54 protein-coding genes (2 of these 54 cut by a window edge) are annotated in these 57,671 nt (G+C 54.2%); 24 read left to right on the top strand and 30 right to left on the bottom strand.

What is annotated here, in order from left to right:
* The 3 genes from thrA to atpA form a co-directional block, all read right to left on the bottom strand.
* Nucleotides 1–212, bottom strand: partial view of a bifunctional aspartate kinase/homoserine dehydrogenase I gene (gene thrA, locus EKD02_RS02180; RefSeq protein WP_126383594.1) — the start only. The gene continues 2,248 nt to the left of window position 1, outside the view; only the first 212 of its 2,460 coding nucleotides appear in the window; its start codon is at nt 210–212; the stop codon falls past the left edge of the window.
* Nucleotides 213–412: 200 nt separating this feature from the next.
* Nucleotides 413–1,288 (bottom strand): F0F1 ATP synthase subunit gamma, encoded by an 876-nt coding sequence (locus tag EKD02_RS02175; RefSeq protein ID WP_126341581.1) that lies wholly within the window; start codon nt 1,286–1,288, stop codon nt 413–415.
* 51 nt (nt 1,289–1,339) lie between these two features.
* Entirely contained in the window at nt 1,340–2,920 is a 1,581-nt protein-coding gene (gene atpA, locus EKD02_RS02170; protein WP_011890861.1) for a F0F1 ATP synthase subunit alpha, read from the bottom strand.
* A gap of 214 nt (nt 2,921–3,134) precedes the next feature.
* Between atpA and EKD02_RS02165 the strand changes: the two genes are divergently transcribed.
* The 3 genes from EKD02_RS02165 to EKD02_RS02155 are packed head-to-tail and all read left to right on the top strand — an operon-like array spanning nt 3,135 to nt 6,143.
* On the top strand, nt 3,135–4,097 hold the full coding sequence (locus EKD02_RS02165; RefSeq protein WP_011890862.1) for a homoserine kinase: 963 nt from the start codon (nt 3,135–3,137) through the stop codon (nt 4,095–4,097).
* Nucleotides 4,098–4,133: 36 nt separating this feature from the next.
* Nucleotides 4,134–5,447: a threonine synthase gene (gene thrC / locus EKD02_RS02160; protein ID WP_126341583.1), complete on the top strand. Its 1,314-nt coding sequence runs from the start codon at nt 4,134–4,136 to the stop codon at nt 5,445–5,447.
* Nucleotides 5,448–5,450: 3 nt separating this feature from the next.
* A complete protein-coding gene (locus EKD02_RS02155; RefSeq protein WP_126383592.1) occupies nt 5,451–6,143 on the top strand; it encodes a lysophospholipid acyltransferase family protein in 693 nt (230 codons plus the stop codon).
* A gap of 8 nt (nt 6,144–6,151) precedes the next feature.
* Here EKD02_RS02155 and ribH read toward each other — a convergent pair whose 3' ends face one another.
* The 15 genes from ribH to EKD02_RS02080 all read right to left on the bottom strand — a co-directional run bounded on the left by ribH (nt 6,152) and on the right by EKD02_RS02080 (nt 20,692).
* On the bottom strand, nt 6,152–6,619 hold the full coding sequence (gene ribH, locus EKD02_RS02150; protein WP_126341585.1) for a 6,7-dimethyl-8-ribityllumazine synthase: 468 nt from the start codon (nt 6,617–6,619) through the stop codon (nt 6,152–6,154).
* Nucleotides 6,620–6,638: 19 nt separating this feature from the next.
* Nucleotides 6,639–7,280 (bottom strand): D-sedoheptulose-7-phosphate isomerase, encoded by a 642-nt coding sequence (locus EKD02_RS02145; protein WP_126383590.1) that lies wholly within the window; start codon nt 7,278–7,280, stop codon nt 6,639–6,641.
* 102 nt (nt 7,281–7,382) lie between these two features.
* Entirely contained in the window at nt 7,383–8,210 is an 828-nt protein-coding gene (locus tag EKD02_RS02140) for an ion transporter (RefSeq protein WP_126341587.1), read from the bottom strand.
* 75 nt (nt 8,211–8,285) lie between these two features.
* A complete protein-coding gene (hemE, locus tag EKD02_RS02135; RefSeq protein ID WP_011890868.1) occupies nt 8,286–9,341 on the bottom strand; it encodes a uroporphyrinogen decarboxylase in 1,056 nt (351 codons plus the stop codon).
* A 106-nt stretch (nt 9,342–9,447) separates the two neighbouring features.
* A complete protein-coding gene (locus EKD02_RS02130; protein WP_126341588.1) occupies nt 9,448–10,296 on the bottom strand; it encodes a CoB--CoM heterodisulfide reductase iron-sulfur subunit B family protein in 849 nt (282 codons plus the stop codon).
* 15 nt (nt 10,297–10,311) lie between these two features.
* The gene (locus EKD02_RS02125; RefSeq protein ID WP_011890870.1) at nt 10,312–11,346 is read right to left on the bottom strand and encodes a succinate dehydrogenase/fumarate reductase iron-sulfur subunit; all 1,035 of its coding nucleotides are present in this window, start codon (nt 11,344–11,346) and stop codon (nt 10,312–10,314) included.
* 13 nt (nt 11,347–11,359) lie between these two features.
* The gene (locus tag EKD02_RS02120; RefSeq protein WP_041470228.1) at nt 11,360–13,063 is read right to left on the bottom strand and encodes an FAD-binding protein; all 1,704 of its coding nucleotides are present in this window, start codon (nt 13,061–13,063) and stop codon (nt 11,360–11,362) included.
* A 142-nt stretch (nt 13,064–13,205) separates the two neighbouring features.
* Nucleotides 13,206–13,652, bottom strand: coding sequence for a CBS domain-containing protein (locus EKD02_RS02115; RefSeq protein ID WP_126341590.1), 447 nt, complete (start codon nt 13,650–13,652; stop codon nt 13,206–13,208).
* A gap of 228 nt (nt 13,653–13,880) precedes the next feature.
* Nucleotides 13,881–14,528 carry a hydroxyacylglutathione hydrolase family protein gene (locus tag EKD02_RS02110; RefSeq protein WP_126341591.1) on the bottom strand — a complete coding sequence of 216 codons (648 nt, stop codon included), beginning with the start codon at nt 14,526–14,528 and terminating at the stop codon, nt 13,881–13,883.
* Nucleotides 14,529–14,536: 8 nt separating this feature from the next.
* Entirely contained in the window at nt 14,537–14,845 is a 309-nt protein-coding gene (locus tag EKD02_RS02105) for a hypothetical protein (RefSeq protein WP_126341592.1), read from the bottom strand.
* A 26-nt stretch (nt 14,846–14,871) separates the two neighbouring features.
* Nucleotides 14,872–18,078 (bottom strand): efflux RND transporter permease subunit, encoded by a 3,207-nt coding sequence (locus tag EKD02_RS02100; RefSeq protein WP_126341593.1) that lies wholly within the window; start codon nt 18,076–18,078, stop codon nt 14,872–14,874.
* Nucleotides 18,075–18,491: an efflux RND transporter periplasmic adaptor subunit gene (locus tag EKD02_RS02095; RefSeq protein WP_126383588.1), complete on the bottom strand. Its 417-nt coding sequence runs from the start codon at nt 18,489–18,491 to the stop codon at nt 18,075–18,077. Before EKD02_RS02095 ends, EKD02_RS02100 begins: the two co-directional genes overlap by 4 nt.
* Nucleotides 18,492–18,531: 40 nt before the next feature.
* Nucleotides 18,532–19,857, bottom strand: a complete 1,326-nt coding sequence (locus tag EKD02_RS02090) for a TolC family protein (RefSeq protein ID WP_126383586.1) — start codon at nt 19,855–19,857, stop codon at nt 18,532–18,534.
* A gap of 6 nt (nt 19,858–19,863) precedes the next feature.
* Nucleotides 19,864–20,097, bottom strand: a complete 234-nt coding sequence (locus EKD02_RS02085; RefSeq protein WP_011890878.1) for a metal-sensitive transcriptional regulator — start codon at nt 20,095–20,097, stop codon at nt 19,864–19,866.
* A gap of 136 nt (nt 20,098–20,233) precedes the next feature.
* On the bottom strand, nt 20,234–20,692 hold the full coding sequence (locus EKD02_RS02080; RefSeq protein WP_342352896.1) for a DUF1997 domain-containing protein: 459 nt from the start codon (nt 20,690–20,692) through the stop codon (nt 20,234–20,236).
* Nucleotides 20,693–21,134: 442 nt separating this feature from the next.
* On the opposite strand from EKD02_RS02080, the gene EKD02_RS02075 reads away from it, so the two are divergent.
* The 7 genes from EKD02_RS02075 (at nt 21,135) to EKD02_RS02045 (ending at nt 29,781) form a co-directional block, all read left to right on the top strand.
* Nucleotides 21,135–21,362: a hypothetical protein gene (locus EKD02_RS02075; protein ID WP_011890880.1), complete on the top strand. Its 228-nt coding sequence runs from the start codon at nt 21,135–21,137 to the stop codon at nt 21,360–21,362.
* Nucleotides 21,363–21,452: 90 nt separating this feature from the next.
* Complete coding sequence (locus tag EKD02_RS02070) at nt 21,453–22,457, top strand: aminoglycoside phosphotransferase family protein (RefSeq protein WP_126383582.1); 1,005 nt, start codon at nt 21,453–21,455, stop codon at nt 22,455–22,457.
* Nucleotides 22,457–23,416 carry a nucleotidyltransferase family protein gene (locus tag EKD02_RS02065; RefSeq protein ID WP_126341598.1) on the top strand — a complete coding sequence of 320 codons (960 nt, stop codon included), beginning with the start codon at nt 22,457–22,459 and terminating at the stop codon, nt 23,414–23,416. Before EKD02_RS02070 ends, EKD02_RS02065 begins: the two co-directional genes overlap by 1 nt.
* Nucleotides 23,413–24,573: an exo-beta-N-acetylmuramidase NamZ family protein gene (locus EKD02_RS02060; protein WP_126383580.1), complete on the top strand. Its 1,161-nt coding sequence runs from the start codon at nt 23,413–23,415 to the stop codon at nt 24,571–24,573. Before EKD02_RS02065 ends, EKD02_RS02060 begins: the two co-directional genes overlap by 4 nt.
* Nucleotides 24,574–24,594: 21 nt before the next feature.
* A complete protein-coding gene (locus EKD02_RS02055) occupies nt 24,595–25,995 on the top strand; it encodes a sodium:solute symporter (protein ID WP_011890884.1) in 1,401 nt (466 codons plus the stop codon).
* 40 nt (nt 25,996–26,035) lie between these two features.
* Complete coding sequence (locus EKD02_RS02050) at nt 26,036–29,422, top strand: PAS domain S-box protein (protein WP_126341600.1); 3,387 nt, start codon at nt 26,036–26,038, stop codon at nt 29,420–29,422.
* Entirely contained in the window at nt 29,419–29,781 is a 363-nt protein-coding gene (locus EKD02_RS02045; protein WP_011890887.1) for a response regulator, read from the top strand. Before EKD02_RS02050 ends, EKD02_RS02045 begins: the two co-directional genes overlap by 4 nt.
* Before the next feature lie 31 nt (nt 29,782–29,812).
* Here the strand turns inward: EKD02_RS02045 and EKD02_RS02040 are convergent, their stop codons facing one another.
* Nucleotides 29,813–30,496, bottom strand: coding sequence for an SDR family oxidoreductase (locus tag EKD02_RS02040; RefSeq protein ID WP_126341601.1), 684 nt, complete (start codon nt 30,494–30,496; stop codon nt 29,813–29,815).
* A gap of 172 nt (nt 30,497–30,668) precedes the next feature.
* On the opposite strand from EKD02_RS02040, the gene EKD02_RS02035 reads away from it, so the two are divergent.
* Both EKD02_RS02035 and EKD02_RS02030 read left to right on the top strand, forming a co-directional pair.
* Entirely contained in the window at nt 30,669–31,997 is a 1,329-nt protein-coding gene (locus EKD02_RS02035) for a pentapeptide repeat-containing protein (RefSeq protein ID WP_126341602.1), read from the top strand.
* A 21-nt stretch (nt 31,998–32,018) separates the two neighbouring features.
* The gene (locus tag EKD02_RS02030; RefSeq protein WP_011890890.1) at nt 32,019–32,252 is read left to right on the top strand and encodes a hypothetical protein; all 234 of its coding nucleotides are present in this window, start codon (nt 32,019–32,021) and stop codon (nt 32,250–32,252) included.
* Nucleotides 32,253–32,277: 25 nt separating this feature from the next.
* Here the strand turns inward: EKD02_RS02030 and EKD02_RS02025 are convergent, their stop codons facing one another.
* The 3 genes from EKD02_RS02025 to EKD02_RS02015 all read right to left on the bottom strand — a co-directional run bounded on the left by EKD02_RS02025 (nt 32,278) and on the right by EKD02_RS02015 (nt 35,433).
* On the bottom strand, nt 32,278–32,568 hold the full coding sequence (locus EKD02_RS02025) for a hypothetical protein (protein ID WP_011890891.1): 291 nt from the start codon (nt 32,566–32,568) through the stop codon (nt 32,278–32,280).
* A 133-nt stretch (nt 32,569–32,701) separates the two neighbouring features.
* Nucleotides 32,702–33,289, bottom strand: coding sequence for a PAS domain-containing protein (locus EKD02_RS02020; protein WP_244924383.1), 588 nt, complete (start codon nt 33,287–33,289; stop codon nt 32,702–32,704).
* A 218-nt stretch (nt 33,290–33,507) separates the two neighbouring features.
* On the bottom strand, nt 33,508–35,433 hold the full coding sequence (locus tag EKD02_RS02015) for a potassium transporter Kup (protein WP_126383578.1): 1,926 nt from the start codon (nt 35,431–35,433) through the stop codon (nt 33,508–33,510).
* A 531-nt stretch (nt 35,434–35,964) separates the two neighbouring features.
* Here EKD02_RS02015 and EKD02_RS02010 point away from each other — a divergent pair.
* Nucleotides 35,965–36,462, top strand: coding sequence for a septal ring lytic transglycosylase RlpA family protein (locus tag EKD02_RS02010; protein ID WP_011890894.1), 498 nt, complete (start codon nt 35,965–35,967; stop codon nt 36,460–36,462).
* 23 nt (nt 36,463–36,485) lie between these two features.
* Here the strand turns inward: EKD02_RS02010 and EKD02_RS02005 are convergent, their stop codons facing one another.
* The gene (locus tag EKD02_RS02005) at nt 36,486–37,202 is read right to left on the bottom strand and encodes a DUF1847 domain-containing protein (RefSeq protein ID WP_126383576.1); all 717 of its coding nucleotides are present in this window, start codon (nt 37,200–37,202) and stop codon (nt 36,486–36,488) included.
* A 280-nt stretch (nt 37,203–37,482) separates the two neighbouring features.
* Here EKD02_RS02005 and EKD02_RS02000 point away from each other — a divergent pair, with 280 nt between their 5' ends.
* The 5 genes from EKD02_RS02000 (at nt 37,483) to EKD02_RS01980 (ending at nt 42,683) form a co-directional block, all read left to right on the top strand.
* A complete protein-coding gene (locus tag EKD02_RS02000; RefSeq protein WP_011890896.1) occupies nt 37,483–38,703 on the top strand; it encodes an ATP-binding protein in 1,221 nt (406 codons plus the stop codon).
* 233 nt (nt 38,704–38,936) lie between these two features.
* Nucleotides 38,937–39,914: a ferrochelatase gene (locus EKD02_RS01995; protein WP_126383574.1), complete on the top strand. Its 978-nt coding sequence runs from the start codon at nt 38,937–38,939 to the stop codon at nt 39,912–39,914.
* Nucleotides 39,915–40,166: 252 nt separating this feature from the next.
* On the top strand, nt 40,167–41,189 hold the full coding sequence (pfkA, locus tag EKD02_RS01990; RefSeq protein WP_126341723.1) for a 6-phosphofructokinase: 1,023 nt from the start codon (nt 40,167–40,169) through the stop codon (nt 41,187–41,189).
* Between the two features lie 19 nt (nt 41,190–41,208).
* The gene (locus EKD02_RS01985; protein ID WP_126383572.1) at nt 41,209–41,625 is read left to right on the top strand and encodes a hypothetical protein; all 417 of its coding nucleotides are present in this window, start codon (nt 41,209–41,211) and stop codon (nt 41,623–41,625) included.
* A gap of 143 nt (nt 41,626–41,768) precedes the next feature.
* Nucleotides 41,769–42,683 (top strand): prohibitin family protein, encoded by a 915-nt coding sequence (locus tag EKD02_RS01980; protein WP_126383570.1) that lies wholly within the window; start codon nt 41,769–41,771, stop codon nt 42,681–42,683.
* Between the two features lie 50 nt (nt 42,684–42,733).
* On the opposite strand, the gene mnmE is transcribed toward EKD02_RS01980, so the two are convergent.
* Both mnmE and EKD02_RS01970 read right to left on the bottom strand, forming a co-directional pair.
* Complete coding sequence (mnmE, locus tag EKD02_RS01975) at nt 42,734–44,155, bottom strand: tRNA uridine-5-carboxymethylaminomethyl(34) synthesis GTPase MnmE (RefSeq protein WP_126383568.1); 1,422 nt, start codon at nt 44,153–44,155, stop codon at nt 42,734–42,736.
* The gene (locus EKD02_RS01970; RefSeq protein ID WP_126341609.1) at nt 44,152–44,460 is read right to left on the bottom strand and encodes an NAD-dependent epimerase/dehydratase family protein; all 309 of its coding nucleotides are present in this window, start codon (nt 44,458–44,460) and stop codon (nt 44,152–44,154) included. The genes mnmE and EKD02_RS01970 overlap by 4 nt, the downstream gene beginning before the upstream one ends.
* 140 nt (nt 44,461–44,600) lie before the next feature.
* Between EKD02_RS01970 and mazG the strand changes: the two genes are divergently transcribed.
* Nucleotides 44,601–45,431: a nucleoside triphosphate pyrophosphohydrolase gene (mazG, locus tag EKD02_RS01965; RefSeq protein WP_011890903.1), complete on the top strand. Its 831-nt coding sequence runs from the start codon at nt 44,601–44,603 to the stop codon at nt 45,429–45,431.
* Here mazG and EKD02_RS01960 read toward each other — a convergent pair.
* From EKD02_RS01960 to EKD02_RS01950, 3 genes are read right to left on the bottom strand one after another with little or no spacing between them, the layout of a single operon-like run.
* Entirely contained in the window at nt 45,384–46,043 is a 660-nt protein-coding gene (locus EKD02_RS01960) for an alpha/beta hydrolase (protein ID WP_011890904.1), read from the bottom strand. The genes mazG and EKD02_RS01960 overlap by 48 nt on opposite strands.
* 55 nt (nt 46,044–46,098) lie before the next feature.
* Entirely contained in the window at nt 46,099–49,401 is a 3,303-nt protein-coding gene (gene treS, locus EKD02_RS01955) for a maltose alpha-D-glucosyltransferase (protein ID WP_126383565.1), read from the bottom strand.
* Nucleotides 49,402–49,459: 58 nt separating this feature from the next.
* Nucleotides 49,460–51,472, bottom strand: coding sequence for an alpha-1,4-glucan--maltose-1-phosphate maltosyltransferase (locus tag EKD02_RS01950; protein WP_126383563.1), 2,013 nt, complete (start codon nt 51,470–51,472; stop codon nt 49,460–49,462).
* Nucleotides 51,473–51,715: 243 nt separating this feature from the next.
* Here EKD02_RS01950 and prfB point away from each other — a divergent pair.
* From prfB to EKD02_RS01930, 3 genes are all read left to right on the top strand, one after another.
* A protein-coding gene (gene prfB / locus EKD02_RS01940) for a peptide chain release factor 2 (RefSeq protein ID WP_196792642.1) occupies nt 51,716–52,811 on the top strand; the annotation gives its coding sequence in 2 pieces (ribosomal slippage) (nt 51,716–51,784 and nt 51,786–52,811; 1,095 coding nt in all).
* A 9-nt stretch (nt 52,812–52,820) separates the two neighbouring features.
* Nucleotides 52,821–53,621, top strand: a complete 801-nt coding sequence (locus EKD02_RS01935; protein ID WP_126383559.1) for a metallophosphoesterase — start codon at nt 52,821–52,823, stop codon at nt 53,619–53,621.
* A 20-nt stretch (nt 53,622–53,641) separates the two neighbouring features.
* Complete coding sequence (locus tag EKD02_RS01930) at nt 53,642–54,508, top strand: M23 family metallopeptidase (protein WP_244924382.1); 867 nt, start codon at nt 53,642–53,644, stop codon at nt 54,506–54,508.
* On the opposite strand, the gene EKD02_RS01925 is transcribed toward EKD02_RS01930, so the two are convergent.
* Nucleotides 54,505–55,545: a UDP-N-acetylglucosamine 2-epimerase gene (locus EKD02_RS01925; protein WP_185805677.1), complete on the bottom strand. Its 1,041-nt coding sequence runs from the start codon at nt 55,543–55,545 to the stop codon at nt 54,505–54,507. The two genes, EKD02_RS01930 and EKD02_RS01925, sit on opposite strands and share 4 nt — an antisense overlap.
* Nucleotides 55,546–55,630: 85 nt before the next feature.
* On the opposite strand from EKD02_RS01925, the gene EKD02_RS01920 reads away from it, so the two are divergent.
* The gene (locus EKD02_RS01920; RefSeq protein WP_126383557.1) at nt 55,631–56,599 is read left to right on the top strand and encodes a hypothetical protein; all 969 of its coding nucleotides are present in this window, start codon (nt 55,631–55,633) and stop codon (nt 56,597–56,599) included.
* 56 nt (nt 56,600–56,655) lie between these two features.
* On the opposite strand, the gene EKD02_RS01915 is transcribed toward EKD02_RS01920, so the two are convergent.
* Nucleotides 56,656–56,913, bottom strand: a complete 258-nt coding sequence (locus EKD02_RS01915; RefSeq protein WP_011890912.1) for an FmdB family zinc ribbon protein — start codon at nt 56,911–56,913, stop codon at nt 56,656–56,658.
* 126 nt (nt 56,914–57,039) lie between these two features.
* On the opposite strand from EKD02_RS01915, the gene recO reads away from it, so the two are divergent.
* Nucleotides 57,040–57,671: the 5' portion of a DNA repair protein RecO gene (gene recO, locus EKD02_RS01910; RefSeq protein ID WP_041469915.1), read on the top strand. 157 nt of this gene lie beyond the right edge of the window; only the first 632 of its 789 coding nucleotides appear in the window; the start codon lies at nt 57,040–57,042; the stop codon falls past the right edge of the window.

The raw sequence follows: 57,671 nt of genomic DNA, 5'->3' as shown, positions 1-57,671 counted from the left end.
AACCCTTCAAGCTCACCAGAGAGCGTCCTGTAACCGGCATCACCCTTCGATGCCCTGCGGGCGGTATCAAGCAGACGGTCTGTCACCCCTTTCAGGGCCGACACAACAACCACCAGCCCGTCATTCTGCAGTGCATTGGCAATACTCTGTGAGACCTTCCTGATCCGGTCGGCCGAACAGAGCGAGGCCCCCCCGAACTTATATATTTTCATGCTCCCTTGAATACCTTGGTTTACCTTTGTCTGAAAGGGCCACGCCCCTTGAAAAAACAGAAAAAAGAAGTTCAGCCATTTCGGCCTAAAAAGCAAATCTCTTGAGCCCTACCGTTCCCTCAGTGGCAGGAAGTTGAACGGATAAAAAAAGCGCCCGGAAACGGGCGCTTTTTTATCAGGAACTCAGACGGTATACCCGGTCAGTTCTGCAATGCATCCGCGCCACCCACGATTTCACTCAGTTCTTTGGTGATGGCAGCCTGCCGTGCACGGTTGTAGCTGATGTTGAGCGTGCGGAGAAGCTCCTTTGCGTTTTCGGTAGCCGAATCCATGGCGGTCATCCTCGCTGCCTGCTCGGCTGCATTGGACTCCAGCATCATTCTCCACACCTGGGTATTGAGATGCTTCGGCACCAGCTCGCTGATGATGGCAGAGGGAGAAGGCTCATAGATATAATCGCCTCCCGTATCACCCTCATTCTCTTCAGAGCTTATGGGAAGGAGTGTCTCGGCTTTCAGCACCGGCGCAAGCACTGACTTGAACTCGTTGTAGACCACAACAACTTTGTCGACCTCACCCTTGAGGTACATGGAGGAAGCCGTCTCGGCAATCTCCTGAGCGGTCGAGAAATCAAGGTTCTGGAAAACTGAAGGATAGCCTTTCAGTATAGTGTATCCCCGTTTGCGGAAAAAGTCAAAACCACGGGTTCCAGCACAGATCATGCTGAGCCGACCGGCCGCATTCAGTTCACCGTACTCGTTATTGACCACTCTCTGGGCAACCTTGATGATATTGGTATTGAAGCCACCGCAGAGCCCCCTGTCGGAGGTAATCAGAATAACCAGCGCGCCACGGACTTCAGAGCGACCGGAAAGCAGCGGATTTTCCGATGTATCAACCTTGGCCGAAAGCGACCCCAGCATTTCGCTGAGCTTGGCGGCATAGGGGCGGGCCATGACAGCCCTCTCCTGTGCCCGCCTCAGCTTGGCAGCGGCAACCATTTTCATTGCCTTGGTCACCTGCTGCGTTGAAGTCACACCCTTGATTCGAACTCGTATATCCTTTAATGTAGGCATGTAGTACGGGTCGTTAATGAATTATCGTAAACACCTCTCCACCCGAATTTCTCAGGCCTTTGCCTTCTCATTGAAGGTGATGATGAATTTAGCCGCAGCCTCTTTCAGTCCGTTTGCCGTATCCGGCTCAAGCGAACCCTTCTCCTCAATGGATTTCAGGATTTCGGGATGTTTGAGCTCAAGCATGGCAAGGAAATCCTCTTCAAACTTCCTGATATGGTCAACAGCAACGGCGTCAAGAAGACCCTGGGTACCGAGGAAGATGATTGCGACCTGTTTTTCAACAGGCATCGGGATATACTGACCCTGTTTGAGGATTTCAACCAGACGGGCACCACGATCAAGCTGCGCCTTGGTGGTTTTGTCGAGATCGGAACCGAATTTGGAGAACGCTTCAAGCTCGCGGAACTGGGCAAGGTCAAGGCGCAGGGTACCGGCAACTTTTTTCATTGCCTTGATCTGAGCCGCACCGCCAACACGCGACACCGAGATGCCGACATTGATTGCAGGACGCTGACCACTGTTGAAAAGGTTCGACTCAAGGAAGATCTGCCCATCGGTGATGGAAATCACATTGGTCGGGATGTATGCCGACACATCACCCGCCTGGGTCTCAATGACCGGGAGTGCTGTCAGACTTCCGCCACCCTTCACCATCGGCTTGAGAGCCTCCGGAAGATCGTTCATTTTTTTGGCGACCTCAATATCGTCAGTGATCTTCGCCGCTCTTTCAAGGAGACGGGAGTGAAGGAAGAACACATCGCCAGGGTAGGCCTCGCGTCCCGGGGGACGACGGAGCAGAAGGGAAAGCTGACGGTAGGCAACCGCCTGCTTGGACAGATCATCATAAATGACCAGTGCATGACGGCCGGTATCACGGAAATATTCTCCAAGTGCCGCGCCGGCAAACGGAGCAATGAACTGCAGCGGCGCAGGATCTGACGCGGTTGCAGAAATGACAGTGGTATACTCCATTGCGCCGTGCTTCTCAAGGGTATTGACCACCTGGGCGACGGTTGAACCTTTCAGGCCGATGGCAACATAGATGCAGTAGACCCCTTTGCCCTTCTGGTTGATGATGGTATCAAGCGCAACGGCTGTTTTTCCTGTCTGGCGGTCACCAATGATAAGCTCACGCTGGCCACGGCCGATAGGGATCATGGCGTCGATTGCCTTGAGGCCGGTCTGAAGCGGCTCATGCACCGACTTACGGTAGATGACGCCGGGGGCCCTGCGCTCAAGAGGGAGACGAATTGATGTTTCAATGGCGCCCTTGCCATCTATCGGCTCACCGAGAGGATTGATGACTCTGCCGAGCATTGCCTCACCAACAGGAATAGATGCGAGAATGCCTGTCCGGCGGACCGTATCTCCTTCTTTCACGGCGTTGGATGCGCCGAACATGACAGCGCCGACATTGTCTTCTTCAAGGTTGAGAACCATGCCCATGATGTTGTGGGGGAACTCCAGCAGTTCGCCTGCGGCTGCTTTTAACAAACCGTAGACACGGGCAATACCGTCACCAACCTGCAGCACGGTTCCCACATCATAAACTTCCGCTTCGGACTCAAAGCCGGCAAGCTGCTTGCGAAGTATGGATGAAACTTCATCAGGCCTGACTGTTGTAGACATATGTTTTCCGCTTGGTATGTTAAGAAAAGAGAAAGATTCTGCTTACCTTCTTTTGAAATCAGGCGGGTGCTCTTACCTTTCCAAAAATAAAAGCCAAATTTAACGAAAAGCTTTTAGTTATTCAAGCACTCTCTCGTTAATTGAACAGCTAAGTTTTTCCGACAGTCCGCCCAAGGCAAGAAACAACAGGAATTCTGCATCTTTCGAAAACGGTATGAAATCAGTCAGGGGATTCGCTTCAGCAACCGTCGGAAATGTAGCCTGCGGTTTTGACATACTCGGGTTTGCCATTACCGAACCGGGGGATGAGGTAATACTCACCCGCTCCGAACGCAAGCACACCGGGTGCCCTGTCACCATATCCTCCATTTCGGGTGATGGCGGCAAACTACCTCTTGACCCCCGCAAAAACACATCAAGCTTCGTTGTCCTCAAATTCCTCGAGCACATTCGCACCCATAAGGGACAGGACTGCACCGGTCATATTTCCCTTGAACTGAAAAAACACCTGCCCCTCAGCAGCGGCATGGGAAGCAGCGCAGCCAGTGCCGCGGCCGCACTTGCAGCAGCCAATGAACTGCTCGGACGGCCATGCACCAAAATGGAACTGGTACACTTCGCAATTGAAGGAGAACGGGTTGCCTGCGGATCAGCCCATGCCGACAATGCCGCACCGGCAATTCTCGGCAACTTCGTCCTCATCAGAAGCTACACTCCACTGGACCTCATTGTCATTCCCCCGCCTGAAAAGCTCTTCTGCTCATTGGTTCACCCGCATACGGAACTGAGGACCTCGTTCGCCCGCTCTGTCCTGCCGACCGATATCACCCTTAAAGATGCAACCCGCCAGTGGGGCAATGTAGGGGCACTGGTTGCCGGGCTGCTCACTTCTGATTACGCTCTGGTCGGTCGCTCATTGGTCGATGTGGTTGCAGAGCCCAAACGGGCTCCGCTGATTCCCGGATTTGCCGAAGTCAAAGAGGCCGCCCTCAATGCCGGAGCTCTCGGCTGCAGCATTGCCGGTTCAGGTCCCTCTATTTTTGCTTTTTCCGATTCCGCCGAAACTGCTCATGCAGCAGGAGAAGCCATGCAGAAAGCCTTCCTCGCCTCCAAAAAAAGCCTCAAGTCGGACATGTGGGTGTCACCGATATGCAGAGAGGGAGCCAGGATTCTCTAAGACGCGCCCAATACCTGAACTTTGACAGCTCAATCAATGATCTACTTCAGCACAAGCAAAGCCTCGACACCGGTCTCTATAAAACGGGCAACCCTTGAGGGGCTGGCCCCCGACGGCGGGCTCTATGTCCCCTCTGAAATCCCGACATTTTCATCGGGGGAGCTTTCGCTGCTTGAAAGTGCCGGCTTCAGCGACATTGCGCTGGCCATAGCTAAAAAATTCATCGAAGGGGAGATTCCCCCCGACATCCTGCAGGATCTCGTTGCTTCATGCTACGATTTCCCCACCCCCATCATCTCTCTTGACGGGTCCACCTTTGTTGAGGAACTGTTCCATGGACCGACCCTCGCCTTCAAGGATTACGGTGCCCGCTTTCTCGGCCGCCTGACCGGCAGATTCGCCGCCGAGGACCACCGCCTGATTACCGTGCTTGTGGCAACCTCCGGTGACACCGGCAGCGCAGTGGCATCGGGTTTTCATGGTATCGCCAACACCCGCGTCGTCATTCTCTACCCTTCAGGCAAGGTAAGCCGTCTTCAGGAACAGCAGCTCACAACCGCTGGCGGCAATGTTCATGCGCTTGAGGTTCGGGGCGACTTTGACGACTGCCAGAGGCTTGTCAAAGAGGCTTTTGTCGACCCTGAACTCAGGATGCGCCACACACTGACCTCAGCCAACTCCATCAACATTGCACGACTGATTCCACAGTCATTTTACTACGCATGGGCAACACTGGAGCTGAAGCGGCAGTACGGCCTCGAAAAACCTCTCTTCTCCGTACCAAGCGGAAACTATGGCAACCTCACGGCAGGCGTCCTGGCAAGGAGGATGGGATTCCCCATTGGCCATTTCATAGCCGCCTCCAATACTAACGACAGCGTGACACGCTATCTTGAAGAGGGCCGGTACGAGCCACGCCCAACCAGAAGGACCCTGTCAACAGCCATGGATGTTGGCAACCCGAGCAATTTCGCACGACTCCGCCATTTCTACGGCGACAGCCGTGAAGCAATGGCCGCTGACATTACAGGCATCAGTATCACCGACAAGGAGACCATGGAAACAATCCGAAACTCAAGAGAACGGTTCGATTATCTCATGGACCCTCATACCGCAGTCGGCTTTGCCGCCCTTGAAAAGTACCGGATGAAGAGTGGAAGCAGCAGCCCCGGAGTTGTCCTCTCCACTGCGCACCCGGCAAAATTTCGTGAGGCGATGCAGGACGCCCTTCAAGAAGAAGTGGATGTTCCCGAGAGGCTTGCATCCTGTCTCAATCTCAAAAAAGAGTCAACCCTCATCAATCCCGATTTTCGCGATCTTTCGTCCTTCCTCAACGGGCTTGACACATAAATCATGAACATCCGCACCCTCATTTTTTTTCTGATTCTCATTCCAATCATGCTTCTGGGCATGATTCTTGGCCTCATCCTCAACGCAATTGATGGCAATGGCGACCGTTTCCACCGGATTGCCACTCTGTGGGGCAGGTTCAGCGCCTGGGTGTTTGGCATTGAGGTTACTGTAGAAGGCGAAGAGAATTACCGTCCCGAAGGAAACTATCTGGTGGTAAGCAACCATGCCGGCATGGCCGACATACCGCTTCTTCTGGGGTGGATGAAGCTCAACCTGCGGTTCGTAGCAAAAGAAGAACTGGGGAAAATACCGGTATTCGGATGGGCGCTCAAAAGCGGCGGATATGTCATGATCAAGAGGGGGCAGAACCGCGAAGCGCTCAAAAGCCTTCTGGAGGCAGCGGCAGTGATAAAAAGCGGACGGTCGGTGCACATTTTCCCCGAGGGGACCCGCTCGGAAACGGGAACACTCCTCCCTTTCAAACGCGGGGCGTTCCTTGTGGCACGGAAAGCCGATGCCGAAATTCTGCCTGTCACAATCATCGGCAGCCACCTCATCACTCCGAAAAAAAGCCTTACCATCAACAAGGGAAAAGTACGCATCATTATCGGCAAACCTCTTTGCACCTCCGACTTCCCTGATGTGGAATCGCTCATGGCTGCCACAAGGCGCATTATAGCAGCCAACCTTTAGGGCGACCTTTACATAGCACGATAGAGGTTGATCATCTCTATGGCCGTCAACGCAGCGTCAAACCCTTTGTTGCCCGCTTTGGTACCCGCGCGCTCAATGGCCTGCTCAATATTTTCCGTGGTCAGCACACCGAATGCGATGGGCACTCCGGTTTCAAGCGAAGCCTGGGCAATGCCCTTTGTGGCCTCAGCGGCAATGACATCAAAATGAGGAGTTGACCCGCGGATAATTGCACCAAGAGTGACAACGGCGTCGTACTTGCCGGTAAGAGCTGCCTTTTTGGCAACCATCGGCAGCTCGAATGCTCCGGGGCACCGGTAGATGGCAATATTTTCCTCAGAACCGCCATTGCGACGGATGCAGTCAATGGCGCCTTCAACAAGTTTCTGGCCAATAAAGTCGTTGAAACGCGAAACAACAAGGGCAATGCGGGCATCCTGTGCGCCGAAGCCACCTTCAATCTGCTGTATCTGCATTGGAATCAAATAGTTATGGTTATCGGGAGGAGGTACAGTATCCGAGCATCCTCTCCACAAGGTCTATGATGACATGGCCGATGGCAATATGGCACTCCTGCACACGGTCGGCCGAACCGGTATGCGGTACAACAATCTCAAGATCAGCTTTACCCTTCATGGCGCCGCCGTCTCCACCAAGCAGGGCGATACAATTCATTCCTCGCTCCTGTGCTGCCATGAAGGCATTCGCGACGCTCTGGCTGTTGCCGCTTGTCGAGATTCCGACTAGAAGGTCGCCCTCCCTGCCGTATGCTTCAACAAGACGGGCAAAAACAGCGTCGTAACCAAGGTCGTTGGCGCCGGCCGTCAGGGCCATGCTGTCGCTGCTCAGCGCTATGGCTGCAAGAGCCGGTCGCTGGACGCTGCTGCGGTAACGAATGGTCAGTTCGGTCGCAAGATGCTGGGCATCTGCGGCACTGCCGCCGTTGCCGCAGAAGAGCACCCGGCCACCCCCCTCAAAGGTCTCGGCCATGAGCCTCGACATGGCAACAATCACCGCGCTGTTTTCACGGGCAACCCGTTCCTTGAGCCGTGCGCTGTAGAGCATGGTTTCAAGAACCATCTCCTCGTATTGCGACCTATCCTCAAGCCGGCATGCGCACCTGCCCTGTTCTTCCATAGCAATTATCAATTCTTGTTGTTTTACAGCCGTCCTCCACACTGTAAGAGTCGCCCGGATGAATATAGCGAAAAGATTGGGTGCCTGACAAGCAGCAACCGCCTAACCCTCCTCCGGCTTTTGGAGCCGGGTCCCGCAGTAACGGCAGAAACGGGAATCATCGCTGTGCACCGCAGAAGGGCAGTTCGGGCAATACACCTCTTTCCCCCGGCTGCGGCGAAGAGCCGACATTTCAGAGGTAACAATGCCTGTCGGCACGGCAATAACACTGTAACCGGTTATCATGAGGAGCGCAGCCAGCACTCTGCCGATAGTGGTCTGGGGAGAGATATCGCCGTAACCCACCGTCGTCACCGTTACGATTGCCCAATAGATCCCCTCGGGAATGCTCCGGAATCCATTCTCCTCACCCTCTATCATGTACATAAGGCCACCAACAATGCTCGCCAGCACAAACACGAAAAAGAGAAAAACGAAAATCTTGCGGGCGGACGCTGCAATTGAATCCCTCACGAAGTTCGCCTCCTTGACATACTGCATCAGCTTCAGCAGCCTGAAAATGCGAAGCACGCGGAAAAAACGGATAACAAGAAGGTACTGGGTTCCGGGAATGAAAAGGCTGAGCCATGTCGGAAAAATAGAGAGCACATCAATAATGCCGAAAAAACTGCGCATGTAGCGGGCGGCACTTTTGGCGGTATAGATGCGCAGAAGGTACTCAATACTGAAAAGGAAGGTAAAAAACCACTCAAGCCTGAGAAACAGCGGGCCATAAAGGGTATGGAGCGGGCCGACGCTGTCAAGCATGACAACGAGCACGCTGCAGGATATGGCGACAATCAGCGCCAGGTCAAAAGCTTTTGCAGGCAGGGTATCATAGTCGAAAATGATATGCCGCAGCCGCCCTCTCAAAGTCGATTGTTCTCTCATGGATCTACAATAAAAACTCCGCCCCCGTGAGTGACGGCAGCGGAGTTTTATAATGAATCAGCAATTAAGGGCGCCTCAATGGTACTTGGCGCTCTCTTCTTTGACAAACTCAACCAGCAGTTTCAGATTTGCAGGGTCAACATCGGGCAGAATGCCGTGACCGAGGTTGAATACATGACCTGAATTGGCAGTATGCTGTCCGAACTGCTTGAGAATCTTGCCGGCCTCAGCCTTGATTTTCTCGGGTGTGCCGTAGAGAACCGTAGGATCCATATTGCCCTGAAGGCAGACGCGGTCACCCAGAATTGTGCGGGCTTTGGCAATGTCAATGCCCCAGCCAAGTCCTACGGCATCGCAACCGGTTGCAGCAATGTCTTCAAGAATGGTGTTGCAGTCTTTGGAGAAAACAATAACCGGAATGTCGGGGTATTTGGTTTTCAGCGCCTGCACATTCTCCTTGATGTAGGGTAGGGCGAACTCACGGTAATCGTCCTCGGAGAGAGCGCTTGCCCATGAGTCGAAAATCTGGATTGCATCGGCTCCGGCCTCGACCTGTGCACAGACATAGTCGGAAATGACACTTGAAATCTTGCTCAGAAGCATGTGAGCCATTTTCGGGTCACGGAACATCATCTTCTTGGCAAAAGCGTAGTTCTTTGAACCACCACCTTCCACCGCATAGGTAAAGAGGGTCCATGCAGCACCGGAGAACCCGATGAGGGGGACGCGGTTGTCAAGCTCTTTCTTGGTCAGACGAATGGCATCAAGCACATAGCCGAGTTTATCGTGAACATCGGGCACCGAGAGGCGGTCGATATCAACCTGCGAGCGGATCGGGGGACTGAGCTTTATACCTTTGGTTTCAATGATCTCTACATCCATCCCCATGGCCTCATTGACCACAAGAATATCGGAAAAGATGATTGCCGCGTCCACGCCCATCAGCTCAACAGGCTGAATGGTTACCTCAGCAGCAAGCTCCGGAGTTTTGCAGAGTGTCAGGAAGTCGGTTTTTTCGCGGATGGCGCGATACTCGGGAAGATAGCGTCCAGCCTGACGCATGACCCAGATGGGAGTCCTGGAACATGGCTGTCTTTTTAATGCCCGGAGAAAGAGATCATTTTTGAGCATGGAGTGCAAAAGTTTGAGTGTTGAACAAAACTGGATTGTCCCTTGATCAATACGAACCAGCCAAGGTACGATTTTTCAACCATTGTTCAAAGCTGTCCACCAGCCTTCAGCTGACAATATGACGCTTGACGCCGAGCTCCTTGGCAGTGTAACCAAGCGCGAGACCAACCATTTCCGAAAGATGCAGCACTGGAATGGAGCCGTGAATATCAGCCTGCTTGAGTGCTTTTGCCTGATAGCCATCAAGAACGGTATGGCAGAGCGGACATGGTGTAACAATAAAGTCGGCCTTCTCATCAATCGCCTCACCCAGAGCCTCCGCAGCAACGCTGAGCGACTCTTCTTCAGCCACAAGCAGGGTATGGAACCCGCAGCAGCGGTTCTTGTGGGTATAGGGTATGGTGTTTCCACCAAGAGCCTCAATAAGCTGGTCGAGCGAAGTAGGGTCGAGCGGATTGTCCTTGCCCAGAACAGTCGAAGGGCGGAGAATATGGCATCCGTAAAATGGTGCAATGCGGTACTGGCTGAGCGGCACCTTCACTTTTGCCTTGATGGCATCAAGCCCCACATCGTCGATAAGAACCCAGAGCAGGTGACGAACCTCGGAAGTCCCCCGGTACTCCAACCCCTCGGCTTTGAGAATCTCGTTGACCTCAGCGCGCAGTTCCGGCGAAGCATCAAGCTTCTTTTTTGCTGTGCGGATGGTCATCAGGCAGGTATTGCACGATACGACGAGGTCGAGCCCCATTTTTTCGGCATGCGCAATGTTCCGGGCATTGACCAGCGCAAAATGTTTCGGGCTCACATAGTCCAGATTGCTGCCACCGCAGCAGGTGCTTTCGTGGAGATGCACCAACTCAATCCCGAGATCCTTCTGCCAGAGCGCTATCGAACGGTCAAGCTCTTTTGTCATCGACTCGTTGATGCAGCTCAGGTAATATGCATATCTCTTCATCCGGTACTCCCCCAATTATTTGTTGTGAGTCTTGTGATCCTGTTTGACATGCTCCGACATCTCCTTGAACTCCGCACGGAACTGCTTGATCCCCTTAGAGGACTTTACAAGCGGCGGCGGCGGCGGGGTACGGCGCTTGAGAATCATCTTCACCGCCATCGGCAGAAGATTCTTGACGGTCCATGCAACACCGTTGGTACGGAACGGCAGGGTTGCCTCAACAAGCTTACCTTTCTTGCTGATATCCGACATGAAGGCCTCGGCATGCTTTGAACCGGCGGTATCTTTCATGCCACGGCTCTCTATGGCGTCTTCACGGATACCGTGAATGGCATCCATGATGGGAATGCTTTTCACACAGGTTTCCTGGCAGCGGTAGCAGTGGGTGCAATCCCACACACCGTGATCCTGAACAAGCTCGGCAAGCCGTATATCGTGAATGCCATCACGGCTGTCGGCGTTCATACGGTATGATTTCAGAAGAACCGCCGGGGAAACATAGTCCTTGTTGGCCCGCAGGATACTGCACTCGGAAACGCACGAAGCGCAAAGGATACAGTCGGTCGCCTTGTCGTAGCGGAGGAACTCCTCCTCGGAAACAAGAAACTCTTTTTTACCCATCTCGGCTTCCGGCATGGTGGAATCAACCCAGTTGGAGTAGTGCTTCATTTTGGCCACAAGAGGATCCATATCAACAATGAGATCCTTGATGAGAGGCATGTTGCGGAGCGGCTCAATTTTGATGATCCCCTCTTCGCGGCATTTCGACAGCTCATCCCACACCTGCGTCGTACAGGCAAGCTTGGATATGCCGTTGATGCGCATGCCGCATGATCCGCAGATGCCTGCCTGACAGAAGACCCGGTAGCTGATGGAGGCGTCGATGTTCTCCTTGATATAGTTCAGCGCACGAAGCACCGTGATACCGCGCTCGACAGGAATGGTATAGTCATCGTAATAGGGCTTGCTGTCTACCTGGGGGTTGAGCCGGAACACCCGCAGGGTCACATCCCTCTTTCCTTCATTATGCTGGTCTGCTGCTACAGTCATGAGCTATAATTAATTAATAAGTTCTTTCCTGGAGTTCATAACGACCCATCGTCACCGGTTTTTCGCCAAGCGCAAGCTTTCCTCCCTCAAGAGCAGCAAGGGTATGCTTGTGCCACTTCTCGTCATCACGGTTCGGGAAATCGGTACGGGTATGTGAGCCGCGGCTCTCTTCACGGGCATATGCCCCGGCTGCAACGGTTTCAGAGAGGTCAAGCATGTTGCGGAGTTCAAGCACCTGCAGGAGGTTGGTGTTGAACACATCACTGGTATCAAACACCCTGACCTTTTTGAACCTTTCCCTGAGCTCCTCAATATCCGACATACCTTTCTGCAGGAGTGATGCCTCGCGGTAGATACCGACATTGTTGGCAAGCGTCTGGCCCAACTCCTCGCGAAGTGCACCGTAGCGCTCAAAATGTCCGGCAGGCTTCATATAATTCCGAATCTCTTCGGCAGACTCCCGAACCTCCTCCTCTGAGATGTTTCCCGGCTCGAAATTGCGCGCCTCTTCTGCTGCGGCGTGTCCGGCAATACGACCAAACACCAGAATATCAAGCAGCGAGTTACCGCCAAGACGGTTGGCGCCGTGAACTGAAACACAGGCACATTCACCCGCAGCGTAAACACCCTCCATCACCGTACGGCCAAAGTTGTCGGTATCTATTCCGCCCATGGAATAGTGTGCCGTCGGCCGGATGGGAATGGGCTCCTCAATCGGATCAACACCCTCAAAGTACATCGACATCTCACGGATCTGTGGCAGACGCGACTTGATGAGATCGGCACCAAGATGGGTAAGATCAAGGTGCATGTATTTACCGGCAGGGCTCTCGAAGCCCCGTCCTTCAAGAATTTCAGTTTCAACGGAACGGGAAACCAGGTCGCGGGGACCAAGCTCCATTTTTTCAGGTGCGTACCGCGCCATGAAGCGCTCGCCAAGACTGTTCACCAGATATCCCCCCTCACCCCTGGCTCCCTCGGTCACAAGAAGACCGCTCTTGCGCAGGCCGGTGGGATGGAACTGCACAAACTCCATATCTTTAAGGGGTATGCCTGCACGGTAGGCAATTGCCTGGCCGTCGCCGGAGTTGCCTGCAGCGTTGCTTGAACGGTTCCAGTACATTTTGGCATAACCACCAGTGGCAAAAATGACAGTCCTGGCCGATAACCCCTCGATTTTACCAGTCTTCATATCCATGGCAATGAGCCCCTTCATACGGCTTCCCGAAACCGAAAGGTTCAGCGCGAAATACTCATTGAAAAAGACAACCCCTTTCTTGAGGCACTGCTCGTAAAGAGTCTGGAGAATGGTGTGACCCGTCTTGTCGGCGCAATAGCAGCAGCGGGGTCTGCCGGCACCACCGAAAGGACGCTGGGCAATGGTTTTGTCGTCCAGACGCGACCACGGAGTGCCCATGTTGTCGAGCTCACGAATGATTTTGGGAGCTTCGGAACAGAGAATGTCGACGGCATCCTGGTCGGCGAGGTAATCACTTCCCTTGATGGTATCGAAAATATGCATTTCAACTGAATCGTCCTTCGCCTTGTTGGCAAGGGCCGCATTTGCGCCACCCTGGGCAGCAGAAGTGTGCGAACGGTTGGGATATACTTTTGAAAGAACGGCAATCTTCAGAGACGGATTGGTCTTCATCGCCTCCATGGCTGCGTAGAGACCACCCCCTCCTCCACCGACAATAATGATATCAAATGGTTTCATTCGCTCAAATCTCATTTACGGGCCTGCATCAGGAGAGCAGGCGCACTGATTAAATAGAGGGGCGCAGCTGCTGCGGGCCCCCGCATTCTGGATTGAATCTCGCTCTCTGGTCAGACTGGAGAGGCAGAAGGAGTGAGCCCTGTTACAGGGCTACATGATCATCATGGGCTGGAAGCTCCTCAACGGCATGAAGGACATCAGCCATATTGAGCACACCGACAACCTTGTTTCCGTCCATCACCGTAAGGCGGCGGACATTGGTGCGCTTCATCATGCGGAGCGCATACTTGACCCGAAGACTCGGATTGATGCTGATGACCGGCTTGCTCATGATCTGGAAGACAGGGGTGTTCCAGGGGTCACGATGGATATCTTCGCCAGGATCAATCACCTTGCCAAGAATGTCTCTTTCAGTAATCACTCCGTAGCAGTCGTCTTCATTTCGGGGCTCGACAATGAGACCGCTCTCGCCGCTCTTCTTCATGGTCTGTAGAGCCTCGGCAACTGTGCAACTGCCCTTGATCATGGCAAAATCCTTCTGCATGAGAGCCGAAACAGGGAGGGTGCGTAAGGTAATAAGCTGGTCCATAGTTGACAACAGGGTTACTGTGAGTGGATAAAAAACGCCGGACGGGCCGAATACAGTGCTTCCCGCAGTAGCGGTCATAGTGAATGCTCAACGCAGGAAGAGGTCTCACTAAACCACCCGAAGGGGAAAAATCGAACTATTAATGTAAGCAAAAGCGAGCTGATTCACAAAAGCCCGCATCTGTTACGCCCCGAACCGTCACGAGGAATCACCCGATAAATCTACTGTTCATGCGATTCCATGCGCCTTCTTGTAGGCGGGCCAGTTCTGTTTCAGGGCAAGAAATGCGGAGAAATCTTTCTGTACAAGAAAGGGGTTTGAGGCGTATTCAGAACCAATATCCGACGACGGGCAGACGCCGTAATCGTGACCCGGCCAAACCCTCGTCGCCGAAGGGAGCGTCAAGAGCTTCCGGTGCAGTGAGTCGTACTGGATGCGAGCTTCATCTTCAGTGGCAGTCCCCCCCACCTTCCCGACAAAAAGCGTATCGCCAGTGAACAGGGCATCGCCGTAAAGAATGCAGATGGAGTCGAGGGTATGGCCCGGAGTGTGGAGAATGAGAATCTCACCGTTGCCAAGGGGAAAACGGGCGCCATCCTCAACCGGTATCATGGCTGAGGGGCAGATACTCCCAAAAAGAAGCGGTTCAAGCCCCGTCAGGCGCTTTATATCAAGGTTACCGCAGGTATGGTCTTCGTGGCCATGTGTTGAAAAAACATATTTCAGCCGATAACCGGCCTCACGAGCCCTGAGAACGATCCCGTCAGGGTTGTATGACGGGTCGACAATGAACGCCTCACGGCTCAAGGTGTCGGCACAGAGGTAACCGAAGTTCCTGTCGCCACCGGTGCGGAACTGTTCAACCTCTAAGGGCACAGCGCTCTTCAGGCAAATTTTTCAACATTCATCAGGAAGGCCCGGGCAGGAAAGTCCTTATCAACGGCAATGGGATTCTTCTCAAGCTCAGCCATGATCTCTTCAGCCTTTGAGGCGTCAAGAATGGCAAAGCAGAGTGAGGAATAAGTACCAAGACTTTCGTCAGAGGGCCACCAGGACATGCTCTCCATCTCACTGCGCTGGCAATTGCAGCCACGGATTGCTATGTTCGAGAACATATGTACCCGATACTGCTGAAACAGTTTGCGAACCTGAGGGCGGGTCTCTTCATGGCCCATGATAGCGAGAAACTTCATAATGCTCTCTCTTTTTCTCTCTGAGGTTAATTGGATTTCTTTTCTGCCATGTAGTACACAAGCGGAACAACAACCAGCGTCAGCGCCGTTGAGAGTACACCACCCCAGATCATTGAAATGGCAAGCCCCTGGAAAATCGGGTCAAAGAGCATGACGACAGAGCCGATAACGACGGCGCCCGAAGTCAGAATGATCGGACGGGTACGCACGGCAGCCGACTCGATGATGGCCTGCTTCAAACCCTCACCCTCATTCCTGCGGATCTGGATGAAGTCAATCAAGAGCACCGAGTTACGCACCATGATTCCCGCAAGGGCTATCATACCTATCATGCTGGTTGCTGTGAAGAATGCGCCGTGTATCCAGTGGCCGGGAATAATACCCACAAGGCTCAGCGGAATGGCAATCATCATGATGAGCGGCGTTTTGAACGACTGGAACCAGCCGACAATCAGCAGATAGATGATGACCAGCACCACAGCAAAAGCAGTGCCGAGGTCGCGGAACACCTCGAAGGTGATCTGCCACTCTCCATCCCACTTCATGGCGGGCTTTGATTCGGTATCAGGCAGCGAGGTGTAGAGCGGACTGATTGACAGGCCGCCTGGTAGCTTGAGCTGGGCAATTTTCTTGTCCATTTCAAGCATGGCGTACACAGGGCTTTCTGTAATACCGGCAACATCTGCCGTCACATACACAACATCATGAAGATCCTTGCGGTAGATGCTCTTGTCCTGAATGGTCTTTTCAATTGTCACCAGCTCCGAGAGCGGAATCATCTCGCCTGCGCGCAGACGGGTGGTCATGGAGCCCATACCCTGCGACTGCACGAATATATTGGAAAGGTCCTTGAGCGAAGTCCTGTCGGCCTTGGGGAGACGCAGATGTATGGCAACCTGCTCACGGTCCGGCTGGCCGTGCAGCACACCCACATCCATACCGGCAACCGACATGCGGAGCGTCTGGGCAATCTGCTCAACACTCACACCACGCGACGCAGCCTTGACCTGGTCCACCAGAAGTTCGTAAACCTCCTGATCATCCTCAACAAGCCAATCAACATCAACCACTCCAGGAGTTTCAGTAAAAATCTTCTTCACCTGCCGGGCAACTTCAATCCGGTCTTTCTCTGTCGGGCCGTAAATTTCGGCAACAAGAGTGGAAAGGACCGGAGGACCGGGAGGAATTTCAACAATCTTGGCGTTCGCACCGTATTTCCCGCCAACTTCCTGAACACCAGCGCGGACTTTTTTGGCTATATCATGGCTCTGCAGGCTGCGATGCCCTTTTTCAATCAGGTTCACCTGCACATCAGCCATATTGTCTCCACGCCGGAGGTAGTAATGGCGCACGAGTCCGTTGAAATTGATAGGGGCGTTCGTACCCACATAGTACTGGCAGCTCTCAACCTCCGGCACAGTGCGCAGATATGCTGAAATCTCCTTAGCTACGCGACCAGTCTCTTCAAGAGCCGTTCCTTCAGGCATATCTATGATGACCTGGAACTCGTTTTTGTTGTCAAATGGAAGCATCTTCATCTGCACGGCCTTCAGTGGCACAAGTGCAATGGCTCCAACAAGCATAAGCCCAACCACACCAAAAGCCATCCAGCGTTTCAGGCCGCTGTCGATAAGAGGCGAAAGAATGGAGTTGAATACCCTGTAGTAAGAGGTTTTGGTGATATCATACTCTTCATGTCCGCCATCCTCAACCTTCAGAAGCCTGTAGGAGAGCCACGGCGTAGCTATGAGGGCAACAAGAAGCGAGAAGATCATGGCCAGAGATGCGCCAATGGGCATAGGGCTCATATAGGGGCCCATCAGGCCGGAAACAAAGATCATCGGCAGAACAGCGGCAATAACCGTAAAGGTTGCCAGAATGGTCGGGTTGCCGACCTCGCTGACCGCAGTGATGGCGGCCTGCAGTTTCGGCTGCCGCTTCATGGCGAAGTGCCGGTGAATGTTCTCAGCTATGATAATGGAGTCATCAACCACAATTCCAGTAACAAAGATGAGTGCAAACAGCGTCACCCTGTTCAGGGAGTAGTCGAAAAGGAAATAGACAAGCAGCGTCAGCGCAAAAGTGATCGGCACCGACATGAAGTTGACAAGCGCGCCTCTCCATCCAAGGAAGAAACCGACAACAATTGTCACGGCAACCACAGCAATGCTGAGATGCTCAAGAAGAGTGAACACTTTTTCCGTTGCCGTTTCGCCGTAGTTGCGGGTTTGGGTAACAGTGATGTTTTCTGGAATCACACTGCCCTCAAGCTGGTCAACCTTAGCCACCACCTTACCGGCAAGCACACTGGCATCAGTACCCTGACGCTTTGCTACCGTCAGGGTAACAGCAGGATACTCGCCCTCAGGCATACCTTCGGGAGCTGCAGCACCCCAGGTAAGGAAGTTGTAGTTGTCCACCTCTTCAGCGCCATCAACAACTGTGGCCACATCGCGCACATACACAGGCGAGCCGCCATACACACCCACAACCACGCTGCCAACCTCTCCGGCACTCTCAAGGAACTTTCCGGTGCGGACAATGACTTCACGGTTCATGCTGGTGAAATCACCCGAAGTGATCTGGCTGTTAGCCGACTGAATCTGCCGCATAATCTGCGGCGCACTGACATTGTAGCGAAGAAGTTTTTCCTTGTCGAGAAGAACGCGCACCTGTCGCTTCAGGCCGCCCTTGATCTCCACATCTCCAATATCGGGAATTTTCTTGAGCTCATCGGCCACATCAAGCGCAGCTTTGCGCAGTTGATACGGATCGGTGTCTTTGCCCCAGAAAGTGAGGTTCAGCACAGGAACATCGTCAATGGACACCTTTTTCATGAGCGGCATCTGCACACCCGCAGGCATTTTGTCCATATTCTTCATGAGCGTCGCCCAGAGCTTCACCATGCTCTCCTCGGTATTGGCGCCCACATCGTAACGGACGGTCACCAGAGCAAAATCGGGGAGAGAAGTCGAATAGACATAATCAACCCCCTGAATTTCGGTAAGAGTGCGCTCAAACGGCTTGGCCACCCGCTCTTCAATCTCGGAGGGCGCTGCGCCGGGGTAAGGAATGAAGATGTCGACCATAGGCACAACAATCTGCGGCTCTTCCTCCCTGGGAGTCATGAATGTTGCAATGATGCCCACAAGGAGCGACGCCACCATCAGAAGGGGCGTTATCTTCGAATTGATAAACTGTTTGGCAATTTTGCCTGCAATACCTTCATTCATTTGGACTGATCCTCCTCTGTCACAGCCTGACTCTTTGTTACTGTTGAACCTTCACGCAGTGCCGGATCGTATGATCCGACCACAAGCTCCCCCTCACTCAAACCCGCAAGCACGACGACATTGCTGCCAACCGCATGCCCGGCGCTTATCCAGCGGACATCAATGCGCCCGGATGCTCCTGAAACGAGCACACCTGTCATGGCACCCTCCTTGAAAACAGCCGAAGCGGGAACAACGAAATACCCGCCGTTACCCTCTCCCTCAACCGCCCTGACAGCCACCAGTCCCTCGACGGAAACGGTTTCAGCCGGGCTTGAGGCCGCCTGCGGAGCCGGCGATTCATGGCCACCGCAACCCGCAAAAAGCAGGGTCAGCAGCGCCGCAAAAACAATATTGGTCTTTTTCAGTGACATATGGTTCTTTGGTTTTACCGTTCAGTTGCAGCGGGCGAGCTTACTTCGCCCCGTAATAAGTCAGTTCGCTTTTGGCTACGCAGTAATCAAATTTAGCCTGGTTCAGCCTCATCATTGCGTAGGTATATGCACCCTCCCTCATCAGGAGCTCAAAAGTCATAGCTTTGCCTGTCCGATACTGGCCTCCGATGTAGTCAAGACTCACCTTCGCCTCCTCAAGAGCCTGGCCGGCAACTCCCACACGCTCTTTAGCCGTCCTCATAGAGCGAATCGCCCTGGCCACTTCAGCCACGCTGTTGCTCTTTGCGGCATCATAACTGTAGCGCGCCTCGCGCTCCCGAGCCTTCGCCTCCTGAACTTTTCCAGAAATGGCCATGCCATCAAAAATCTTCCACTCCAGGCTCATGCCCACCATCCAGCTCGATCCATCCGTATCGAAATCAGCGGTATGATTATCAGCGCGTGCGAAAGCGTTAAGACGGGGAATACGACCAGCACGGGCCATATCACCCTGTTTCTCGGCCAGCTCGCGATAGGTCTCCATGGCGCGGAGGTCGGAGCGATCGCCCTCAACAGCAACATCTGCAAATGAAGGAATCTCGGCATCAACAGCCAGAGCGCCGGTAGGCTCAACCTGCACACCTTCCTCCAGATCAAGCAGAACAGAGAGAGCATCAACGGCATTCTTTGCGCCGTCCTCAAGCATCATCTTCTGCTCGCGGAGCTCCGCAAGGCGAACCTCTGTGGAAAGCTTGTCTGATTTCGGGAGCATCCCGGCCCGGAAAGCCTTTTCGGCCTCCGCGCTGTGGCGCTTCATAGTGGCAATCGACTTATCGACAGCGACGATATTGTACTGAGCGAGCATCAGGCCGTAATAGGCTTTGCTGACATAGAGATCAATCGTCTCTTCGGTCCGGGCCGTCATGAACTCTTCGGCGACCTTCGCCTTCTTTGCCATGCCGCGGCCGATTGCGCCGTCACGATTGAAAATCGGCTGCATGAGCTGGAGCGAGGTGTTGAAGTCGCTGATGGGATCAGCCTCGTTGAGGGTCGGCCCAAAATCAGTCTCAGGATTGACATTCGTCTGCATCAGCTTGATGCCGAAAACATTGAGCGGGTCGTTGGTGCGCACAAAATTTTCAGAAAGCGTCAGCGAGGGCAGATAGCTCTGGCGGCTCTGCACAATCCGTCCTTCTGCCTGCTCCACCCGGCTTTTGGCAGCCTTGATGGTATTGTTGTTCTCGCGGGCCATCGAAATGGCATCCGGGAGGGAAAGTTTCAGCGTTTTCTGAGCAGCCTCAGCTCCTGACGGAGCGCAAAGGGAAGCCGCAACCAGAACAGCGGCCAGCGCCTTGAATACCTTCATCGTATGTTACTGTTTGGAAATCAGTTTAAGAATCTTTTCAACATTTTTCGAGTCGTCGTGACTCATGCACTCTTTGAGATTGCGCTCAAGCACAAGAGAAAATGTAGTGTCCAGCGCGGCCTTGGCTGCCTGAAACTGCGTAATGACATTTTCGCAGGACTCGCCCCGCTCCAGCATTCTGATGAGGCCTTCCACCTGGCCTCCCATTTTTTTCAGCCGCAGTATTACATCGTCAGCCATAGCGTCTCCAGTGTTGTCCCATACCGGTACGGCACATACCTTATCCTTGATACCTATACCCAGTAAGGGTAGTAAGAATACAAAAAAAAGCAAGGAACACAAAACATCACAGCTCCCCTCAAACACTGAACCCTGTTCAACCGTCCCCTCCCAGCTCCGGCCGGGCTGAACTGCACTGAATATCACCCTGCACCTGCGAAAGCATGCTTTCAGTTGCCTGCTGCATAATCTGTGACATCACTGTTTCTGTCATGAACTTCAGAATTCCTTCAGGCATCATGTTCAATGGAAAGGAAAGCGTGAAGTCCAGCGTGATGTCGGTCTCAAAGTGAACCTCGGTACGGCCCTCTGAAAGATGATAGAGGCAGATTCGTGAATCCGTCCGCCCCACAAAGGCGTTTGCTTCGGACGGAAGATGCGATTCGTCGGGCGCCTCGGCGCTCACCCACCTGATGCATCGGCCCGTCAAGCCGCCGGGCGCCTCTCCCGGATGCGGCGAATCAAGGCTCCCGTCATCTTCCAGCTGACGGACGAAGAATACTGCGGTGATGGGGTTGTCCCTCGGGTCGTTGACCTGAAACACCCACTTGTACATATCACTTTCAGGAATAAAAACGACATGGGTGCAGTAGGGGTTGCAGCGAATGATTCTCTCATGATCCGAAAAATATACAGTCGAATCCCTTAAGCAGGTCTCAAGAATGATTGTGCGCTTACTTTTTCCAATAACTTCCATAAACAGAAACAAACAATAAGTGAAAGAAGCGCTTATGCGCGGTAATGCTATAAACCGAACCTCAAATTGAAGAGTTCCCCGCCCCTGCCCATAAGTCCGTTACAACGCCCTAACACATTGAAGAGCAATTGCTTTGGACCGATATTCCACTTGCCCGGCTCAAAAAAAATCATTAGTTTACAAAAAAATAATTTCGAAACCATTCGGGTGACACAAAGAGCGGCTCATGGCATGAAATGTACAATGCCCGATTCTGATTTCCATCAAAACGATTTCCATAAACCCAAAAACAAGAACCATCATGGCAAACGGAACAACTCCTGACATCAGCGGCGCAATCAACACCGTTGTCGAAACTGCCGGCAAACTGATTCAGCTTCAGCTGGACTGCATGAAAAACAGCCTGAACCTCATCACCGATGCTGCAGGCCCGCTCGCAAAAGCCGTCACCGACCTGACCGGCTCCATTGCAAACACTGCTTCAGAGGCAATCCAGAGCGTTTCCTCCTCTGTTGCACCGAAACAGTAAGCAGGCGCACCTCTTCACAGGCACCTTATGCAATTGAAATGCGTAAGGTGCCTTTTTTTTTGAGAGAGGCCCCCGAACCGCCCATAAGAAATGACGATTGAAAACAACATCCGCATCCTCTCCGAGAGGGCGGGACTCGCGCCCGTCAGCATCACTCCAGTTCAGGGAGATGCATCCGGCCGTCAATATTTCAGGATTTTCCTTGAGAAAGCCTCACTGATAGGCTGCCATGATCCTGCGTTTGCCTCGCTCCCCCCACAAGAAGCCTACCCCTTTCTTCATATGCAGCAGATGCTCTCTGCAAAGGGCGTCAGGGTTCCCGAGGTCATTGCCAAAGAGCGCCAAAGCGGCACGCTCCTGCTTGAGGACTGCGGCAACCTTCTGCTTCAGAACGCAGCAGAAGATCTGTCGCCGGATGCAGCCGCCGACCTGTATCGCTCTGCCGTCGACACAATGCTTCTCATCCAGTCCATGAAGGGGGAGAAAAACAGCCTGCCATTCTCTCTGGCCTTTGACAGGGAAAAACTGATGTTCGAATTTGATTTCTTCATTGAACATGCATTGCTTGGCTACTTCTCGGAAGTGTTCAACCCCCTGCAGGCAGGCGCTCTTCGCCGGGAATTTGAAACCATTGCCGATATGCTGGTTCTCCCCGACCGCTTTGTTCCAAACCATCGGGACTACCACAGCAGAAACATTCTGATCCACGACGCAACTCCCGTCATCATAGACTTTCAGGACGCCCGGATGGGGCTGGCGCAGTATGACGCCGCTTCCCTCCTTCGCGACTCCTACATCCGCATTGACGATGCACTCAGAGAGGAGCTGACACTCCGCCACCACCAGGGACTCATTGAGAGGGAGCTCTCCTGTGAGAGCTATGAAGAGTATCTCCACTATTTCACTCTCTCCTCCTTCCAGCGCAGCATCAAGGCAATCGGCACCTTCTGCTTTCAGACAGTGACACTCGGCAAGCAAGGATATGAACACTCCATTGCCCCCACTCTCGCCTATCTTGAGGACTATCGGCTGCCGCACCCGGAACTGAAAAAAGCGATGGCGCTGCTGGCGCCTCTTTATGCGGGAGTGAGCTGATGAAAGCGTTTGTCCTTGCCGCCGGCTTCGGCACCCGGCTCCGCCCGCTGACCGACCATCTGCCAAAACCTCTTGTGCCGGTATTGAACATCCCGGGACTCTTCTATACCTTCGCCCTGCTCAAAAAGGCCGGCATAACGGAAATCATCTGCAACATTCACCACCATGCCGACAGCATTCGGCGCCAGATTGAAACAAGCTGCATCCCCGGCCTCACCATAACCTTTTCTGTGGAGCCCGAGATTCTGGGAACCGGCGGCGGCCTCAAGCATTGCCAACCCCTGCTCGGGGAGGAAGACTTCCTGCTGGTCAACAGCGATATCATCACCGACATTGATTTCAGGGAACTTGCCGATGCACACCAGCGCTCAGGCCTTGCGGGAACCCTTTGCCTCCACCCAACACCCGACGCTCCATCCATAGGAACGGTGGGAGTGGAAGACGGCCTCGTCTGCGACTTCGCCAACCGTCGGGGAACCGGCATCGCCTCCTCATATATCTATACAGGAAGCGCCGTCTTCAGTCCGGCTATTTTCGAGCATCTGCACCCCGGGTTTTCGGGCATCGTTGAAACCGGATTCAACGGGCTGCTTGAGCGCCATCAGCTCGGATATCATGAGCACAGAGGGCTGTGGCGGGATATCGGCACACTCACAAGCTATCGGGAAGCCAACCTCTCAGCCAATGAAGTCATCAACCGGACAGGCGAGGCGGTTGAAGCAGCCACAGGCACAAAGCCCCATAAGATTTCACCCGACGCCCTCATCCATCCTTCGGCCCTGATCGACGGATCAGTCATAGGGGCAGACTGCAGGATAGGGGAAGACTGCCGCATTGAAGGCTCCGTGCTGCTGCCCGGAACTATCGTTCCGGACGGGACCGCTCTTTCGGGAGCCGTTGCGGATCCCTGGAACTGTCTGACTTCCGGGGAACCGCTAAAAAACATGAGGGTGCGATGACAGCCACAGGACTTGAAATACTGCTCAGCGATCCCCGAATCTGCCTCGGGCGGCGGATTGGCCTGATGGTCAACCAGAGCTCACTCACCGCCTCGCTTGAATACTCATGGGAGGCTCTCGCGAAAAAAGGGGTAAAGATAGAGCGCATTTTTTCACCCGAGCACGGCGTCTTCGCTACCGAGCAGGACCAGATAGCTGTTGGCAGCAAGCCGACTGCAGGCATTGAAACCGTCAGCCTCTATGGCAACAGCGAAGCCTCGCTTGTGCCGGACCGGGCTCTGCTTGAAGGGCTTGATCTGATTATTTTCGACATGCAGGATGTCGGTTCCCGCTACTACACCTATGTCAATACCCTGGCGCTCACCATGGAAGCGGTTTCCGGCATGGGCATTGAGCTTATGGTACTTGACCGCCCCAACCCCCTCGGAGGAGAACTTGTGGAGGGGCCGATGCTTGACCCCCGGTTCCATTCATTCGTCGGCATGTTCCCCGTACCCGTCCGCCACGGCCTGACAGCCGGCGAGCTTGCAGGCCTCTACCTTGATCACGCAAAGCCCGACCTCAAACTGACAGTCATACAGATGCAGGAATGGGAGCGCCGGATGCTCTACGCAGACACAGGCCTGCCATGGATACCGCCATCTCCCAACATGCCCACAGTCGAAACCGCCGCCGTCTATCCCGGCATGTGCCTCTTCGAAGGGCTGAATGTATCGGAAGGGCGCGGATCGACCACCCCTTTCCAGCTTTCCGGAGCCCCCTTCATCAATCCAATGGAGCTTGCCGACCGATGCCGTTCCTTTGACCTTGACGGGGTACTCTTCCGCCCGACCTGGTTCCGGCCGACCTTCCACAAATTCGCCGGAGAGGAAATCGGAGCTATCTGGCTTCATATCACCAACCCGCAGCTGTTCCGCCCCTTTGCCGCCGGTGTGGCCATGACAGCCGCCATCAATTCGCTCTATGGAGAGCAGCTGCAGTTCCTTCAAGAGGTCTACGAGTTCAACGACACCATCCCGGCATTTGATCTCTTGACAGGAAGCAGCCGGATACGAACCACCATCCTTGAAGGGGGAGAAGTGCAGGACATTCTGTACTCCTGGCAGGAGGAAGAGGGCGAATTCCGCCGCTTCAAGCAGCCATTCCACCTTTACTGACCAACCCCCAGACACCGCTCCATGCAGCCTCTCGACACGGCAATCGTCATTCTCTTCCTGCTCGGAAACACGCTCTTCGGACTCTGGCAGGGGAAAAGCAACAAAACAACCGGCGACTATTTTCTCGGAAGCCACAAGCTTCCATGGGTGGTAGCAATGCTCTCCATCGTAGCCACTGAAACCTCGGTACTCACCTTCGTCAGCGTTCCGGGCCTTGCCTACCGCGGCGACTGGTCGTTCCTGCAGCTGCCACTCGGCTATATAGCCGGGAGATTTCTGGTCAGCGCCCTCTTGCTCCCCATGTATTTCCGCGAAGGGGTCACCTCCATTTATGAAATCATCGGGGCTCGTTACGGCAAGGGGATGCAGCGCCTTGCCTCCATCGTCTTCCTCGTCACCAGAATACTGGGCGACGGAATCCGTTTCCTTGCCACGGCAGTGGTGGTGCAGGTGGTAACCGGCTGGAGCATGCCGCTCTCGGTTGTCATCATCGGTGCCGTCACCCTCGTCTACACCATCTCGGGAGGGCTGAAAGCTGTTGCCTGGCTCGACAGCGCCCAGTTCGTCCTCTATCTGGCGGGCGGAATCATCACAATTGCATTCATTTCCCTCCAGCTTGAAGGAGGACTCACCAGCGCTCTCAGCACTCTTTCGGACTCCGGAAAACTCCATGTCATCTCGTTCGCCGGCGATGTTCTGACCAACCCCATGTCGTTCTGGGGCGCCTTTCTTGGCGGATTGTTCCTCTCCCTCGGCTCACATGGTGTCGACTATATGATGGTTCAGCGGGTACTTGGCTGCAGCAGCCTCAGCGCAGCACGAAAAGCACTGATCGGCAGCGGTTTTTTCGTCTTTCTCCAGTTCGCAATTTTCCTTCTTGCCGGCTCGCTTATGTACCTGTTCGCCGACGGTGCGCCCGCTCTCAAAGACCGTGAATTTGCATCGTTCATCGTTCACAGCCTCCCATCCGGGCTCAAAGGGCTGCTTCTTGCCGGCATTCTCTCTGCTGCCATGTCGACAATCGGCTCCTCCATCAACTCTCTTGCGGCATCAACCGTTACAGACCTTCTCGGAGGGCGCCCCTCACTGCGTGCATCGCGCATAATCAGCCTCGGATGGGCAGGGGCGCTCATTGCCATAGCCCTCTCCTTCAACGAAAACGACAAAGCCATCATCATGGTAGGGCTGAAAATCGCATCCTACACCTATGGAGGGCTGCTTGGCCTCTTCCTGCTCTCCAAACACCGGCAGAACTTTCACCCCGCAAGCCTTGGTGCAGGACTGCTTGCGGGCATGGCCACGGTATTTTTTCTTGACAGCGCCACCCCTATTGCCTGGACCTGGTTCATCCTCATTTCCGTTGCCGTCAACATTCCGGCCGTATTCTTTATTGATGCCCTCATCAGAACCATCAGACGCTGAGCAGCTTTCTTTTTTGACAAGGGTATCATTACATTAAAAAATGAACAAAAAAGCCCCTCGGACAACGCCGCAGAAACGCACGCCAAAGGCACACTCGCACACGGCCCGTTCGACAAAAAAACTGATGACCTCCCTTTCAAGTCTCTTCATCAGCGTACAGTATGAAGACATTGACGAGATGGTCAAGAGCACGCTCAGCCTCATCGGGGAATTCCTTAAGGCCGACCGAAGCTACATTTTTGAATTCAACGATGACCGTACCCTCATGGACAACACCCATGAGTGGTGCAGGGAAGGCATTGAACCCCAAATTGATTTTCTCAAAGGGTTGCCGACCGACATGTTTCCCTTCCTGATGGAAAGGATTCAGGGCAATGAAACCCTGATGATCCCCAGAATATCCGAGCTGCCGCCGGAAGCCGCAGCTGAAAAGGATGTTCTGGAAGCTCAGAACATCAAGTCGCTGATCATCATCCCGCTCGCCTCCGGAAAGTCCTCCTTCGGATATATCGGCCTTGACGCTGTTGCAAAGGAAATGGTCTGGGGGAACGACACAGCTCCAGCCCTTACATTCGCCGGCGGAATCATAGCCAATGCACTTCAGCGGCAGCGGGCCGAAAAGTGCATCCATGCAGAACTTGACCTTGCAATCAGGCTCAACGCCTCCACATCCTTCCATGAGACCCTCAGGTTCTGCCTTGAAGCAGCCATCTCCGTATCGGGCATGGACTGCGGCGGGATATATCTCTTCAATAAAGAGCGGCAGGAGCTCTCCCTCACCTACCAGATCGGGTTTTCAGATGAATTCGTCCGGAAGGAAGGACTCTATCCTGCCGATTCAAAACAGTTTAAGCTTATACTGGCGGGAAAACCGGTCTATCATCACTACCGAAACACCAGTTCTGCCGACCGCGAAAGCGTGCGCCGTGAACAGCTTCTGGCAATCAGCATCATCCCCATCACCAGTAAAGGCGAAGTCATCGGCAACCTCAATGTTGCCTCGCACACGCTCTATCAGGTACCGGAATATTCCCGTAAAGCGCTGGAATCAGTCACCGCCCATATCGGCGCAGCCATCATGCAGGCCCGTCACCAGGAGGAGATTGCCGCGGCAAGAAGCAATTTCGAACTGCTGTTCGACACCATTGACGATCTTCTCTTCATTGTCGATAAGGAGGGAAAGGTCATCCACACCAATGAAACAACACAGAAACGGCTCGGATATTCAGCTGAAGAGATTCATGGACGACATGTGCTCGATTTCCACCCGACCGACCAGAGAGATGAGGCAAAAGCCAATGTGGAAGCGATGCTCGCAGGAAAGGGTGATACCTGTCGCGTACCGCTGCAGACCGCTGAAGGCACCCTCATTCCCGTTGAAACCCGTATCACAGCAGCCAAACTGAACAACCAGCCGGTCCTCTTTGGAATCAGCCGCGACATTTCAGAACGCCTCCTCTCGGAACAGAGCCTCACGGAAAGCGAGCAGCGGTTCCGGCAGCTGACTGACAACCTTCCCCTTCCGCTGTTTGAAATCAACACGGAAGGGATTGTCACCTACGGCAACAAAAAGTCGTCGGAGGTGTTCGGCTACACCCCTGAAGAATTTGCCGACAGCTTCTCCATTTTCCGCATCGCCATACCCGAAGAAGCTCAGAAGGCACAAAAGAACATGGCTATCATGGCCAGGGGAGAGCGTTCGTCCAACAACCATGAATACACCGCCATCCGCAAAGACGGAACAACATTCCCGCTCGTCCTCTACAGCTCTGCAATCATAACAAACGGCCGATTCTCTGGAGTCAGAGGGGTCTCAGTGGACTTGACAGATGTCAAAAAAGCTGAGGAGACCATCCGGAACATGGCCATCAAAGAACGGATGGTCAGGGAGTTCCAGACTCTGATTGACAACATACCCGGAGCGGTCTACCGCATCAACGAGGAGGGAAAGACAACCATCCTCTCTATGGTCAAGGAGTTTCTCGCCGACTTTTCAAAAGAGGAATTTGAAGCTGGACTGTTTGAGAGCATGGAACTCATCCACCCTGAAGACCGCCGCATTGTTGAACACTCCAACCGCACCATCGGGAAGACGACTGCATCAGCAACCCTGACATACAGAATTGTCTCTCGCGGAGGGGCTTTTCGATGGGTGGAAGACCGCCGGACGCCCGCGTTTTCAAGCAAAGGAGAGTTTTCTGGCATTGACGGCATTCTGTTCGACATCACCCGGCGGGTAAAAACGCAGGAAGAAAAAGACGCGCTTGAGTCCCGCCTGCGCAACACCCAGCGGCTTGAAACCATCGGCACCCTTGCAGGGGGAATTGCCCACGACTTCAACAATATCCTCACCCCCATGCTCGGCTATGCTGAAATGGGGCTCTCCTCACTTGCAGAAGAAGACCCGCTGCACGACTATTTCAATGAGATCATCCATGCCGCAGAACGGGCAAAAAACCTTGTAGGGCAGGTGCTCACCTTCAGCCGGGCCCAGGAAAGCCAACCAACCACCGTCCATATCCCGACCATTATTGAAGAGGCACTCAAGCTCCTGCGCCCCTCCATTCCCGCAACCATAACCATTCAAAGGGATATAGACGCCGCCGCCAGAAACATTCTTGCCGATCCTTCGCAGATTCACCAGGTCATCGTCAACCTCGCAGCCAATGCGTTTCAGGCCATGGAGGAATCGGGAGGCATTCTGTCCATAAAGCTCCATGAAATGGTTCCCGACCGGCAGCTGCGGCACCTGCTCCCAACCCTGCAGAAAGTCACCCATATACACCTGAGCATAACCGATACCGGCAAGGGAATGGACGAAGCGACGCTGGAGAGGATTTTTGAGCCTTTCTTCACCACCAAATCGGTCAACAAAGGAACCGGCCTCGGACTGTCGGTGGTCCATGGAATCATTACCAGCTACAAGGGAGAGATTACAGTTGAAAGCTCACAGGGAAAAGGAACAACCTTTCATGTCTATCTCCCTGTGATTGAAGACAAGCTTGTCGCGAAACCAGAAGTTGAGCCGGTACAGGGAGGAAACGGCAACATTCTCTTCGTTGACGATGAACAGGCCACCGTCACCATGATGAAAACCCTGATTCCCCAGCTCGGGTTCACCATTGAACCATTCAGCTCGCCCCAGAAGGCGCTGGAACGATACCATGAAAACCCAGGCAACATTGACCTGCTCATCACCGATCTCACCATGCCGGGCATGACTGGAATTGAACTGGCAGCAGAGACACACAAACTCAACCCGGACCTGCCGGTCATACTGATTACCGGATACGACAAAGACATTGAACTGACCACCCCGATCAACCGTTACGGCATCAGCCGCTTCCTGAAAAAACCGGTCCGGCGCTCCGAGCTGGCCACCACAATCAACGAAGTCATTTCACCACACAATCCCACTGCAGCATGAACATTCTTGTCATTGATGATGATCCCGCCGTCAGAAAATTCATCTGCACGACACTGAAACGGGAAGGGCACCAGGTCATTGAGGCCGGCGACGGAGTCACAGGAATCCGGATGCTCAATGAAAACAAGGCGATAACTCTCATGATAACCGACCTCATCATGCCCGAAAAAGAGGGGATTGAAACGATTATGGAGGTTCGCAAATCCCATCCCGACCTCAAAATCATCGCCATTTCAGGCGGAGGAAAAGTCGGCCCCGAAAACTATCTGGTTCTGGCCGACGCCCTCGGAGCAGACGCAACCCTGAAAAAACCCTTCAGCGTCCAGGAGCTCCTCCTCAGCCTGAAGCTACTTGATTGAACGGATAGGAAAGCAGCGCATGATGGCCGCGTCAGCTCAGTCCATCATAGCAGTAGTCAAGGCTCTCCTGCGGGGCCTCATCGCCACTGACAACTTCAAAGGTTCTGTTGCGGGCTGTATCCAGCCGGAGGGAGAGCACAAGAAGTTCGGCGACATCAGAGCGGTTCGTCCAGCCGTTCCACATATGATCGCCCTGACCCACAACCATACGGTGCTTCAGCGGCTCTCCATCCTTCAGCCCCCCCGGACGGACAATGGTATAACTCCTGCCCCCGGTCGAAAAGAGCTCCCGCACATGCTTCTCAGCTGCCGCTTTCATCAGAAGCACCCCGCCAAACAGGTTCAGCGGATGGTACCAACGGGTAACCGCCAGTGAACTCACAAGACCGAAATGGCTTACCCCCGCCGCGGCCGCAGCATCAGCCAGACGAATGACTCCATCCCGGTCAACCTCCGCGGGTGAAGACTCTCCGCTGAGGGAGCTCGAACCCAGTGCGGAAATAACCGCCGAGCACCCCTGCACCGCCCTGTCAAGTGCAGCACGATCTCCTACTCTTCCCACCGCAATCTCAACTCCTGCATCAAATACCGATGCCTTTCCGGCCGAACCCACAAGCGCCCGCACCGGTATGCCGTAATGCTGAAGACGCCGTACCACCCACTGCCCTGTCCGCCCTGTTGCACCGGCAACGAGCACCTTCTCCATACTGTTCATATGCGTCTCTGTCTCTTGATGGGTTGATGAAACTGCTTACCACTAACTTCCCACTATAGAACCCGCCCCGGCAAAGGAAAGTTTCTCTCTGGATGTGAAAATTCATTACTTTATCAAGAGAGAGGACTGGCCCGCAACCACCTGCACCTTATTCATATAAACAAGAAGCAGCATGAAATTCACAAGAATAGCCACCATCCTGATGCTGCCGGCAATGCTGATGTTCCTCTCAGCAGAGGCAACAGCCTTCAATCCTGAAAGTCTGAAGCTGCTTAAAACCGACATTCCGGGGTGGAATACCATGCGCAGCAGCAGTCCGGAAAGGGTCATGGACCTCTACAAAGCCGACCTTGAAGATGCCGAGCTCAACAGGGCAAACCTCAGCGGAACCATTCTCGTTCGAGCCGATCTCTCCGGCGCCCGTCTTGATGAGGCAAATCTGAGCGGGTCAAATCTGGCAATGTCGTTCATACAAAAAGCCGACCTGAAAGGTGCCGACCTTGCAGGTTCCTGGTTGAACAAAGCCAACCTGAAAAGCTCATATATGGTAGAGGCATCGCTCCGTCGGAGCAGCCTCGCAGGAGCAAACCTCAGATGGGCCAGATTGAGGGAAGCCGACCTGATGGACGCAAATCTCACCAACGCCATCCTCTTTGAAACCGATTTCACCAACGCCAACCTCAGGGGGGCAAACCTTCAGGGAGCAACATTTCTGCCCAACGCCATTCTGCAGGGAGCAACTCTCTCCGAAGGAACCATTCTGCCCTCTGGTGAACCGGCAGACCGGGGATGGTGCATGAGACGGGGAGCCCGTTTCGACCAGAACCACACCACCTCACATAACTCCATACAGGCTCCCCCGGTGGAACTGCCTGAAGAAACAACTGTCTTGACAGCCCCCTCAGCAGAAACAGGCGTCAGCAGCGCAGGTAAGCGCGAGCAGGAACTCCTCCGGGATGATGTGGCGGCATGGAACCGACTGCGCAGCAGCAGGCCGGAGATGACAGTCACCATGAAAAAAGAAACACTTGAAAAGACCAGCCTCAGAGGTGCAGACCTGAAAAAAGCAGTTCTCTCCGGCAGCAATTTCGCCGGCGCAATGCTTGACACGGCCGACTTGACAGGGGCCGATCTTCGCAATGCCGACTTCCGAAAAGCCGACATGAAGAGAACCTGCCTTAAAGAGGCAAACCTCCAGAAAGCCAACTTCGACCGTGCATTTCTGAAAAATGCGGATCTCAGCGGTGCCAACCTTTCCGGCGCAATGCTCTACGGGGCAACCCTTTCGGGCGCAAATCTCAATGGAGCCACTCTTGAGGGCGCCTCACTCTTTGATGCAGACCTTTCCGGAGCAGACCTCTCCGGGGCCAACCTGAAGGGAGCCAACATCATGGACGCCGATTTTTCAGGCGCAACATTCTCCCCATCCACAACACTTCCCTCAGGCAAGGCCGCCACCAGAGCATGGGCAGTCATGAACAGGGCGACACTCGCTCCCTGAGAGAAAAAAAGGAGAACGACAATGGCAAATATCCTTGTTGCAAGCTATTACAGCCGGTGGGACATCAAAAACCACAAAGGACGCATTGCACTGTATGATTCAGCAAATCAGGAGATTGAAAACCATGCGTTCAGCGACCCGGCGGAATTTCAGGTAATCGTCAGCATGCTGCGCAACGAAAAACCCCTCTGGTATGAAACAGAGGCGAAACATCTGAGGACAGGAAATGAGCCTGCGGGTGAAGGGGAGAGATAAAAAGGATTGCCCGGGAGCAAAAGAATTATGCCTCAGTAACCGAGGGGAAGCGTTTTCTGAACAGAAGAGCACCAAGCAGACGGGCACGCGTGATATTCCGGTCATTCGTGCTGAGGCGATGTTTTTTGCCCGTACGGGTTATCACATCAATAGTACCATCATTGTTGACTTCAGCTACCCTCCAGAATTTATCCACCACATAATGGTACTCTTCCCCCCGCTCAAGAGGGTATACCTGCCGCGCCCGGGGCCCGGGGCTGAACGAACTCTTCGGCTTGTGGTAGACGATTGGATCACCAACCCTGAAATGCATCATCTCAACCTCCTTTCCGGCTTCATGACCGGCTCATGACAGTACTTTCTTATTTCTAAAACAGAACCAATCGGCAATGTAATACATGCCGATTGATTTAACAAATTTTTTCAAGAATCCAGCTCAGGAAGTCACATTAACAACAGGCCTTTCTGAGAACCATGGTGTATTCGTTCCTGTCAGACATCGGCTTGCTCTTGATCAACAGGCTCCAGTCCACCTGCATATATCCCCCCGCTCCAGTCACAAACTTGGAGTTGAAAGAGAGGATTTCTTCATCAATACGCCCGCCGCTCATGGCACTCTCAACATCGGCATAATCATCAGGATGAATGAGCGACCGAAGCTGCGCTTCAACAAGCGAATTCTTCTCATACAGCAGGAACTTCTCAAGCGAACCAGTCAGCTCCACAATCCGGCACTCACTGTCAAGAACCGCATATGCTTCAATACCCCGGGAATATATTCCATCATGGCGCACCATATGCAGCCGTACTTCACGAAGCAGGCGCTCAACATCCATACGGTACCGCGACAGCATGAGGGTTCCTCCAAGCTGATCCGACGAAGTACCGGAGGAATATCCGTTCAGCAGCCACTCAATATCCGCACCGTCATTTTCCAGGCGCATCAGCATTTTTTTTCCAGGCATACACTTCCCTTTCAGATAGGGAGTCATCTGTGCAGGATACTTGATTCCTGCCGCCCGGCAGAAAGCATTCACCGATCCATGCTTCCGAAGAATATACTCCCTGAGCCTACTCTGAAAGCCCTGTCGCGACGAATCGGATACATTTTGCAACATGGTAAATGGGGACATTGTGTGTAGGGAGAGGAGAGAAAACTGATTGTTCACACTCCCGGAAAATAATACAGCTACTATAACAAACCACAGCGCACAAAAGTTCCATAACCCCCCCCCGACTCAACCAGATAAAGCGTTCAGATCTGCACCTGTACGCCAATTTCTATCACCTGGCCCGAGGGAAGTCCGTAATACGCCGTCGCACTCAAGGCATTTCTGGCCATAAGCGCAAACATCTTCTTGCGGGATGGCAGGATTTTCGTCTTTTCATCAGCAACAATCTTCTCCCTGCTCAGGAAGAAGCTGATGGCCTCTGGCTTGAAGTTCAGCCCAAGAGCATTGGCGAGGTCAAGCACCTGACGGATATTTGGATACTCAAGGAAACCGTAACGGGCCACAACCTGGGTAAACCCGTCCTTCAGCCTGACAAACTCGACCTTTTTGCTGTTCGGAACCCTCGGAACCCGTTCACTGCTGAAATGGAAGAGGGCCACCTCTGAATGCAGCACCTTGTTGTGGCGGAGATTATGCAGAAGGGCTATGGGCACAATGTCAGGATTTGCCGTCAGGTAGACCGCCTGGCCCGGCACCCGTTGCGGCTCCTGAAGGGCAAGACTGTTCATGAATTCATCAACCGTCAGCGTGTGGTCCTGAAGCTGACGCATAAGCAGCCGCCTCCCCTGCTTCCAGGTGTTCATCAGCGTAAACATAAGCAGACCGACCGCCAGCGGGAACCAGGCTCCGTGGAACAGCTTGCTCATACTGGCCCCGAAAAACGAAAGGTCAACAACGGCAAAAAGGCTTACCAACGCCCAGAGCACTGGCGGGCGCCACTTCCAGAGATCGCGGGCAACAAAGAAAAAGAGTATGGTGGAAATCAGCATGGTGGTTGTCATGCTTGCGCCATAGGCCGCCGCAAGCCGGCTGGAAGAGCCAAATCCCAGCACAAGACCGATAGTGGCCACCATAAGCGCCCAATTGGCGGCCGGCACATAAATCTGACCAATATGGCTGGCTGAGGTATGGGTCACCGTCAGACGGGGAAGATAGCCAAGCTGCATTGCCTGCTGGGTTATGGAGTACACGCCCGTAATCAGCGCCTGCGAAGCAATGACTGTAGCCACCGTGGCAAGGAGAACCATTGGAATCATTGCCCATGAAGGCACCAGAGCATAAAAGGGATGGCTTGAGGCCTCAGGCGAAGCGAGAAGAAAAGCCCCCTGCCCGAAATAGTTCAAGAGCAGCGCCGGAAGCACAAAAAGCACCCAGGTCAACCGGATGGGACGGCGGCCGAAATGGCCCATATCGGCATACAGCGCCTCCGCACCGGTAACAGCCAGAAATACCGCGCCCAGTACCAGAAAACCGTGAAGCTGGTTGTTGAGAAGAAAATTGATTCCGTACCACGGCATGACCGCCTCAAGAATCTGCGGGTATTGTATGATCTGAATAATGCCAAGGGTGCCGAGACAGAAAAACCAGAGCAGAATGATGGGACCGAAAAGAGCCCCAAGACGAGCAGTTCCATTGTGCTGAAAGAGAAAGAGGCCGGCAAGGATGACCACCGTTGCCGGAATGACCATATCGGCAAAAGCCGGCGCAATGATCTGGAGCCCCTCCGTGGCACTCAACACTGAAATGGCCGGGGTTATCATAGCCTCCCCCAAGAGAACGGAAGCACCGAAGAGACCGATTGAGACCAGCACCCAACGATCTTTTTTTTTCTTGATGGACTGACCTATGATGAGAGCCGTAAGGGCAAGAATTCCCCCTTCACCCTCATTATCGGCACGCATGATGAATGTGAGATACTTCAGACTGACGATCAGGATCAATGCCCAGAAAAGAAGGGAAAGAACCCCGAGGATATTGGCGTTTGAAGCCGCTATACCGTAATCGCCATGGAAACACTCGCGGATTGCATACAGCGGACTTGTCCCGATATCGCCAAACACCACCCCGAGAGCAGCAAGCGAAATCCCGGCCAGCTTTTTCATCCCGCCTGCACCTTCAGGAACTGCGCCATCAGTGCGACCTTCAGGGTCTCGTGCATTTACCGTCATGACTGTGAGGAAAAGTGATCAAAGCCGCCACTCATTGGGAAAAAGCACACAGCGCAGCCTGCACTGCTGAAGGACGGAAAGAGAAAGGGAAATGAGGCGTTCAACATAAATAAGCGTTCGTTGCAAAACTCCAATTTGCAGCGGGTAATATAGCCAATTGTTCCTTAACCCCGAACCCTGCCAACCCTTTTACCCCTTGAGCCCCGGCTCAAAAGGCATCCGAAGCCCCCGGGCCGGAAAACCATTCATGCATTTTATTCACCCGAAAGAATCACAAAGGCCCCTCACCCGCACCAGGCTTTACATAACAAAGACAATTACAAAACGAAGAGGCACAAAAAACAAAGACAACAAGTCACAGAAAAAAAACAACTTGCAGAAACCCCGCCGTCAAACCAAAGCCGTTCTCTTTGGTTTTCGCTTTTTTTTATATATTGAGAACAGAATTTGGATGAATCAATTGCGAATAGTTATTCATTCCGAAGGTCTGCAGTGCCATAGCACACAGGCCCTTAACGAAACCCGAACAATATGACTCGCAAAAAAATTGTTATTGCCGCCTTTTTGGCCATCATGGCCACCGGCACCATCACCTCCTGCCAGAACTCTCTTCAGCTTTCCCGAAACACTCCATCTTCCAGCGACAGCACCCTTGCAGACAATGCAGCCATGCAGGACGGCACTTCCGTTGACTGCCAACCCGAATGCTTTCTGATGACCACGGGGATTGCATCCTACTATGCCGACCGATTTCACGGAAGAACAACGGCGAACGGCGAAACCTTTGACATGAACGACCTTACCGCCGCCCATAAATCCCTGCCGTTCGGCACCTGGGTACGGGTAACCAATATGGAAAACGGCCGTGAGGTGACAGTACGCATCAACGACCGCGGGCCCTATGTCGGCCAGCGCATCATCGATCTCTCCCGCGAAGCCGCAAAAGTCATCGGACTGATCAAGCCGGGCACAGGAGAAGTCAAGCTTGAGGCCTTCGAAGAAAACCCCGACACATCCATCAGCGGCTGACCACCCGGGCGACGCCCTGCACTTCACTCACGGCTTCTGCTCATTGAAGAAGAAGCCGGCGTCGACTCCCCCCGCCGCTCCATCACCTTCTTGTAATACGATCCGCTTGTATACAGTGCCGCAGCAGGATTATGCCCAAGCACCCTATCCTTGACAATGAGTGTTATGGCCGGCGCATCTGAATGACGACAGAAGAGTGCGTCATGGCCAACGCAGAGCCCTATCACCACATTTATGTCCGACTTCCATTCGTTCAGCATCCGGGCCTGCAAAATCGGGTTGCACGACCCCTCAAAACTCCCAGGCTTCAGCTTCAGCTCTTCAGGAATCCCAACCGCCGTCTTATCCACCGAACCCGCCTTACAGAGAACTGCACGATACTCGAAACCATTGGCCTTCAGCATCTTCCCGAACAATCGAGTCTCCCCGATAAGCCCCACGCAAGTCGCCAGACCAACCTTTCTGGCCCCAATACGCCGGGCAAACTCTATCGTCTCCTCCACACGGGTCAGCTTGCCATAAAACACCCCCTCCACCTCAGCCGCCGCACGAGAAACCCGCGCGTCAATGCTATCTCCTCCATACTCAGCAACCACCCCCTGAAGAACCCCGTCATCCAATGCCTCCCCCGGACAGAACGGAGGAAACTCCCCCGCGCGACGGTAACAATTCAGAGTACCACACTCAAAACAGCCCAATTCCCGCTCCGCTCCACCACCCTCACTCTCATTCAATGTCATGAGATCAATCCCTCCAAAATATGTGCCCTCTGGCACAGTTAACAAACCAACCTCTCGCAGTTTCAATAAAACAAATTAGCGCAAAAGTTAAGAAAAAGTTGGGGACACTCATGACTGAGTGTACTTACCGACTGGAGCAAGCGCTTCAAGAACGAGGAGGATGAACTCCCCCCCCATCGCCCCTTCACCCTAGACAGGCACTCCTGGATGATTCACTTAACCTATTGCACAATCCAGATGCTTCGACTATTTTCACACAACACTATAAAATTAGCCGAAAATGGTTTATCAGAAAAGAACTCTTGAGCGATTCTTTCAGCAGGCAAGCCTGCAGTTTCCTGTAATGCTGCTTACCGGACCCCGTCAAACCGGAAAAACGACTTTCCTGAAACACCTCGCAGGAAATGATCGAGCATACGCCACACTCGACGACCCAATGCTCAGGGCTCTTGCCAGAGAAGACCCGGCATTGTTCCTGCAACGATTCACGACGCCGGTACTCATTGATGAAATCCAGTACGCTCCGCAGCTTCTGGCACACATCAAGATGGCCGTGGACAGCGAAAAGGAGCCCGGGCGATTCTGGCTGACAGGCTCACAGCAGTTTCATTTGATGAAAGGTGTCACGGAATCGCTCGCCGGTCGCGTTGGAGTGCTCAACCTGCTCGGATTTTCAGAGAGGGAGATCCGAAACGATCCGTTCAGAGAGCCATTCCTCCCGACACCGGAACTGCTGGAACAGCGAAGGAACAACCCGCCGCTTCTGCTCCCCGAACTCTACCGGAAAATCTGGACAGGCTCCTTCCCTGCACTCCATCAAGAGATTCCTGCCGATCATGATCTGTTCTACAGTTCATATGTACAGACCTATCTGCAGCGTGATGTAAGAGACCTCGCCAATGTCGGCGACGAAAGCGCATTCCTGAGATTTCTCAAGTCCTGTGCAGCACGGACCGGGCAGATGCTCAACATTCAAGACCTTTGCAGAAACAGCAACATCCATCATGCGACAGGAAAACGGTGGCTATCAATTCTCGAAAACTCCGGAATCGTCTACCTTCTCGAACCCTGGCACACGAATGTCAACAAACGGGTGATCAAAACACCGAAGCTTTACTTTCTCGACTCGGGACTCGCGGCATGGCTGACCGGATGGTCATCCCCCGTAACGCTTGAAGCGGGAGCCATGTCAGGAGCCTTTCTGGAAACCTGGGTGGTGTCCGAAGTAATCAAAAGCTGGTGGCACAACGGCAAGCGTGCGCCTCTCTATTACTATCGGGACAAGGACGCCAATGAAGTGGATCTACTCATTCACCAAGACGGTACGCTCTACCCCATCGAAATAAAAAAATCCGCAAGTCCGGGAAAAGACGCCACAAGACACTTCAGGGTGCTCGAAACGCTGAAGCAGCCAATCGGTCACGGATGCCTCATTTCCCTTACCCCCACGAACGCACCAATCACCAGAACAATCGATGCAGTGCCGATAGGAATGCTATAACCCATTGGGCATGGGGGACACTCATGACTGAGTGTACTTACTCAAAACGGAAAAGGCAACCCAGAGGGCAGGGATCCACCAGAGAGCTCCGCGGAAAATTCCGTTATGAGGGCCCCCGAAAACGACAACGGGCGCGACCTGGGAACCCCTGTGCAAAGCCCTCGCCTGAAGGGGGGAGATTCCCCGGGATCAAAGGAAAAATGTATCTTTAGAACTGAAACCCAAACCCCGCAATGATGAAGAAGGTAGCCGTCATTCTGGCCGCACACGGAGAGGCTGAAACAGACTCTTTCCCGGAAAACTTCTCCATGATCCGCCACACCTTCGCCCATGCAGGAGAGGTAATGAACATCCCCTTTCCCCTGCAGCTTGCGGCATCGGTCTTCGGCGGGTTGAAAAACCTGGTGGAGTTCCGTTCGAGCGGCTACCGCTCCCCCCAGAAGCACATCACGCGAATGCAGGCAGAGCGGCTCGGGGATGAACTGCGCAGGCAGTCTCCCGGGGACGACACCCTCTATGAGGTCAGTGCTGCCTACCATGCCGCCCCCCCGTTCGTCGAGGACCTCCTTGATGAGACCTCCGGGTACGACATGCAGCTTCTGGTCACAATGTCCCCCGTTGACAGCGACTTGACAGCAGGGCGCCTGCAGCATCTTGCCGACAGGCGCAGCATAGCTGAAAACAATGCCCGCCCCCCTGTGGTCATTTCCGGGTTCTGGGATGACCCCATGCTCTACCGGGTCTACCTCAACCACCTTTTCAGCCATGCTTCAGGAGAAGAGGGCCCGGCACTTCTTCTGACATTCCACGGAACCCTCGTCAAAGACAGGAAGGGAAACGAGCCGGGGTTCAGGACCGGATATCCTGAAATCCTCAGGATGGGCAGTGCCCTCCGGGAAGCAGTCAGAAATGACCCGCGCAGCCCTTACCAACATGTAGGTATCGCCTACCTCAACCATCAGGTAGGAGGAACATGGACGGAACCCTCCCTTCTCGATTCGCTCAGGGAGGTCTCAAAATCAGGCATCACCCGGGCGGATGTGTTCAGTGTCGGGTACTTTTCAGACGGAACCGAAATCCTCCGTCACGCAAAGGAGGAGGCAAAAGCAAGCCCGGTGGAATCCGTCAGGTTCATCCCCTGCCTCAATGAGAACGAAGAGTTCATGAAGTATCTGGCCGGAAGGGTTCGGGAGGCGGTCAGCAATAGCTGAAGGCGTAGAACGCTCATAAGTCAAGGGCCGTCCTGCAACTCGCTGAATGAGTCCTCATCCTCCGTCGATAATCGATAACCAGTTCCTTATCGACACGGAATCACAAACACCCTTTTTTTTGATTCCGATGTATTTAATGCACCTTATGGCATGGCGGGCCCGAACCCACCAATAAACACCTGATGCCGGAAGGCCATGAAAGGCCAGCCGCGGCTTCGGGAAGCGCGAACTCTTCATCCCCCAATGGCAACAATGACACGCAAAAGCGATAACGACCAACTCTCATTCACATCAGGCAGAATAAAAAAAATCGGCATTTTGACATCCGGAGGCGACGCTCCCGGCATGAACGCTGCAATCAGAGCGGCAACCCGTTCAGCCATTGCCGCAGGACGGGAGGCCGTGGGCATCCTCCGTGGCTATCAGGGAATGATTGATGGAGACTTCATCCCCCTTCAGTCAACCGATGTCAGCGGCATCCTTCAGCTCGGCGGAACCATGCTCAAAACAGCCCGCTGCAAGGAGTTCCGCACACCCGAAGGACGCCGCAGGGCCAAGGAACAACTGACGGCCGCGGCAATTGATGCCGTCATCGTCATCGGCGGCGACGGCTCATTCACCGGTGCCTGGGTCATGTCGCAGGAATGCGACATCCCATTCGTCGGCATTCCCGCCACCATCGACAACGACATGTACGGAACCGACTATACCATCGGCTATGAAACAGCCCTGAACTCGGTGGTCTGCGCGGTAGACAAAATCAAGGACACGGCCCGCTCACACGGGCGGATTTTCTTCATCGAGGTCATGGGCCACGAAGCCGGACTCCTCGCCCTCAACAGCGGAATCGCCTGCGGAGCCGAAGTCATTTTGATCCCCGAATCGAAAGCCCAGCACGATGAGCTGCAGAAATTCCTGGAAAAAGGCTACCGCGACAAGGAATCCAGCGGGATTGTGATGGTAGCCGAAGGCGACGAGGCCGGCGGCGCCCTGCACATCGCCGAACAGATCCGCCGGGATCACCCCGACCTCGATGTCCGCATATCGATTCTCGGCCATATCCAGCGAGGCGGCAGCCCCGTAGCCAGAGACCGGATCAACGCAACAAGGATGGGCATTGCCGCAGTCGACGCCCTCCTGAACGACCAGAAAAGCATCATGATCGGCCTCGACAACAACCGGATTGTGCATGTAACCTTCAACAAGGCGGTCAAAATGAACCACAGCATCGACACCGGCCTCCTGGAGGTCCACAACCTCTTGAACGGCATGTAATCCGCAACCCTCAACACCCATGCAGAAAAATCAACAGGAGAGCAGAGATTCCGTAACAAAACTGGCGCTGCAGTTCCTCGCCGAAGTGATTGGTCAATGCCCGGCTGAACTGGAAAAAAGCACGGAAAGGGATGTGGTGTTCGCAGTTGTGGGGTTCCAGTACGGCGCCGTGCAGAGCGCCGCCTATGCTGCCGGGCTGGAAAAAGAAGACGCACAAGCAATCTCCGAAGAGGTGATCGGCAGAATCAACGGCATGGAGATGGAGGCGGTCCAAAAACTCCTTGAGCTCATGCCAATGCTCACCCGGAAGGAGTATCCGCCAATCGGCATTGGCCAGAGAGCCATCATAAGCTTCTATAATGCCGCATCCGATGAAGACAAACTGACGGCCACAGAAACACTTCGTGAAATCCTGCACCAGATTGACCGTTCCTGAAGCCAGTGGAGCATCGGACAATGAAAGCAAACGCATAAGCTCATCAGCCAATCCTCTGAACGAAATCGCCTTTATTGCTGTTAAAAGCTACATTGATCAGAACCCTGCACCTCGTTCATTCAAACCCAAACCCCCTGCACCTCATGAGCCTTCTCATCATTATCGGAATAACCCTTCTTGTTCTCGGCATGACAAACCCGACAAACAACATTGCAGTAAAAAGGATGGCGGGCATCCTGCGGATCGCAGGAATACTGGTTGTCATCCTTGGGATCTTTTCTTCCGCCATCAGAATGGTGGAGCCCGGCAAGGTTGGAGTGAAAAGCCTCTTCGGAAAGGTACAGCCCGCAACCCTCAGCAGCGGGCTCAACATCATCAACCCTCTGGCAAAAGTCGAGCTGTTCGACATTACAACCCAGAGCTATACCATGTCCGGCTCGGAACAGGAGCGTTCGCAGCAGAGTGACGGACCGATCAGGGTGCTGAGTGCCGACGGCCTTGAGGTCACCATAGACATGACCGTACTCTACCACGTCAACCCCCGGCAGGCCCCGGCCATTCGCCGCGAGATCGGTCCGGGAGACACATACATCGATAAAATCGTCCGTCCAACCGCCAGAACCAGAATCCGCGACAACGCAGTGATGTACAACGCCATCGACCTGTACTCGAAAAAACGCGATGAGTTCCAGGCAAACATCTTCGAAAGCATCCGCTCGGATTTCGAAACCCGCGGCATTGTTCTTGAAAACCTGCTGGTACGCAATGTTTCCCTGCCCGAATCCGTCAAGATGGCCATTGAAGCCAAGATCAACGCCGAACAGGAAGCCCAGAAAATGCAGTTCGTCCTGCAGAAAGAGACCCAGGAAGCCGAGCGCAAGCGCGTTGAGGCAAGAGGCATCTCCGACTACCAGCGCACCATCTCGGCGTCACTCAACGACAGGCTCCTGAAATACGAGCAGATAAAAGTGATGCAGAACCTTGTCAAGACCAACAACTCAAAAGTCATCATCCTCGGCGACAGCAACAACGCCTCGATGCTCATCAACGACAAGTAACGAGTTGGGGGCAAGCTTTTCAGTTCTGGCTGTGGTTGGCAATGGAGCACTCACTTTCCGATGCAGAACTGGTCGAAGATGGTATTGAGCAGTTCTTCACTGACTACCTTGCCGGTGATTTCCCCTACATAGTCGAGGGCAGAACGGAGTTCGAAGGCTATGAGTTCGGCGGGCTCTCTGGCACTGATGAGCTGGAGAGCGTTGTCAAGCGAATCGGCGGCGTTGCGGAGGGCTTCGTAGTGACGGAGACTGGTAACGAGGACGCTGGCTTCATGAAGTTTATCGAGCCCTTCAACCATTCCGGCCATGGTGCTTTTGAGCTCGTTGAGACCATCGCCTTTTGACGCAGCCATGGCAATGACGGGGCAGGCCGTTTCGGACTGAAGCTGCGCAATCCTTCCTCCTGCATCAGATGCAAGATCGGTTTTGTTGGCGACCACGATCATTCCAGACTCTGGATGGCGCTGGCGAAGCTCACGAGCGGCGGCGGCTTCCTTCAGGAAATCGCCGGAGGAGCTATCAATCATGTAGAGCATCAGGTCCGCTTCGGAGATTTTGCGGTAGCTTCGTTTAATTCCCTCGTGCTCCACCGCTTCGTCAGATTCCCGAAGACCGGCGGTATCGGTGAGGCGGAACATGGTTTTTTCGTGAATGAAGCACTCTTCAATATAGTCGCGGGTGGTGCCGGGCATGTGGCTGACTATGGCCCGTTCATGACCGAGAAGGGCATTGAGGAGAGTGGATTTTCCGGCGTTTGGCCTGCCGGCAATAACAGTAGCAACGCCTTCTGTGAGGAGGTGTCCTTCGCGGTATGACTCTACGAGACGCAAGATTTCGCCTTGCAGGCGCCCAACCTCAAGACGAAGAGCGTCGCGGCTCTGGAACTCCACATCGTCTTCGCTGAAATCCAGCTCAAGCTCAAGCAGAGCGCACGACTGCAGGAGGCCTGCGCGCATTTCCTGAAGATGGCGGGAGAGGTTGCCCTGCATCTGGGTAACGGCAGTTCGAAAGGCGGATTCGGTTCGGGCGTGGATCATTTCACCAATGGCTTCGGCCTGCAGAAGGTCGATTCGGCCGCTGAGGAAAGCACGGCGGGTGAATTCTCCGGGTTCGGCGAGCCGGCATCCGCTGTCGAGAAGGGCCTGCAGAAGGTGGCGCACAACAACGGGACCGCCGTGGCAGGTGAACTCGACCATATCTTCCATGGTGAAGGAGGAGGGAGCCCGAAAAACGAGGGCGATGACTTCATCCACCATTCCACGGCTGTCTGAGAGGGTGCCGAAATGGGCGCTGAACCCTTCGGCTTCCTTGAAACTGAACGCTGTACCGCCTTTTTTCCGGAACACCCGGTCAGCGATTTCCAGCACCCCACGACCGCTCATTCTGACAATAGCAAGTGCTCCCACCCCTACAGGGGTTGCAATGGCGGCAATGGCCTCACCGGCTTCGGGGGTAAGTGGTCGTTCGGTCATAAGGGTCGGAGGATAATCTGATCAAGAAGCACGGTGTCGGGAAGCTCAATGGAGCATGCAATGCAGTCGGCAATGGAGGCGATGTTGACAATCATTCCCCGGCGGATGCGACTGAAGGCGGCCGATAGTTCTTCCGGGATGCCGAGATCCGCCTCTATTGAATGGAAGCGGGGGTCCTGAATCGGGGTTTTCCTCCGGCTGATGCCGTATACCACCGCACCTTTGGCAAGAAGTGCCAGCGAAAGTGCGAGCCCGATGCCGGAGCTTGATCCGGTAAGCACAATGACTGCATCCTCAATATGCATGGCTGCTGCAAAGTTCGGGTTTACAGAGAGAACGCGCGACGGGAAGGAGCCCTTCCCTTGTCAAGTATAAGGAATATACCGTCAAGAAATGGTAACTTCAGCTCAACTGTACGCACTCTCCCCCGCAAACCCCTTGACGCATGAATGAGAAGACTTCACTTGAGGCTCTGAAGACCGACATAACCACCCGGCGTCAGCGGACGCTGACCGAGCAGTTCCTTCGCGTAACGAATCTGGTAAAACTGCTGCGGACCGAGTGCCCATGGGACAGAAAGCAGACCCCGGAGTCGCTCGTCCACCTTCTGCTTGAGGAAAGCTATGAACTGGTTGATGCCATTGACAAGGGAGAGGATGAAGAGCTGAAAAAGGAGATCGGGGATCTTTTTCTTCATGTCACCTTTCAGGCAGTTCTTGCTGAAGAGGCGGGAAAGTTTTCGTTTGGCGATGTATGCGATGCCCTCTGTAGTAAGCTCATCAACCGCCACCCCCATGTGTTCGGCGATACAGAGGCTGAAACCGAAGGCGCTGTGCTGCGAAACTGGGAGTCGCTGAAAATGAAGGAGGGGCGCAAACGCCTTCTCGACGGGGTACCCAGGGCGATGTCGGAACTGCTGAGAGCTTACCGGGTACAGAAAAAGGTAGCCGGTGTAGGGTTCGACTGGCCCTCAGACGAAGGGGTGCTTGAGAAGTTGACGGAAGAGGTCGGAGAACTGAAGGCAGCGGAGAGTGAGGAGAGCCGGGAGGAGGAGTTCGGTGACATCCTCTTCACCCTTGTCAACTACAGCCGTTTCATTGGCGCCAACCCGGAGGATGCGTTGCGCAAGTCAACAAACAAGTTCATGCAGCGGTTCGAAGCAGTTGAAACGGCGGTACAGGCTTCGGGAAGGGAGTGGCAGAGTTTCCGGCCGGAAGAGCTGGACGGACTATGGCGGAAGGCGAAAGAGGAGGGAGTGGAGAAACTCTCCCGCTGAATCGAAGTACTCACCCTGCGGGTTGTGGCTGCCGCTGAAAGGACAACACTCACAGTCCACCCCGGCCGTTTGTATACGGCGAAAATCCTCCAGATACCTCTCTTCCGTATAGAGAGGGTCGCGCGTCCCCCTTGCAAGGTGTACCCGCTTTAGCCGGCCGAGACGCTCCGCTTCGGGGGGAATGTCGCCGCCCACCATCATCACGCCGGTTGCCCTCTGTTTCCCGAGAAGGGCCGCCCTCACGGCCATCGAAGCTCCCTGTGAAAACCCATGATAGACCAGCCTGCCGTCGTGCCGGCACTGCGCAGGCACGGCATCGACGAGGGCGTCAAGATAGCGGATATTTTCTGCAATGTGCCTCTCTCTCTCTTGACCGCTCATCCAGCTCTTCCCAGAGCTTCCATCCCGAAGGGTAACGGAATGGAGAGCCTCAAAGGAGCAGCAGATCCAGTGCTCAGAACCGGGAATGGATGAGAGACGCCGGAGTTCATCTTCAGCTTTCTCTCCCCATCCGTGAAAGCCCACCAGGAGAGGCGCGGGACCATCAGCCCGACAGGACCGCAAGAGGTACCGGCCTTTGAGGGGCGGCTGAAGAAAATGTTCGTTCTCCATAGGACCGGAAGCAGAACCACAAGGGCCGCTTTCAAGAGCGGCCCTTGTGGGGGTGTTATATGTCGAGCATCTTCAGGATGCCCCGTATGGGAATACCCACCCACTGCGGCCGGTTGTTGAGCTCGTAATTGAGTTCGTAAACCGCCTTGTTCATCAGGTAGGCGTTCATCAGATGTTCCCGTTGCCGGGGGTTCTGCGGCACAATGTCGCTGCCGGCAGTTTTCTCGAAGTAGGTGTCGAGGAAATGCTGCCCAACGGCGTTGCTCCAGCGGTCTGCCCATGGCTCAAGCTCGTGGCGGTTTTCGGGTCGCACCACTGATTCATTCAAATGAAGCACATTGAAGGCCGCATAGTCGAACGAACGAAGCATTCCTGAAATGTCGCGGAAGACAGAGCGCTTGATTTTGCGTTCGGAAATCGGCCTGGCCGGCTCGCCTTCAAAATCAATGATCACAAAATCCTTACCGGTAAAGAGCACCTGACCGAGATGGTAGTCGCCATGGATACGAATCTTCAGCGTATCGATCTTCTCCTTGCGGATCGGCTCGAACTGCTGGAGTATCGTTTTCTGGTTTTTGACCAGAAGAGAGCAGAGTTCCCGTTGTTCCGGCTCCATGGAAGGCATAAGCTGACCAATGAGAATCATTGCCCGCTTGACCTGCTCGCACATCGCCTGATAGATGGAACGCTGGTAGAGCGTGGTGAACGCTTCAGGAGCAAAGGCAGGTTCGGCAGTCAGTGAAGCAAGAGAGAGGTGCATCTCGGCCGTCCGCTCTGCAAGTTTTTCAATCATACCGAGATAGGCGTCACCGATCAGTTCATACATGATTTCGGGAACAGCGACGGGTGTGCCGCTGAGGCGCGCCATTTCGGGCAGTTCAATACCCGCAGCTATCCTGGTGAGCACATCGGCATAGTACCGCTGTACCTGACCAAGCGACAGTTGCCAGGCGTCCCCTTCGTTCTGCACGAAGTTCTGGAGAATGCCTATGGAGTAGCGGGAGGAACGGCCCTGATCGTAGTTCAGCGAACCGAGGTATTTGGGGAGACTTTCAAATGAAGTTTTTTCAGTCAGAGCACCGCACATCTCGATTTCGGGCGAAACACCAACCTCAATGCGGCGATAGAGCTTGAGGCAGAGGGAATCGTGAAAACGGACTGAAGTGTTGGTCTGCTCCACACCCATCAGAACCGGCTCCGGCTCTTTATCATCTGTCATGTCAAGGAAGGCCTCAATTGCGGAACCTTTCAGGCCTGAAACAACACCGGCCTTGCCCTGCCATTTGCCAGAGCCAACCATGAGGCTGAAGAGGCGGCTGAGGAACTCGTTCTCAAAGGTTGCATCGCACAGGTAACCCTCTTCACCGCCCACAACCACACGGGCAATGACCCGTTTGGCGAAGTTGTCATCGGAAGGAGAAACCACTGCGAGAGGAGTGAAACAGACGGGAAGCTGATAGAGATCGTTCTCACCGCTTGAGTAACGGACTTCGGTCACAAGCAGCTTGGACATATCCATCCCCGCAACCGGCATGGTGTCGATGATGGTGATTCGCATGACATTACGGGCCTTGCCGCCAAACCAGCGGCTTGCACGGAAGTAACCGGGAAGAATGGAGGTTTCAAGTCGCTCGCGGCTCCTGCCGGCAAACAGGGAGGGCCATTTTGCGACTTCTGCGAAAGGGGTGTCCATGCAGGGCCGTGCGAGGGCTCCGTCCACTTCGGGAACAAGGTTCAACCAGAAATATCCGTAAGAACCCAGAGCCACCATATAAGGGGCTTTCCGGATTTTAGGGAACCGGTTCATGCTGAACACCTCTTCGGGAGTGTATCCCTCAAAGTCAGCAAGGTCTATGGCAACGGCCTGGGCATTGCGGGAAAGGTTGATGACCGACAACACGGTTTCATCCTCAAAGCGGCGGATGAAAATCAGCACTTTCGGGTTGCTTACCTGCAGGAACTCTATTGTTCCGCGGCTGAGCGACTTGTAACGGCGAGCGGTGGAGATGGCGTGGCGCGTCCACCAGAGCAGCGAGTTCACATTGCTCTCCTGCACCTCCACATTGACCGCCTCGTAGTGGTATTCCGGATCAATGATGACCGGAAGAAGCAGCTGCTGGGGGTTCGAGCGCGAGAAGCCCGCATTACGGTCGCCATTCCACTGCATCGGGGTACGGACACCGTCCCTATCGCCGAGGTAGTAGTTGTCACCCATGCCGATTTCGTCGCCATAGTAGAGCACCGGGGTGCCGGGCAGCGAAAGGAGCATGATGTTCATCAGCTCTATGCGGCGCCGGTCGTTGTTCATCAAAGGGGCGAGGCGGCGGCGGATACCAAGGTTGATGCGGGCCTTGGGGTCATTGGCGTAGACGCGGCGCATGTAGTCGCGCTCCTCATCGGTCACCATCTCAAGCGTCAGTTCATCATGGTTGCGAAGGAACGATGCCCACTGGCACTCCTCGGGGATCTCCGGGGTCTGTTCAAGAATGTCGAGAATGGGGAAACGGTCCTCGGTGGCAAGGGCCATGTACATCCTCGGCATGAGGGGGAAGTGGAAGTTCATGTGGCACATGTCACCATCGCCAAGGTAGGCTGCGGAGTCTTCCGGCCACTGGTTGGCCTCGGCAAGCAGCATCCTGTTGGGATAGTACTCATCAACATGCTTTCGCATACTCCGGAGGAACTCGAAGGTCTGGGGCAGGTTCTCGCAGTTGGTCCCCTCCGCTTCGTAGAGGTAGGGAACTGCGTCAAGCCGCAGGCCGTCAACGCCCATGCCGAGCCAGAAGTCAAGCACGCTGAAGAGCGCCTGCTGAACCTCGGGGTTTTCAAAGTTCAGGTCGGGCTGGTGATGGAAGAAACGGTGCCAGTAATACTGGCCTGCAACCGGATCCCAGGTCCAGTTCGAAGCCTCGAAGTCCTGGAAGATGATACGGGTCTCGGAATATTTATTCGGATCGTCGCTCCAGACATAGAAATCCCGCTCGGGTGAGCCGGCCGGCGCTTTGCGGGCCCGCTGGAACCATGCGTGCTGGTCGGAGGTGTGGTTGACCACAAGCTCGGTGATCACCTTCAACCCGCGGTTATGGGCCTCCTCAAGAAACTCCCTGAAATCCTCCAGCGTCCCGTAATCAGGGTTGACCGTCATATAGTCGGCAATGTCGTATCCGTCGTCGCGAAGGGGCGAAGGGTAGAAAGGGAGCAGCCAGATGGCGGTGACACCAAGACTTTCCAGATAAGCGAGCTTCTGGCGAAGCCCCTGGAAGTCGCCGATTCCGTCATTGTTGCTGTCGAAGAACGTCTTGACATGAGCCTCGTAGATAATGGCGTCTTTGTACCAGAGCGGTTCAGGTTGATACATGGTGGGGTTGAACGGGTAAAGTGACTGGAATTTTCAGCAAAACAAAAAAAGAGCCCCATCAGCCAAAGGTGACGCGGAAAATATGGGCCGGCATGGCTGCAGGGTTGAGCTCCACAAAGTTCCACTCCCCGTTCCACTCGTACTTCATGCCGCTGAAGAGATCTTCAACACTGAAGCTGTGCTCATGAGAGAGACCGAACTGTTCAAGAGGGAAACGCATCCATCCACTGCGCACTCTTCTGTGGTCGAGATTGACCACGGTAAGCACCACATTCGAGTCATCAGCAGTTCGCTTGACATAGCCCATCAGCCATTCATGCTCATGGCCGGGGGAATCCTCAATGCGGACAAAGGAGATGTTTGCCGTTTCATGCATCGCGGGATTGTCGCGGCGGATACGGTTGATACGGGTAATTTCAGCGCGGATGTTGCCCGGACGGTCAAGATCCCACTCCCGTATCTCATATTTTTCGGAATCCAGATACTCCTCTTTGCCTGGAGCCGAGGGAAGATGCTCGCAGAGCTCATAGGCAGGGCCGTACATACCATAATTTGAGGAAAGGGTGGCGGAGAGTACCAGACGGATGATGAATTTTGGCCGTCCACCTGTCTGCAGCTCTTCGTGCAGGATATCGGGGGTGTTGGGCCAGAAGTTGGCGCGCATGATATGACGAAGCGGCTCGGAGGTCAACTCTTCCATATACTCCTGAAGCTCTTCTTTGGTATTGCGCCAGGTAAAGTAACTGTACGACTGGCTGAAGCCGGCCTTTCCAAGACGGGCCATCAGCTTTGGGCGGGTAAAGGCTTCGGCGAGGAACAGGGCCTCGGGGCACTCCTCCTGAATGGAGGCGATGGCCCACTGCCAGAACCCGAACGCCTTGGTATGGGGGTTGTCTACACGGAATATCGTAACCCCCTTGTCAATCCAGAAGAGAAAGACACTTTTCAGCTCAGTCCAGAGATTCTGCCAGTCGGCAGTCTCAAAATCGATAGGGAGAATGTCCTCATATTTCTTCGGAGGGTTCTCGGCGAACTGCACCGTGCCGTCTGGACGCCACCGGAACCAGTCGGGGTGCTCCTTTACCCAGGGATGGTCGGGAGAGCACTGGAAGGCAATGTCAAGCGCAACAGAAATCCCCGCCTCCCCGGCAGCAGCAACAAAGGAGGTAAAGTCCTCCATAGTACCGAGCTCAGGGTGAAGCGACTTATGCCCCCCCTCGGGGCTACCGATGGCCCAGCAGCTTCCCGGCTCTCCGGGCTGGGCCACCAAAGCATTGTTTTTTCCTTTTCTTTTCGTGGTGCCTATCGGGTGGACGGGAGGAAGGTAGATGACATCAAACCCCATGCCGGCAATGAAAGGCACTGCCTCCATGCAGTCACGCAGTGTGCCGTGCTTTCCGGGAACAGAGCTCCATGAGCGGGGAAAAAACTCATACCAGGCACTGAAACCGGCCTTTCTGCAATCAACCTGGAGCGGCAGATTTTTCTGGTAAAGGGAGGCAAGGGAGCGATCCGGGTATTTTCCCACCAGGAGAAGAAGGTCGCTGTCGAGAGCTGCGACAACCCCTTTCGAAGGGCTTTTGGCGCGCATGGCTGCGGCAAACGACCTGAGCTTTTTGGCGTCTGCAGAAGAGGCCCGCCCTGCGGCTGCATCAACAAGAAGGGCGCCGATCTCAAGATCCAGCGTCACATTCTGCTTCGCATCAACTTTTTTCCCAAGTCCACGCCGCCAGGTGCCGAAATGGTCTACCCAGGCACGAATAGTATATTCATGCCTGCCCACAGAGCACGGGGTGAAGCTTGCGCTCCAGCGATCGTTTCCGGTTTCTTCCATAGGAACGATCTCCCACCCGCTCTCCCCCTCTATGCGAACCAGGAGCTCTGAACGGAGCATGTCGGCACCGTCAACAAAAACATCACCCTCAACCCTTACCCTCTGACCCTCCACACCCTTTGCAGGAAAACACCCCCCATCAATTTCAGGCGAAACATTCTCGATGACCACCCGGCAACGGCCGTCAAATTCCTGTGAAGTACAGCCGGGAAAGAGGCGAAGGAAGGTATCATGCATTGTAACAAAGAGTCTATAGGTGGCCGGGAGGTTCCCGGTTGACGCTGCTCAGCCATTGGCGGCACGCCACCCCGTAACAAGCGGGGGGTAGTTCGGCGAAGCCTGTCATATTGACATACAGAATGGAAAATAGATAAAGTGAACGCAAATTTGAACACCATTTGCTTTATCACAAAAAAATCATTCTTTTCAAGTGCACAGAAAAACTTCTTCCATACAATAATACGAACACCAACAGAGGCAATGTTTGAACCACAGAAAGAACGACTGCAGGAGATAGACCGTCGCCTGGACCAGTTACGGGGGTATCTTTGAAGTCGATTACAGACAGGAACAGATAGAGGACCTTGAAAAGGTTTCCTCCAACCCGGAATTCTGGAACGACCAGAAAGAGGCAAACCGCATTCTCAAAGAGCTGAACAGCCACAAGAGCTGGGTGGAGGGCTACCGGAAAATGGCTTCGGATGCCACATCCTGCCGTGAAGAGCTCACTCTTGCCGATGAGCTTGGTGAAGAAAGCTACGCGGAAGAGCTTGACGCATCAATTGCCGCCATTGAAGCGGAAATGGACGCCATTGAGTTCCGCAACATGCTTTCCGGCAAGGACGATGAAGGCAATGCCATCATCACCATCCACGCAGGAGCCGGAGGAACGGAAGCACAGGACTGGGCTGAAATGCTCTACCGTATGTACATGCGCTGGGCTGAACGCAAAGGGTTCAAAATATACACCGACGACTATCAGGCAGGAGATGGCGCCGGAATCAAAACGGCAACGCTTGAAATACAGGGACCATACGCCTATGGCTACCTGAAAGCAGAAAACGGTGTCCACCGGCTGGTGCGGGTCTCTCCTTTTGACTCAAACGCCCGCCGCCACACTTCGTTCGCCAGTGTCTATACCTACCCCGAAGCCCCTCCCGATGTAGAAATAGAGGTGCGAAAGGAGGACCTTGAGCTCTCAACCTTCCGCAGCGGAGGAAAAGGAGGACAGAATGTGAACAAGGTTGAAACCGCCGTGCGCATCAAGCATGTCCCGTCGGGAATCGTGGTCGGCTGCCAGCAGGAGCGGTCACAGTTCCAGAACAGGGAGCGGGCCATGAAAATGCTGATGGCACAGCTTTACCAGCGCCAGCGCGAGGAGGAGGACGCAAAGAAGCGCGAGGTTGAAGGGAAAAAGAAAAAAATTGAATGGGGAAGCCAGATCCGGAGCTATGTGCTCGATGACCGCAGAATCAAGGATCACAGGACCAACCATGAACGATTTGACATTGAGACCGTCCTTGACGGCGACATTGATGACTTCATGCACGCCTACCTCTCCGAGTTCGGAGATTAAGGGAGAAAAATGGCTGAAGGCGACGCTCTCCATTTCGGCATCCTCACCGACAGTCACCTCAGTGTGGAGGGCGGGAACGCCGCCGCCAGCGCTGAAAAGCTCGACCGCGCGGTTGAAACAATGAACAGCGCCGGCTGCAGCTTTCTTGTGCAGCTCGGTGATCTGATAGCGGGAAATGAACAGCGCGCCCCGGAAGAACTTGCAGCGGCCACAGCCATCATCAGTAAGTTCCACGGCAAAATACGCCATCTCATCGGTAACCACTGTCTGCAGCTTCCTCTGCAAACGCTTCAGGAGGTCTTCGGGCTTCAGTCGCCCTTCTACCGATTTCATGCAGGAGGGTTCAGATGGCTGGCGCTGGACGGCATGGAGGTTTCCGCCCTTCGCCCGCCCGGCACCCCCGAAGACGCATCGGCGCTTGAAGAGTACCTCTCCCGCCCCGAAAATCCCCTCTGGTGCGGAGCATTGGGCTCAGTGCAGAAGGCATGGCTGAAGAAAGAACTGACTGAAGCGCGCAAGGAAAACGAGCGGGTCATAGTGCTCTGCCACTTCCCGCTCCACCCCGCCACAACGGATAAACGGCACGGAATGCTCTGGAACCATGCCGAAGTGCGCGGGATTCTTCAGTCATCCGGAGCCGTCTCGGCCTGCCTCAGCGGCCACTACCATCCTGGCGGATATGCATTTGAAAAGGGAATCCACTTCGCCGTGCTGCCAGCCGCAGTAGGCTGTACCGGAAAGCTCAGAGAAGGCTCTCTTATCATACGAAGCCCTCTGGACTCCACAATCCATCATCTTTCTTTCAGCTGAAAATGAACACTCTCGTTACCATGAAACGACTCACACTCCTTGCCGCCCTGCCCCTCCTGCTCTCTCTTATGAGCATGTCGGCCTTTGCCGGCGACGGCACACTGAAACTCAAGGTGAGCAAAACAGAGCGCACACAGGGAGAGTTTTTCATTGTTGAAGCAGAGGGTGCTGAAAGTGAACCCACACTTTTTTTTATGGAACGGAAATGGCAGATGTTTCCTGACAACGAGGGTGGATGGACTGCCATGGTGCCGGTGGAAAACCTCTCCACTCCCGGCAGCTATGCGTTTCTCCTTCGGGACGGAAAGAGAGAGCGGCATCAAAAGGTTCGCATCAGAACAAACAACCTGCCCATCCAGAACATCACCCTCAGAGGCTCCAAAGCCGGCCTGCATGCAACAGAGACTGAAAAAACAAAGGTACGGTCTGCGCTCCAGACCATCACAGCAGAAAAGCTCAATTCAGGCCCCCTCATCCTTCCCTGCAAGGGGGAGATCAGCAGCATTTTCGGACGAAAACGCTCATACAACGGAGGCCCGGCAGCAAGCTACCACAAAGGAGTTGACTTTGGAGCGCCATCGGGCACACCGGTTCTGGCTCCGGCCTCCGGAACCGTCATCCTTGCAGGGACGGTTGAAGACGGGTTCGTGGTGCACGGCAACACCGTCATCCTGAACCATGGCCACGCACTGACCTCTGTATACCTGCATATGAGTTCCATCACTGTCCGGGAGGGAGACCGGGTTCAACGAGGGGAAGAGATCGGCAGGGTCGGCCACACCGGAATTTCCACCGCCCCTCATCTACACTGGGGCACCTATCTCTACGGCATAAGCGTCGACCCCTTGTTCCTCGTTACAACGAGTTCTCCAGAGGGGGCCCCTTAGTTGTCCGCAATGAGATGGGTCAGCATTTCTGCCATCCTCCCGGCTGCGGCACCATCCCATTTTTCCGGGATTTTCGATCGGCTCCGTTCATTTGCAGGCGCGTTTTGGATGTGGCGCGCCTGATGGACAATAGCCTCAGTATCCATACCCACAAGCGTATTGGTACCGATTTCAAGAGTTGACGGCCGCTCGCTCCTCTCGCGCAGGGTGAGGCATGGCACATTCATGACCGTAGCCTCGGCCTGAAACTCTCCTGAAGCGGTCAGGAGCATTGCAGAATCGCGAAGCAGAGCAAGGAGAGCGGAGGGCTCAGGGCGCTCAATAAGCTGTACCCCATCAGGCGGCTCCAGCTTCCAGCCGCCATCTTCAGGCTGAAGAACAATGACAGAAAGAACGGAGGCAAGTTGAGAAATAATGGGGTCCAAAGCCGGATCCGGCTGGCTGCCAGGCAGAAGCAGGGCATACTTTTTCGGCTCGCTGCCGTATCGTCCGGCAACTGACAGGGCCCCGCTCCGCTCCATCAGAGCAGCCAGCGAATCAATTGCCAGATTGCCTGCAAAGAGGAGTCGCTCCTCGTCAAGCCCCTCGCTGACAAGATTGTACAGGCCGCTGTGCTCACTCACAAAGTGCATGTCGGCAATGGTGTCAATGAGCCTGCGGTTCATCTCAGCCTGCTCCTGTGGCTCACCGCTCCGGAGTCCGGCGTCAGCTGCTGCAACAGGAAGCCCGAGCTGCGCAGCGACCAGAGCGGCCGCAAGGGCCGAAGTATCACTGCCGAAAACGACAACCAGATCAGGCTCCGCTCCAAGCAGCCGCTTTTCCATGGAAGCGATGCTCTCCGAAAGACTTAACGGCCTGTTGCCGGGGCTGCAGAGAAGGGGATCTGAAAGACCGAAACACTCTGCAATTTCAGGATGAAGCGGTTCGCCGAGAATGGCAAGAGGAAGAAACTTCCCCGCACTGCTGAGTGCGGAGAAAAACGGAGCAAGAAGCATCACCCCCTGGGGGCCTCCGGCAGCAAGGACAATTTTTTTCACAGCGTGGAAACCTTTGGTTACATTAATAAAACACCACCTTGACAGTGTAGGGTATTTTTTTGAGGACATCAACTTCCAAAGCCTGATGAAACGACTCTTTTCACCCATACTTCTTGCAGCAGGGCTGACCCTGCTGCAGCTGGCGCTGACTCCTCCGGGGGGCCAAAACACACTCCATGCGGAAAACAGTAAAATCATTCTCCGCCATGCCGACATGATAGAAGGCGGCGAAGACGCAGTCGGCCCCTATAGAGCAGCAATAGGCAATGTAGAAATGCTGAAAGGGGAGCTGACGATGACCTGTCGGCGCACAACTGATTATGATGGCCAGAACCGGATCATCATGAACGGCGATGTCAGCATCAGCGACGGGAGCATGGAGGTGTTCGGGGATGATGGGGTCTTCTACACCGACCGTGAAGTGCTTGAGCTGAGCGGAAATGTGCGTGGCCGGATGAAGGACAACTCCCTTGCCGTCCGCTCGAAAAAAGGCATGTTCAACAATGACGAGAGCCAGCTCTGGTTTTATGACGATGCTGTCGGCTGGAAGGGCAAAGATCAGGTCAGCGGAGAAATCATCCTCCTTCATTTCAGGAAGTCTGAAAAGAAAGGGGAAAAGCGAACCATTGACGAAATGCAGCTGCACGGAAACGCCTTCTATACATCCCCCGACACCCTCATTCAATCGCCCGTTGGATACGACCAGATGAGCGGGAAAAAAATCGTGGCGCTGATTGGCGAAAACTCGCGCATTGAAGGCCTCACTGTTACCGGACAGGCCGAAAGCCTTTTCCATCTCTATGACGAAAACAGTAAGCCAACGGGCATCAACTATTCAAGCGGCGACAGAATACGAATGATATTCCGCGAGGGCAGAATGCATACAATGAAGGTGACAGGAAATGCTGAGGGGACAGAGTATCCGGCAAGCTTCAGAGGGGAAGAAAGCATCAACCTGCCGAAATTTGCATGGAGGGCAGCCGAAAACCCCTGGGCACCGCCTGAAAAAAAGGACGCACCTGTATTTGAAGGACTGTTTGACAGGGATAAATAAAAACCTTCCCTCATAAGGGGGAAGGTTTTCCGGATTGAATGACGGCGGGAAAAGCGCTACTTGGCAAAAGGACATGTGCCGGTAGAACAGCCTCCCGGAGCGGCCGGAGGGGAAGAAGATTTTGAGCCTGAAGAGTTATAGTCGGTGCCATAAAAGCCCGAACCCTTCAGCACAAAACCGCCCTCTGCACTGATGACCCTCTCAAGAGTCTCTTTGCCGCATTTCGGACACTTCGTCAGAGCATTGTCCATCATTTTCTGGACCACTTCCAGTTCATTCCCGCAATCGGTGCAACGGTACTGATAGGTTGGCATATCGATCGTCCTCCTTGATTGTTCTGTAATTCTTTTTCAGTGTTCTGTTTTTAGCCGCCGAGCGCCATCAGCGCAGGGGCTGTATTGTTATATAGCCATATTTCAAAAAATAAAAAAGAGACTCTGTTGATTGTCAAAACACGGGCGGTCGTTCTCAGGGAAATCAAATATCGCGACCAGTCAAAGCTCTGTACCCTCTTCACCCGTGAATTCGGAAAACTGACCGTTATTCTCAAAGGGGGGCGCAATCCGAAAAACCGTCTTTCCGGAATCTTTACCGCCGGCAACCTGCTTGACTGCGTCATGTACAGAAAAGCAGAAAGGGAAGTGCAGCTGCTCAGCGATGCCTCCCTGCTCGCGTCTCCCATGTTTCCCGAGGCCGACATGGAAAGGTTCGGCGCACTGTACCGCATGATTGATCTGGTGAACCGAACCACAGAGCGTGATGAAAAAAACCTTCAGCTGTTCACCCTCCTTGAAACGGCACTTCGCGAAATCTGCCGCGAACGGGGCAATTTCCCCCTGCTCTACGCATGGTTTCTTCTTCGGTTCATCTCCATCCTCGGCTTTGAACCGGAACTGCGCAGCTGCGTTTTCACCGGACGGAATCTTCGTGAAGCGCTTCAGGAATGCCCTTCCAGAGGCCTGCGCTTCATCATGAATCCCGGCGGCCTTGCCCTTCCCGGCAACAACCTGCAGGAAGGGGGAAACAATGCACGAAGCCTCACGGCTGAAACTGCATCCCTGCTCCTGTCTCT

Source organism: Chlorobium phaeovibrioides (genome assembly GCF_003968655.1).
Lineage (GTDB): Bacteria > Bacteroidota > Chlorobiia > Chlorobiales > Chlorobiaceae > Chlorobium > Chlorobium phaeovibrioides.
The sequence above is the reverse complement of the archived record's forward strand: the minus strand, read 5'-3'. Positions and strand labels throughout refer to the sequence as shown.

Bases quoted from the DNA above. Each gene is read 5' to 3' on its own strand.
- mazG (WP_011890903.1), top strand. From the start codon at position 44,601: ATGAATGAGAAGACTTCACTTGAGGCTCTGAAGACCGACATAACCACC.
- EKD02_RS01950 (WP_126383563.1), bottom strand. From the start codon at position 51,472: ATGCATGATACCTTCCTTCGCCTCTTTCCCGGCTGTACTTCACAGGAA.
- pfkA (WP_126341723.1), top strand. From the start codon at position 40,167: ATGACACGCAAAAGCGATAACGACCAACTCTCATTCACATCAGGCAGA.
- EKD02_RS02085 (WP_011890878.1), bottom strand. From the start codon at position 20,097: ATGGCTGACGATGTAATACTGCGGCTGAAAAAAATGGGAGGCCAGGTG.
- EKD02_RS02140 (WP_126341587.1), bottom strand. From the start codon at position 8,210: ATGAGAGAACAATCGACTTTGAGAGGGCGGCTGCGGCATATCATTTTC.
- EKD02_RS02000 (WP_011890896.1), top strand. From the start codon at position 37,483: ATGGTTTATCAGAAAAGAACTCTTGAGCGATTCTTTCAGCAGGCAAGC.
- EKD02_RS01920 (WP_126383557.1), top strand. From the start codon at position 55,631: ATGAAACGACTCTTTTCACCCATACTTCTTGCAGCAGGGCTGACCCTG.
- EKD02_RS01980 (WP_126383570.1), top strand. From the start codon at position 41,769: ATGAGCCTTCTCATCATTATCGGAATAACCCTTCTTGTTCTCGGCATG.
- EKD02_RS01930 (WP_244924382.1), top strand. From the start codon at position 53,642: ATGAAACGACTCACACTCCTTGCCGCCCTGCCCCTCCTGCTCTCTCTT.
- EKD02_RS02115 (WP_126341590.1), bottom strand. From the start codon at position 13,652: ATGGACCAGCTTATTACCTTACGCACCCTCCCTGTTTCGGCTCTCATG.
- treS (WP_126383565.1), bottom strand. From the start codon at position 49,401: ATGTATCAACCTGAACCGCTCTGGTACAAAGACGCCATTATCTACGAG.
- EKD02_RS02120 (WP_041470228.1), bottom strand. From the start codon at position 13,063: ATGAAACCATTTGATATCATTATTGTCGGTGGAGGAGGGGGTGGTCTC.
- EKD02_RS02005 (WP_126383576.1), bottom strand. From the start codon at position 37,202: ATGACATTGAATGAGAGTGAGGGTGGTGGAGCGGAGCGGGAATTGGGC.
- hemE (WP_011890868.1), bottom strand. From the start codon at position 9,341: ATGCTCAAAAATGATCTCTTTCTCCGGGCATTAAAAAGACAGCCATGT.
- EKD02_RS02050 (WP_126341600.1), top strand. From the start codon at position 26,036: ATGAACAAAAAAGCCCCTCGGACAACGCCGCAGAAACGCACGCCAAAG.
- EKD02_RS02075 (WP_011890880.1), top strand. From the start codon at position 21,135: ATGGCAAACGGAACAACTCCTGACATCAGCGGCGCAATCAACACCGTT.
- EKD02_RS01935 (WP_126383559.1), top strand. From the start codon at position 52,821: ATGGCTGAAGGCGACGCTCTCCATTTCGGCATCCTCACCGACAGTCAC.
- EKD02_RS02035 (WP_126341602.1), top strand. From the start codon at position 30,669: ATGAAATTCACAAGAATAGCCACCATCCTGATGCTGCCGGCAATGCTG.
- EKD02_RS02155 (WP_126383592.1), top strand. From the start codon at position 5,451: ATGAACATCCGCACCCTCATTTTTTTTCTGATTCTCATTCCAATCATG.
- EKD02_RS02100 (WP_126341593.1), bottom strand. From the start codon at position 18,078: ATGAATGAAGGTATTGCAGGCAAAATTGCCAAACAGTTTATCAATTCG.
- thrC (WP_126341583.1), top strand. From the start codon at position 4,134: ATGATCTACTTCAGCACAAGCAAAGCCTCGACACCGGTCTCTATAAAA.
- EKD02_RS02090 (WP_126383586.1), bottom strand. From the start codon at position 19,857: ATGAAGGTATTCAAGGCGCTGGCCGCTGTTCTGGTTGCGGCTTCCCTT.
- EKD02_RS01970 (WP_126341609.1), bottom strand. From the start codon at position 44,460: ATGCATATTGAGGATGCAGTCATTGTGCTTACCGGATCAAGCTCCGGC.
- EKD02_RS01915 (WP_011890912.1), bottom strand. From the start codon at position 56,913: ATGCCAACCTATCAGTACCGTTGCACCGATTGCGGGAATGAACTGGAA.
- EKD02_RS01985 (WP_126383572.1), top strand. From the start codon at position 41,209: ATGCAGAAAAATCAACAGGAGAGCAGAGATTCCGTAACAAAACTGGCG.
- atpA (WP_011890861.1), bottom strand. From the start codon at position 2,920: ATGTCTACAACAGTCAGGCCTGATGAAGTTTCATCCATACTTCGCAAG.
- EKD02_RS02070 (WP_126383582.1), top strand. From the start codon at position 21,453: ATGACGATTGAAAACAACATCCGCATCCTCTCCGAGAGGGCGGGACTC.
- EKD02_RS02145 (WP_126383590.1), bottom strand. From the start codon at position 7,280: ATGGAAGAACAGGGCAGGTGCGCATGCCGGCTTGAGGATAGGTCGCAA.
- EKD02_RS02045 (WP_011890887.1), top strand. From the start codon at position 29,419: ATGAACATTCTTGTCATTGATGATGATCCCGCCGTCAGAAAATTCATC.
- EKD02_RS02065 (WP_126341598.1), top strand. From the start codon at position 22,457: ATGAAAGCGTTTGTCCTTGCCGCCGGCTTCGGCACCCGGCTCCGCCCG.
- EKD02_RS02010 (WP_011890894.1), top strand. From the start codon at position 35,965: ATGACTCGCAAAAAAATTGTTATTGCCGCCTTTTTGGCCATCATGGCC.
- EKD02_RS02105 (WP_126341592.1), bottom strand. From the start codon at position 14,845: ATGAAGTTTCTCGCTATCATGGGCCATGAAGAGACCCGCCCTCAGGTT.
- EKD02_RS02095 (WP_126383588.1), bottom strand. From the start codon at position 18,491: ATGTCACTGAAAAAGACCAATATTGTTTTTGCGGCGCTGCTGACCCTG.
- EKD02_RS02175 (WP_126341581.1), bottom strand. From the start codon at position 1,288: ATGCCTACATTAAAGGATATACGAGTTCGAATCAAGGGTGTGACTTCA.
- ribH (WP_126341585.1), bottom strand. From the start codon at position 6,619: ATGCAGATACAGCAGATTGAAGGTGGCTTCGGCGCACAGGATGCCCGC.
- EKD02_RS01995 (WP_126383574.1), top strand. From the start codon at position 38,937: ATGATGAAGAAGGTAGCCGTCATTCTGGCCGCACACGGAGAGGCTGAA.
- EKD02_RS02125 (WP_011890870.1), bottom strand. From the start codon at position 11,346: ATGACTGTAGCAGCAGACCAGCATAATGAAGGAAAGAGGGATGTGACC.
- EKD02_RS01960 (WP_011890904.1), bottom strand. From the start codon at position 46,043: ATGGAGAACGAACATTTTCTTCAGCCGCCCCTCAAAGGCCGGTACCTC.
- EKD02_RS02015 (WP_126383578.1), bottom strand. From the start codon at position 35,433: ATGACGGTAAATGCACGAGACCCTGAAGGTCGCACTGATGGCGCAGTT.
- EKD02_RS02060 (WP_126383580.1), top strand. From the start codon at position 23,413: ATGACAGCCACAGGACTTGAAATACTGCTCAGCGATCCCCGAATCTGC.
- EKD02_RS02025 (WP_011890891.1), bottom strand. From the start codon at position 32,568: ATGATGCATTTCAGGGTTGGTGATCCAATCGTCTACCACAAGCCGAAG.
- EKD02_RS02080 (WP_342352896.1), bottom strand. From the start codon at position 20,692: ATGTACAAGTGGGTGTTTCAGGTCAACGACCCGAGGGACAACCCCATC.
- EKD02_RS02040 (WP_126341601.1), bottom strand. From the start codon at position 30,496: ATGAACAGTATGGAGAAGGTGCTCGTTGCCGGTGCAACAGGGCGGACA.
- EKD02_RS02165 (WP_011890862.1), top strand. From the start codon at position 3,135: ATGAAATCAGTCAGGGGATTCGCTTCAGCAACCGTCGGAAATGTAGCC.
- mnmE (WP_126383568.1), bottom strand. From the start codon at position 44,155: ATGACCGAACGACCACTTACCCCCGAAGCCGGTGAGGCCATTGCCGCC.
- EKD02_RS02130 (WP_126341588.1), bottom strand. From the start codon at position 10,296: ATGAAGAGATATGCATATTACCTGAGCTGCATCAACGAGTCGATGACA.
- EKD02_RS02030 (WP_011890890.1), top strand. From the start codon at position 32,019: ATGGCAAATATCCTTGTTGCAAGCTATTACAGCCGGTGGGACATCAAA.
- EKD02_RS02055 (WP_011890884.1), top strand. From the start codon at position 24,595: ATGCAGCCTCTCGACACGGCAATCGTCATTCTCTTCCTGCTCGGAAAC.